This window comes from Actinomadura sp. 21ATH (genome assembly GCF_041951345.1).
GTDB lineage: Bacteria > Actinomycetota > Actinomycetes > Streptosporangiales > Streptosporangiaceae > Spirillospora.
On sequence record NZ_JBGNUR010000003.1, the window covers coordinates 281,768 to 339,438 of the forward strand.

Annotated in this window: 40 protein-coding genes (2 of these 40 running past the window's edge); 20 read left to right on the top strand and 20 right to left on the bottom strand. The window is 68.4% G+C overall.

The genetic code is table 11. The features are described 5' to 3' along the window. The 5 genes in view from ACA361_RS13630 to ACA361_RS13650 are tightly spaced (at most 29 nt apart) and all read left to right on the top strand, a layout consistent with a single transcriptional unit that may run on beyond the window. On the top strand, window positions 1-2,297 hold the 3' portion of the coding sequence (locus ACA361_RS13630) for a lantibiotic dehydratase (RefSeq protein WP_375012284.1). It extends 661 nt beyond the left edge of the window; the window shows 2,297 of its 2,958 coding nt (coding positions 662-2,958); the start codon falls outside the window, past its left edge; it ends in the stop codon at window positions 2,295-2,297. Between the two features lie 7 nt (window positions 2,298-2,304). Then, on the top strand, window positions 2,305-3,576 hold the full coding sequence (locus ACA361_RS13635; RefSeq protein ID WP_375012285.1) for a lanthionine synthetase C family protein: 1,272 nt from the start codon (window positions 2,305-2,307) through the stop codon (window positions 3,574-3,576). Between the two features lie 29 nt (window positions 3,577-3,605). Then, window positions 3,606-5,711, top strand: a complete 2,106-nt coding sequence (fxlM, locus tag ACA361_RS13640; protein ID WP_375012286.1) for a methyltransferase, FxLD system — start codon at window positions 3,606-3,608, stop codon at window positions 5,709-5,711. A 1-nt stretch (window position 5,712) separates the two neighbouring features. Then, window positions 5,713-6,099: a hypothetical protein gene (locus ACA361_RS13645; protein WP_375012287.1), complete on the top strand. Its 387-nt coding sequence runs from the start codon at window positions 5,713-5,715 to the stop codon at window positions 6,097-6,099. Continuing rightward, on the top strand, window positions 6,096-6,881 hold the full coding sequence (locus tag ACA361_RS13650) for a hypothetical protein (protein WP_375012288.1): 786 nt from the start codon (window positions 6,096-6,098) through the stop codon (window positions 6,879-6,881). The genes ACA361_RS13645 and ACA361_RS13650 overlap by 4 nt, the downstream gene beginning before the upstream one ends. A gap of 89 nt (window positions 6,882-6,970) precedes the next feature. Here the strand turns inward: ACA361_RS13650 and ACA361_RS13655 are convergent, their stop codons facing one another. The 4 genes from ACA361_RS13655 to ACA361_RS13670 form a co-directional block, all read right to left on the bottom strand. After that, window positions 6,971-10,420, bottom strand: coding sequence for an AAA family ATPase (locus ACA361_RS13655; RefSeq protein WP_375012289.1), 3,450 nt, complete (start codon window positions 10,418-10,420; stop codon window positions 6,971-6,973). Between the two features lie 5 nt (window positions 10,421-10,425). Next, window positions 10,426-11,664: an exonuclease SbcCD subunit D gene (locus tag ACA361_RS13660; RefSeq protein ID WP_375012290.1), complete on the bottom strand. Its 1,239-nt coding sequence runs from the start codon at window positions 11,662-11,664 to the stop codon at window positions 10,426-10,428. A 236-nt stretch (window positions 11,665-11,900) separates the two neighbouring features. Then, entirely contained in the window at window positions 11,901-12,377 is a 477-nt protein-coding gene (locus tag ACA361_RS13665) for a DUF4352 domain-containing protein (protein ID WP_375012291.1), read from the bottom strand. A gap of 140 nt (window positions 12,378-12,517) precedes the next feature. After that, window positions 12,518-13,450, bottom strand: a complete 933-nt coding sequence (locus ACA361_RS13670; protein WP_375012292.1) for an exonuclease domain-containing protein — start codon at window positions 13,448-13,450, stop codon at window positions 12,518-12,520. A 131-nt stretch (window positions 13,451-13,581) separates the two neighbouring features. Here ACA361_RS13670 and ACA361_RS13675 point away from each other — a divergent pair, with 131 nt between their 5' ends. From ACA361_RS13675 to ACA361_RS13700, 6 genes are all read left to right on the top strand, one after another. Then, window positions 13,582-15,681, top strand: coding sequence for an N-6 DNA methylase (locus tag ACA361_RS13675; RefSeq protein ID WP_375012293.1), 2,100 nt, complete (start codon window positions 13,582-13,584; stop codon window positions 15,679-15,681). Window positions 15,682-15,760: 79 nt separating this feature from the next. Next, window positions 15,761-17,764: an N-6 DNA methylase gene (locus tag ACA361_RS13680; RefSeq protein WP_375012294.1), complete on the top strand. Its 2,004-nt coding sequence runs from the start codon at window positions 15,761-15,763 to the stop codon at window positions 17,762-17,764. Beyond that, a complete protein-coding gene (locus tag ACA361_RS13685; RefSeq protein WP_375012295.1) occupies window positions 17,761-19,080 on the top strand; it encodes a restriction endonuclease subunit S in 1,320 nt (439 codons plus the stop codon). The genes ACA361_RS13680 and ACA361_RS13685 overlap by 4 nt, the downstream gene beginning before the upstream one ends. A 3-nt stretch (window positions 19,081-19,083) precedes the next feature. Continuing rightward, on the top strand, window positions 19,084-22,239 hold the full coding sequence (locus tag ACA361_RS13690; RefSeq protein ID WP_375012296.1) for a type I restriction endonuclease subunit R: 3,156 nt from the start codon (window positions 19,084-19,086) through the stop codon (window positions 22,237-22,239). Window positions 22,240-22,312: 73 nt separating this feature from the next. Next, window positions 22,313-23,938, top strand: a complete 1,626-nt coding sequence (locus tag ACA361_RS13695) for a protein kinase (RefSeq protein WP_375012297.1) — start codon at window positions 22,313-22,315, stop codon at window positions 23,936-23,938. Window positions 23,939-24,506: 568 nt separating this feature from the next. Then, a complete protein-coding gene (locus ACA361_RS13700) occupies window positions 24,507-27,008 on the top strand; it encodes an NB-ARC domain-containing protein (RefSeq protein ID WP_375012298.1) in 2,502 nt (833 codons plus the stop codon). Between the two features lie 164 nt (window positions 27,009-27,172). Here the strand turns inward: ACA361_RS13700 and ACA361_RS13705 are convergent, their stop codons facing one another. The 3 genes from ACA361_RS13705 to ACA361_RS13715 form a co-directional block, all read right to left on the bottom strand. Next, window positions 27,173-27,874, bottom strand: a complete 702-nt coding sequence (locus tag ACA361_RS13705; protein ID WP_375012299.1) for an integrase core domain-containing protein — start codon at window positions 27,872-27,874, stop codon at window positions 27,173-27,175. After that, window positions 27,844-28,269, bottom strand: coding sequence for a hypothetical protein (locus ACA361_RS13710; protein ID WP_375012300.1), 426 nt, complete (start codon window positions 28,267-28,269; stop codon window positions 27,844-27,846). The genes ACA361_RS13705 and ACA361_RS13710 overlap by 31 nt, the downstream gene beginning before the upstream one ends. Before the next feature lie 277 nt (window positions 28,270-28,546). Beyond that, the gene (locus ACA361_RS13715; RefSeq protein ID WP_375012301.1) at window positions 28,547-31,912 is read right to left on the bottom strand and encodes a type ISP restriction/modification enzyme; all 3,366 of its coding nucleotides are present in this window, start codon (window positions 31,910-31,912) and stop codon (window positions 28,547-28,549) included. Between the two features lie 187 nt (window positions 31,913-32,099). Here ACA361_RS13715 and ACA361_RS13720 point away from each other — a divergent pair, with 187 nt between their 5' ends. Then, on the top strand, window positions 32,100-32,531 hold the full coding sequence (locus tag ACA361_RS13720; RefSeq protein ID WP_375012302.1) for an AIPR family protein: 432 nt from the start codon (window positions 32,100-32,102) through the stop codon (window positions 32,529-32,531). Window positions 32,532-32,581: 50 nt separating this feature from the next. After that, the gene (locus ACA361_RS13725) at window positions 32,582-33,985 is read left to right on the top strand and encodes a tetratricopeptide repeat protein (protein ID WP_375012303.1); all 1,404 of its coding nucleotides are present in this window, start codon (window positions 32,582-32,584) and stop codon (window positions 33,983-33,985) included. 777 nt (window positions 33,986-34,762) lie between these two features. Here the strand turns inward: ACA361_RS13725 and ACA361_RS13730 are convergent. The 4 genes from ACA361_RS13730 to ACA361_RS13745 form a co-directional block, all read right to left on the bottom strand. Then, on the bottom strand, window positions 34,763-35,854 hold the full coding sequence (locus tag ACA361_RS13730; protein WP_375012304.1) for an MFS transporter: 1,092 nt from the start codon (window positions 35,852-35,854) through the stop codon (window positions 34,763-34,765). A 199-nt stretch (window positions 35,855-36,053) separates the two neighbouring features. Continuing rightward, the gene (locus tag ACA361_RS13735; RefSeq protein ID WP_375012305.1) at window positions 36,054-38,909 is read right to left on the bottom strand and encodes a hypothetical protein; all 2,856 of its coding nucleotides are present in this window, start codon (window positions 38,907-38,909) and stop codon (window positions 36,054-36,056) included. Then, on the bottom strand, window positions 38,909-39,346 hold the full coding sequence (locus ACA361_RS13740; RefSeq protein ID WP_375012306.1) for a hypothetical protein: 438 nt from the start codon (window positions 39,344-39,346) through the stop codon (window positions 38,909-38,911). The genes ACA361_RS13735 and ACA361_RS13740 overlap by 1 nt, the downstream gene beginning before the upstream one ends. A 213-nt stretch (window positions 39,347-39,559) precedes the next feature. After that, complete coding sequence (locus ACA361_RS13745) at window positions 39,560-40,159, bottom strand: Arm DNA-binding domain-containing protein (protein WP_375012307.1); 600 nt, start codon at window positions 40,157-40,159, stop codon at window positions 39,560-39,562. Window positions 40,160-40,369: 210 nt separating this feature from the next. On the opposite strand from ACA361_RS13745, the gene ACA361_RS13750 reads away from it, so the two are divergent. Beyond that, entirely contained in the window at window positions 40,370-40,954 is a 585-nt protein-coding gene (locus ACA361_RS13750; RefSeq protein ID WP_375012308.1) for a hypothetical protein, read from the top strand. 367 nt (window positions 40,955-41,321) lie between these two features. Here ACA361_RS13750 and ACA361_RS13755 read toward each other — a convergent pair whose 3' ends face one another. Beyond that, window positions 41,322-41,726, bottom strand: a complete 405-nt coding sequence (locus ACA361_RS13755; RefSeq protein WP_375012309.1) for a hypothetical protein — start codon at window positions 41,724-41,726, stop codon at window positions 41,322-41,324. A gap of 34 nt (window positions 41,727-41,760) precedes the next feature. On the opposite strand from ACA361_RS13755, the gene ACA361_RS13760 reads away from it, so the two are divergent. Beyond that, a complete protein-coding gene (locus ACA361_RS13760) occupies window positions 41,761-42,276 on the top strand; it encodes a MarR family winged helix-turn-helix transcriptional regulator (protein WP_375012310.1) in 516 nt (171 codons plus the stop codon). 422 nt (window positions 42,277-42,698) lie between these two features. Here the strand turns inward: ACA361_RS13760 and ACA361_RS13765 are convergent, their stop codons facing one another. From ACA361_RS13765 to ACA361_RS13775, 3 genes are all read right to left on the bottom strand, one after another. Continuing rightward, entirely contained in the window at window positions 42,699-43,208 is a 510-nt protein-coding gene (locus ACA361_RS13765; RefSeq protein WP_375012311.1) for a peptidoglycan-binding protein, read from the bottom strand. 383 nt (window positions 43,209-43,591) lie between these two features. Next, a complete protein-coding gene (locus tag ACA361_RS13770; RefSeq protein WP_375012312.1) occupies window positions 43,592-44,704 on the bottom strand; it encodes a hypothetical protein in 1,113 nt (370 codons plus the stop codon). A 318-nt stretch (window positions 44,705-45,022) separates the two neighbouring features. Further along, window positions 45,023-46,039, bottom strand: coding sequence for a twin-arginine translocation signal domain-containing protein (locus ACA361_RS13775; protein WP_375012313.1), 1,017 nt, complete (start codon window positions 46,037-46,039; stop codon window positions 45,023-45,025). A 442-nt stretch (window positions 46,040-46,481) separates the two neighbouring features. Here ACA361_RS13775 and ACA361_RS13780 point away from each other — a divergent pair, with 442 nt between their 5' ends. Beyond that, window positions 46,482-46,850 (top strand): winged helix-turn-helix transcriptional regulator, encoded by a 369-nt coding sequence (locus ACA361_RS13780; protein WP_375012314.1) that lies wholly within the window; start codon window positions 46,482-46,484, stop codon window positions 46,848-46,850. Window positions 46,851-46,853: 3 nt separating this feature from the next. Here the strand turns inward: ACA361_RS13780 and ACA361_RS13785 are convergent, their stop codons facing one another. Together ACA361_RS13785 and ACA361_RS13790 are read right to left on the bottom strand one after the other, a co-directional pair. Beyond that, window positions 46,854-47,135, bottom strand: coding sequence for a transposase (locus ACA361_RS13785; protein ID WP_375012315.1), 282 nt, complete (start codon window positions 47,133-47,135; stop codon window positions 46,854-46,856). Beyond that, window positions 47,135-47,413 (bottom strand): hypothetical protein, encoded by a 279-nt coding sequence (locus tag ACA361_RS13790; protein WP_375012316.1) that lies wholly within the window; start codon window positions 47,411-47,413, stop codon window positions 47,135-47,137. Before ACA361_RS13790 ends, ACA361_RS13785 begins: the two co-directional genes overlap by 1 nt. 107 nt (window positions 47,414-47,520) lie before the next feature. On the opposite strand from ACA361_RS13790, the gene ACA361_RS13795 reads away from it, so the two are divergent. Next, window positions 47,521-48,747, top strand: a complete 1,227-nt coding sequence (locus ACA361_RS13795) for an MFS transporter (RefSeq protein WP_375012317.1) — start codon at window positions 47,521-47,523, stop codon at window positions 48,745-48,747. Window positions 48,748-48,920: 173 nt separating this feature from the next. Here the strand turns inward: ACA361_RS13795 and ACA361_RS13800 are convergent, their stop codons facing one another. Then, complete coding sequence (locus ACA361_RS13800) at window positions 48,921-52,619, bottom strand: protein kinase (RefSeq protein WP_375012492.1); 3,699 nt, start codon at window positions 52,617-52,619, stop codon at window positions 48,921-48,923. A 294-nt stretch (window positions 52,620-52,913) separates the two neighbouring features. On the opposite strand from ACA361_RS13800, the gene ACA361_RS13805 reads away from it, so the two are divergent. Further along, complete coding sequence (locus ACA361_RS13805; protein WP_375012318.1) at window positions 52,914-53,459, top strand: pyridoxamine 5'-phosphate oxidase family protein; 546 nt, start codon at window positions 52,914-52,916, stop codon at window positions 53,457-53,459. After that, window positions 53,456-55,972, top strand: coding sequence for an excinuclease ABC subunit UvrA (locus tag ACA361_RS13810; RefSeq protein WP_375012319.1), 2,517 nt, complete (start codon window positions 53,456-53,458; stop codon window positions 55,970-55,972). The genes ACA361_RS13805 and ACA361_RS13810 overlap by 4 nt, the downstream gene beginning before the upstream one ends. Window positions 55,973-56,000: 28 nt before the next feature. Here the strand turns inward: ACA361_RS13810 and ACA361_RS13815 are convergent, their stop codons facing one another. Both ACA361_RS13815 and ACA361_RS13820 read right to left on the bottom strand, forming a co-directional pair. Further along, window positions 56,001-57,176: a cytochrome P450 gene (locus ACA361_RS13815; protein ID WP_375012320.1), complete on the bottom strand. Its 1,176-nt coding sequence runs from the start codon at window positions 57,174-57,176 to the stop codon at window positions 56,001-56,003. Between the two features lie 20 nt (window positions 57,177-57,196). Beyond that, window positions 57,197-57,559, bottom strand: coding sequence for a PhnE/PtxC family ABC transporter permease (locus tag ACA361_RS13820; RefSeq protein ID WP_375012321.1), 363 nt, complete (start codon window positions 57,557-57,559; stop codon window positions 57,197-57,199). Here ACA361_RS13820 and ACA361_RS13825 point away from each other — a divergent pair. After that, window positions 57,516-57,671: the 5' portion of a PaaX family transcriptional regulator C-terminal domain-containing protein gene (locus ACA361_RS13825; RefSeq protein WP_375012322.1), read on the top strand. The gene runs 363 nt beyond the window's last position; only the first 156 of its 519 coding nucleotides appear in the window; its start codon is at window positions 57,516-57,518; its stop codon lies off the right edge, out of view. The genes ACA361_RS13820 and ACA361_RS13825 overlap by 44 nt on opposite strands.

Genomic DNA, 57,671 nt, shown 5'->3' on the forward strand with positions numbered 1-57,671 from the left:
GGGCCAGCGACACGGAGCAGGTCGCAGACCTCGTTGATCAGCTGCGCGAGGTCCAGGCGGGTCTTGTCGAGTACGGCCAGCTGACGGTTCCAGCAGAGCGCAGGAAGGCTCGGCTCGTCCTCGCGGAGCGCATGGCGCGTCTGGGAACGGACGCGGGCTCGGGCCCCGCAGTGGACATGCGAGTCGATTGTTCGCTGAGTTTGCCGTTCCAGGTTGCCCGAGAGGCTGAAGCTGCCGCGTCGGTGTTGGCACGCTTGACCGAGTTCCCGGCCGGCTCGTCCAGCTGGCGGAGCTACCACAACCGCTTCTTCGAGCGGTACGGCATCGGATCGCTCGTGCCGCTCCGGGATCTGATCGATCCCGATGTCGGCCTGGGCTTCCCCGCCGGCTACCTGGATGGCGCCCCTGAACCGCGCGAGCCGGTGACCGCCAGGCAGATGCGGCTGCTCGCCTTGGCTCAGGCGGCGGCTCTGGACGGCCGTCAGGAGATCGTGCTGGGCGAGAGCCTGATCAGCGAGCTGGAGATCGGGGACAGCGATGAGGTCCTGGTGCCGCCGCATCTTGAGCTACGTTTCCACCTCCAGGCGGCCTCGCCGGAGGCGCTGGCTCCCGGGCAATTCCAGCTCATGGTCGTGGGGCCGTCTCGTGGCATCGGCACGGCAACCGGCCGGTTCATCGGTCTGCTGAGCTCCGACGAACGGGCCGATGCCGCTGCCGTACTCGATCGGCTGCCGGTGAGCGAATCGCGGACGATGGCGGTTCAGTTGTCCTTCCCCCCGCTCGACTCGGGCGACGCTCATGTGGCTAGGGCGCCGGAGCTCCTGGCCACCACGATCAGTCTCGCGGAGCACCGTTCCGCAGGTTCCGCGGTGATCGGGGTGGACGACCTCTTGGTCGGCTGCGACCGGCGCCGCCTCTTCCTGTTCTCGCTGTCACGCAGGCAGCGCCTGGAGCCGGTGGCACTGCACGCGCTCGACCTGCGGGCGCGCACTCCCCCGCTGGTGCGGTTCCTCGCGGAGATCGCCAGGTCCCAGTCTGCGGTCGTATCCAATTTCTCCTGGGGGCCAGCCGGACGGATGCCGTTCGTGCCGCGGCTTCGGATCGGCCGCACGGTCCTCTCACCGGCTCGCTGGCGCCTGCAGCGTTCGGACCTACCCGACCGCCATGCGCCGTGGAACCAGTGGTGGGACAGCGTGCGTCACTGGCAAGACCGCCGCCGCGTACCGGATGCCGTCACCCTCACCGATGGGGACCGATCTCTACCTCTGGACCTATCGCAAACCGCGCACTTGGCGGTGCTGCGCGCGCACCTCGACTCGATCGGCGTCGCCGTTCTGAGCGAAGCGGCCACCGGGAACGGCTGGTTCGGCGGCCACGCCCACGAGATCGTCGCGCCCCTGACCGCGGTCGGAACAAGGCCATCTGCGAAGACACCGCGAGTCCCGGCCGCCCAGCCGCAGCACCGTGACCACGGCCAACTACCGGGAGCGTCGCGGATGCTGCTGGCCAAGCTCTACAGCAGCATCGAACGGCACCCGGAAGTTCTCAGCGGCTACCTGCCTGACCTGCTTGCTCGCTGGCCGTCCCCGCCCAGATGGTGGTTCCTGCGCTATCAGGACCCGCTCCCACATCTACGGCTGCGCATCGCGCTCGATGACCCCGCGCAGTTCGGGCTTGCTGCCGGTCGCGTCTCAGAATGGGCCGCGCTGCTGCGCCGCGAAGGGCTTGTCAACGAGGTGCAGTTCGCCACCTCCTACCCCGAGACCGGCCGCTGGGGCCGTGGAACGGTGATGGAGGCGGCCGAGGAGGTCTTCGCCGCAGACTCCCGTGCACTCGCCGTGCAGTTCGCACAGCTGGCCGGGCCATCTCCGCAGGCGCTGACCGCGGCGAACCTTGTCTCCATCGCGGTCGGCTTCACCGGCAGCGCGCAGGGTGGCATGGACTGGCTGATCCGGCACGGGAAGATCGATGCCAGCCGGCCCCTAGAACGGTCGGTACTCCGCGAGGCGGTCCGCTTGGCGGACCCGAGAGGCGATTGGGCAGCACTGCGCGCGGTCCCCGGCGGCGACACCGTCCTGGCCGCCTGGTCCGAACGCGACCGAGCACTTGCCCGCTACCGGGACCAACTGCGCAACACCGAGGAATTGCATCCCGACCTTGTCCTGGATTCGCTGCTCCACGCCCATCACATCCGGGCCGCCGGGCCGGCCAAGGACGACGAACGCGTCTGCGTGCGGCTGGCTCGCGCCGCCGCGCTGGCGTGGACAGCGCAGCTCTCATCAGCTCCGGGACGGTGAGGCAAAAATGGCCCATCAACCGGTGACCACGCCGCCCGGTGCGCAGGCTGGGGCAGCCTTCGCCGCCCGGATCGCCGACCGCCTGTCCTCGCCGCAGGCCGTACGCGCTGTTACACCGCCCCGGAGCTGGTGGCCGCAGTCCCTGGCCTATGGCGCAGCCGGGATCGCGCTGCTCCACATCGAGCGGGCCCGGTTGGGCGAGGGCTCGTGGCAACGCGCTCACGACTGGCTGGCCTGCACAGCTGCTGAGCCGGCCGTAACGGGGGCGGGCAGCCATTTGTACTACGGGGCACCGGCTCTCGCCTTCGCCCTCCACGCTGCGGTCGACCGGCCCGGCCGTTACGCCCGCGCCCTGGAAATCCTTGATCGGCACACCGCCGTGGCCACTCGCTCCCGGTTGAACGAGGCCCACGCCAGAATCGATCGCGGCGAGTTGCCCGCGCTGGCCGAGTTCGATGCCATCCGCGGGCTGACCGGTATGGGCGCCCTGCTGCTGCGGCGCAGCGTTCACCATGACGATGCTTACGCCGACCTGGTCCGGGAAGTCCTGGCCTACCTGGTCCGGCTCAGCAGACCCGTACGGCACCACGGGCACTTCCTTCCCGGCTGGTGGAGCGAGCTGGCCCCGTCGGGCAAAAAGTCCGCGCAGTACCCGAGCGGGCACGCCAACCATGGCGTCGCGCACGGCATCGCCGGCCCCCTGGCTCTCCTGGCTCTGGCCTCCCTGCGCGGCATCACCGTCAGCGGTCACCGGGAGGCGATCGGACGGATTTGTGACTGGCTCGACCGGTGGCGGATCGCGGGACCGGACGGCCCGTACTGGCCGTATTGGATCACCCTCAGCGAGCTGGAGTCCGAACGTCCCAGCCCTGGCCCCGCACGTCCCTCCTGGTGCTACGGCGTCGCAGGCTCAGCACGTGCGCAGCAACTCGCCGCTCTGGCCACCGGCGACACCGGACGGCAGCGCATGGCCGAAGAAGCACTGCTACGCGCCATGACAGCCCGAACACCGCTCGCCGCGACCACCGACCTGTCGCTGTGCCACGGTTTCGCTGGCCTGGCGCACATCGTCCCGCTGGCCGCAACGGACGCGATCACCCCCGGCCTGAGCGAGTGCTTGGCCCGCCTCCTGGCACCGATCGAATCCACCGGGCCGGACACCCTGATTGCCTGCGGCGCTGGGCTTCTAGAAGGCGCCGCCGGTGTGGCGCTGGCTCTACTCGCCCAGGTCAACGAAGGCGCCCTCTCGGGTTGGGACTCCTGCTTCCTGATCGCCTGACGCCGTACACCCGAAGGGAGATCGGCCGGATGACAGCCCAGCAGTGGCCACAGCACGTCATCACGTTCACCGACTGGTGCAACGCCGAGCGCATCGCGCTGCGGCATCTGCTGCCCGTGCTCGCAACCTCGCAGAGCGCGAAGCCGCACGAGTGGTCGTTCGTGCGCAAGTACCCGACCTGGCGGCTACGGCATCACCCCACCACCGACCACGGCCTACGCAGACTGAACCGGACGCTGGACACGATGCTCTCCGACGGCTTGATCAACAGCTGGACGCCCGGCATCTACGAGCCGGAAACCACCGCTTTCGGAGGCCCCGCGGGCATGGCCGCCGCCCACACGCTCTTCCACCGCGACAGCCGCCTCGTCCTCCAGCATCTGGCCCCGCCCCGTCTCCCCCACAGCAACCCACCAGAACTGGGGCGACGTGAACTCGCCGTACTGCTCCCCAGCGTGGCCATGCGGGCCGCGCGCCTGGACTGGTACGAGCAGGGCGACGTCTGGGCCAAGGTCGTCGAGCAACGCCCCGCATCGCACGACCACCCCGCCTCTGAGCGGCTCTCGCACGCCGTGCACCGGCTGATGACCGTCAAGGCGGGCTCGTCCAGCACTCTGACGACCACGGGCAGGCTCGCCTCGCTGGCGGACTGGGTCGCCGCCTTCGAACACCTCGGTCGGCGGTTGGCCGAGCTCAACCAGCTGGGCCGGCTGGAACGCGGACTGCGAGCCGTCCTCGCCCACCACGTGATCTTCCACTGGAACCGCATGGGCCTGTCCCGCAAGGAGCAGGCCACCTTGGCCGCACTAGCGAAAGAAGAAGTCATGGGAACAACCGGACAGCGTCCCGTGTCCGCCTCTGGCACGGACCCGCTGAACACTACGGTGTCGCGCGTGAGCAACGACACGATCGAGACCGCCTCCGCCGAACCTCTGCGCCACGTCCTGGTCGACCAGCTGATCGAGCACGGATGCGTCCGCAGCGACCGTGTCGAAGAGGCGATGCGCACGGTCCCCCGCCACCTGTTCGTGCCGCAGGCTCCCCTGGAGAAGGCGTACGCGAACGCCACCGTGGACATCAAGCTCGACGCCGGAGGCACGTCGATCAGTTGCGCCTCCCAGCCCGACATCGTCGCCACGATGCTGGAACAGCTCCACGTCGAACCAGGCCACAAGATCTTGGAACTGGGCGCCGGGACCGGCTACAACGCCGGTCTGCTCGCCCACCTGACCGGCCCGACCGGCCGCGTCACCACGATCGATGTGGACGACGACATCGTCGACGGCGCCCGCACCGCACTGGCCGCCGCCGGAATCGACAACGTCACCGTCATCCTCTCCGACGGTGCCCTCGGCTACGCCGACAACGCCCCCTACGACCGCATCATCGCCACGGTCGGCGCACACGCGGTCCCCCACGCCTGGCTCGACCAGCTCGCCCCGGACGGACGGCTCCTCACACCGCTGCGGCTGCGCGGCACCGTCGCCCGTTCCATCGCCTTCGAACCCCATGACGGCGCCTGGCGCAGCGTCAGCAGCGAGATGAACACCTTCATGCCGCTCCGCCAAGGCATCGCCGACGATCCACGGCGCCTGGTCCCAGTTACTGGCGACGGCACGGTTACCCTCGTCACCAGCGGCAGCCAAGAGATCAATGCCGACGCGCTGAGCGATGTCCTGCACCAGCCCGCCTCCCAGGTCTGGACCGGCATCACGTTCCGCGGCCAGGAGTCGGCCGAGTGGCTGGAGCTGTGGCTGACCTGCACAATGCCAAACGGCCTCAACCGCATGCCCGCCCAGCCCCAAGCCATCGAAACCGGCCTGCTCACCGCCCCCTACCCCAGCTCCACCGCCTGCTTCGACCGGTCGGCACTCACCTACCTGACCCGCCGCAAAGCTGCCCACACCGCCCCGGACGGCGCCAACCTGTACGAGTTCGGCGTCATCGGCCACGGCCCCGGCAGCGACACCCTGGCCGAGCAGGTAGCCGAGGCCATCCGCACCTGGGACCGCGAATACCGCGGCTCCGAAGCCGCCTTCGAGATCCAGCCCCTCAACGCCCCGCCACCTGCCCCAAGCCCCGGCCGCTTCGCCTTCCCCAACGCCCTCAACCGCATCCTCATCGAGTGGCGATGAGATGGAGGTCGGCCCGATAGCGCAGCGCTTTCCGCTAGTCGCCCGCCCACGCCCCGCCTGCCCGCCCCTCACCGAGCGGATCGCTCAACTCCGCGAGACGGCCCATACCGCCCGCACCGACGGCAACCGCGCGCTGGCCGCCGCCGTACAGAACAAAGCAGCCCTGATCGCCAGCGACTGCGGCCAGCACGATCTGGCACGAACCCTGTGCTGGCAACACTTCGACACCTACCTCCCCCAGTGTCCCCTCAACGCACCCACAGCCCGCGATGCCCTCGAACCCCTGGTCAACATCGCCCGCCTGTTGATTCGCGCCCGAGACCCAACGGGGCTCACCACCTACTCGAGTCCCTCTTCCACGCGGTCAGCACTCACGGCAACGCCGTGATCGACGGCCACCCCGTCTCCTTCCGCCACCTCACCGAGACGCAGGAAGACCACCGCACGCTCCGCCAATGGTTGTGGACGGTCATGCTCGCCGACGGCACTCGCGCGTTGACCAGCGCCGGCCGGTGGCAAGAGGCCCTCGCGCACGTACAGCAGCACAAGGGCATCGGCCGCCGCCTACTGGACGGGCGGCAAGTCGCCGTCCTCGCCCACCTCCACTCCGACGACCCCGACACCGCGCTGAGGACCCTCAGCCAGAGCGTCGCCACCGAGCCATGGGAAGACGCGGTGGGCGCCTGTCTGACCGCCCTATGCACCACCCACACCGACCAGGGGCCCGACGCGGCGGTGAACACCATGGTCAACCGCTACCTCCGCCTCCCCTCCAGCCCCGAACTCATCCTGTTCCAAGTCCGTTTGGGCCTGACCGCCGCGGACATCGCAGGCACCACCGGCCACCGCCGCGAAGCCGAGAGAGCCACAAGTCGGCTCGTCAAGCAGGCCCTGTCCTCCGACGATGGATACGCCGCTCGGGAGGTCCTCAACGCCCGAAGCGGCCGCACGAATCTAGCCGCCGCCCACGGCCGTGCTCTGTCCGCAGCCGTACGAGCCGCTGGGCTTGGCCGCGATGCCCTCCCCCAATACCTCACCACCGGCCTCCTCAACGCTGCCGAAGCCGCTCAGAAGGTCACCGCGCGGCAGCAGAACGATACGAACCATGTCGTGCATCGAACCGGCCTTCCGGGCCTCCCCTCCCCCCGAACACAGCGGGCTCGCAAGTAGAAAGGCGCGGACACCGGCCGCGGTGCCGTCCCGCGATAGAAGACGACACCGCGACCGATCAGCCCGGAGGCGACGGCGAACCGCACTGGTCAGCCCGGCAACTTGTGAACGTGGCACCGTCCGTCAGGTAGTTCCTTGACGGCGCCTTCGGCTACGTGTTCGTGATGCGTGAACACGATGACCTGGAATCGGTCGGCCATGCTGTCCAGGACTCGCAGGGCGGCCTCCGTACGCCCTTCGTCGAACGTCATGAAGAGATCGTCGACGACGACCGGGAGAGCGTTGCCGGCCACCGCGTGGCGTTCGAGAGTGGCCAGGCGCAGCGCCAAGTAGAGCTGGTCGCGGGTGCCCTCGCTGAGGGCTGCGGGCGCCAGTAGCCTTCCCGCGGACGACCTGGCGCGGATGCTCGGGCGCTCCTCGTCGGACATTTCGAGCCCGGAGTAGCTCCCTCCGGTCAGCCGGGCGAACACCTCGGCGGCCCGGGCCAGGACGGGTTCCTGGTCGCTGCTCCGGTACTCCTCCATGCAGGCAAGGATGGCGATCCTCGCGGCCTCCAGGCGCAGGTACTCCTCGGCGTCCTCGGCCACTCCGGCGCAGATCAGGGCGATCTCGGCTTCGGCGCGGGCGGCGGCATCACCACCGTCGAGGTCGTCGAGTACCCGCCGGCGCTCCACGTGCTGTTCGAACCAGGTGGCTTTGTCCGTCTCCAGCTTCTCGATCCGACCGGCCAGCTCGGCCAGCTCGTCGGCGAGTTCCTCGGTGGACGTCTTCTCCGCCTCCTCGCGGAGCCGATCCAGTTCCGGTCCTGCCGGAAGGGTCTGCCGGATGGTCGCGAGAGCGGTGGACTTCTCCCTGAAGGCGGTCGCCCGCTCCACGGCAGCTTCCAGTTCGGCGATCGAGGACAGATCCAGGCGGGCGCAGAAGTCGAGCAAGCGGCTTTCCACCCCGTCCAGTTCGGCGTCCGCCTTCGCTATCTGCGCGACGAGTTTTTCTCGGCTATCGAGCAGGGTCTTGCGCTGCTGGGCTCCGTCGCGCTGCTCTTGGAGGTCCTGCGCGAGCGTGTCGATGGCATCGTGCCAGCCGTTGACGGACGCCGGAACGTCCCGTCCGCAGGCACCGAACGTCTCCTCCAGCAGGGTCCCGAACTCGGAGATCCGCTGCTCGCCCTGCTGGAGCTCGTGCTCCATCGCTTCGGCCGCATCGACGTCCGCCGCAACCAGGGAAAGGTTCTCCAGGTCGGTGAGAGCGGCATCGAAGTCGCGGTCGGCGGCGAGGTTCGCGCTGCTCAGGAACCGCTGCCATCGCCCGTCGTGGACGGCCAGGGCCTTCTCGGCATCGGCCTGCGCGGATTCCGCTTCTTCGAGGTCGGCTTCCGCGCTTGCCAGGTCGCGCTGTACGGCTGCTCTGTCCTGGGCGATCCGCTCATGTTCATCAAGGCGTTCACGTGCCGTCTCCACCATTTCAGCGAACGCGGCGGAATCGTGGGCCGCACCGATGGCGGTCGGCGCGTCCTCACCGAGGCGCAGCAGCTGCCCGAGCCTGGCCGTGTGGGCGTTGAGGCGTTCGCGTCGGCTCTCCAGCTCGATGCGCGTGTCCTGGAGGTCCTGCGCGCTGGCCCGGAGCCGGTCGAAGTCGTCCAGGACCTTCGAGGCCTGCCCGATGCCGGGGACCGGGGCCGGATACCCCTCCCACAGCGCCTCCCAGCTTCGCCGGCCCGCCTCCTGCTCGGCGAGCGCCTCGTCCACGGCTGCCTGATGGGCGGGGACGGCGGCTTCCAGGTCGGTGATCTCGCGCGAGAGCTCGGCCCGCCTGTTGACGCGCTCCGCATGGCGCAGCATCAGGTCGGCGGTGTCGTCGACTCGCCGGACGGCCACGCTGAACGAGTCACGGACGCTCGGGTCGTCGAGGAATCGCGCGAAGAGGTCGTCACGCTCGGCACGCCGCGCCTTGAGCTCCTCATGTGTCGGCGGCGCGTCGTCGGTCGCCAGCCGATCGAGGTCGCGCCGGCACGTCGCCAATCGGCGTTGCGCGTCATCGAGCTCTCCGGCGCGATCACGGTGCTGCTGTTCGAGGTCCCGGAAGTCCCGCTCGGCTCCGGTGGCCCGCTCCTGGTCGGGGAGCCGGAGCTCCAGGATGCTTTCAGGAGGCAGTTCGGGGAGATCGAGCCGGTTCCGGGCCTGGCGGAACCGGCGGTCCAGCTTCTTCCAGGCGTCCTCGGTGTCATTGAGCTTCTCCGCCAAGCCGGCGGGGATCGAGGCGTACGCGTTCTGCAATCGCGAGACGTCCTCGCCCGCCGGGAGAGCACTGAGCTCCTTGCCGATCCGCTCGTGCTTGTCCCGGCAGCGCTTCACCGAGTCCCGCGCGTGAGCGAGGTCGTCCTGGAACTTCCGGCCCCGGTCCCGGAGGTCCTGCCCCTTCCCGCGCAGGGCCTCGGGGATCCGGTAGAGCCCTTCGTCGGCCAGCGTCGCGTCCGCGTGGACGGTACGCAGCCGCGACACGGCCCGAGCGCGCTTGCCGGAGGCCCCGCCAGACGCGGAGTCCCGCCGGTCCAGCTCGTCGAGGATCGCCGCGATGCCCTCGGCCAGTCGTTTGATCGCGGCGGCATGCGGGAGGAGGGCGTCGTCCCGCCCTGTTCCGGAGAGTTGCCGCTCGGTCTCCTCGAGAAGTCCGGCATGGGTCGAGCGCGCCCCCGTGCGCTCGCTTCGCTCGTTGATCAGTTCGGGGAGTCGCGTGCGGATGTCGTCGGGGGCCACCGGCCCCAAGGCGCTGATCTGCTCGATCTGCTCTTCGAGTTCGCGGAGCCGGGTCAGAGCCGGCAGGTTGTCCCACAGGTGCTGCCTGGCGTCGCGTAGCCGCCGCGCGGTCCGCAGGTCGGCCTCGGTCTCGCTGAGGCGCCGCTTCGCCTCGACCGCCGACTGCTCGGCGTCCCAGTACCGATCGGGGCGGAGCATCGCCTCGCGGGACTTCTGCCGGTAGTCCTTCAGCCGCTCCAGCGCGGCATTGATCGCAGGCTTCCTGCCCCGGTTCAGGTACAGCTCGCGCTGGCGGTTGTCGATCTTGTTCAGGACGGCGTTGAGGAGCAGGCCCGACCGTGCTGCGGCGAGGAGCTGGGCCATGTCGCCCTCGCCGGAGGCCAGCAGCCGCCCGCCCCTGCGGAGTTCGTCGCTGTCGAGGGCGAACTCGGTGGTGAACGTCTCGCGGTCGACGCCGCCGAGGAAGGGAGCGAGCGCTTCTTCTCCGAGTGGGTCTCCGTTCCCGTCCACAAGGTCGTCCTTGCGCTTCTTCCGGCGGACGATCTCCAGGGCCGCTCCACCGGCCGTCGAGAGCCGGGCGCCCAACCGCGTCCTGTTCCCATGCCGGAAGGCATACCGGGAATTGTGGTCGATGCCGTACAGCAGCTGATCGAAGGCGCTCAGCGCCGTGGACTTGCCCGCTTCGTTGCGGCCGTGGACCACATGGACGCCGGCCTCGCCGAGACCGTCCAGGCTGTGGCCGTCGAAGGCACCGTAGGCGATGAGGTCGAGACGTTCGATGCGCATCCCGGTCACCGCCCTTCCTGGAGCAGGGACTCGACAAGCTGGTAGGCCTCGTCGGCCAGACCTCGGACCCATGCCGGGTCCTTCGGGGCGATGCCCTCCGGCCCCTTGCTCTCGGCCGGGATCCTCCCGATGAGCGGGTGGCTCGAAAGCCTGGCCAGCAGGCCGTCCGGATCGGTGCCGAGCGCGGAGAGGGTGCGGCGCAGGTCGGTCAGGATCCCGGCGGCGCCCTCGCGCGAGTCGCCGCCGTCCTCGCCGGAGGTGCGGATCTTGATTTTCTCCAGCCACAGGTTCGGGAACTGACCGGCCGCCGCGCGGAGTTCGTTGAGAATCCGTTCACGGTCCCGCCACAGCGCGGCATGCGCGGACGTCGCACCGCGAAGGGTCACGCGGACGGCGGTCAGCCGTTCCTGCGGGATCTCCTGGAAGCGCTCTTCGACGTGGCTGAGCACCTGGTCGATGTCGTCGCGGTCCGTGACGTCGACTTCCGCGTGTTCCCAGCGGGCGGTGTCCAGGTCATGGTGCTCGACCGATGCGACCCGGAGCCGGTCGTCCACGGTGACGACGACGCAGCCCTTGGGACCCGTCTCGCGGGCATGCCGTCCCTGGATGTTGCCGGGATAGACGATGTACGGCTCCCGGCTGACGATCTCCTGCTTGTGGACGTGGCCGAGCGCCCAGTAGTCGTAGTTCCGCGCCTCAAGGTCCGCGACGGTGCAGGGCGCGTACCGCTTGTGCTCGGAGTAGCCGCCCTCCAGGCCCGTGTGCAGCAACCCGATGTTGAACAGGCCGCCGTCTCGTACCGGGTAGCCGACGGCCAGGTTGTCGGCGAGGTCCCAGCGCGCGAAGCCCTGGCCGTGAACGGCGAGCCCCGCCTTCTCGTTCCGGACGGTCTCGGGCTCCCCCGTCGCGAAGACGTGGACATTGTCGGGAAGCTTGAGCGTGCGCATCGCGCGGTTCTTCGCGTCGTGATTCCCGGAGACCATGTAGACGGGGATGCCGGCCTGCTTGAGGATCGACATCTGCTTACTGAAGTAGAGGCCGGTCTGGTAGTCGTTCCAGTCCCCGTCGTACACGTCTCCGGCGAGGAGTACGGCGTCCACGGTCAGGTCGATCGCGAGCCTGACGAGATTGTCGAGCGCCCGTCGCGTCGCCAGCCGCAGATCGTCCTCCGGAGCCCCTTCGTAACGGGACAGCCCCCGTAGCGGGCTGTCGATGTGAAGATCGGCGGCATGCAGGATCTTCATGTTCTCCCTTTTCGCGTGCACGCCGGAGTGCGGCGTCCGTGGTCCTGTTGGCGAGGGGCTGGAGGAACGCTAGCCCTCTGTGGTGATTCGTCTGCTGAAAGCGACGAAAGAGGTGCCGTGTGACGGCCGGGACCGGCCATGAAGTGGTCTCTCGCCGCACCTGCTGCCCTTTCGTTCGGCAGCCGGTGCCCGCGTCGCAAGGTGCCCGGCGTCTCAAGGCACCGTGAACGGTGGGTTCAGGAGGCGACCCGGGCCCGTGCCACCTCGGAGAACAGCGGGTTGGTCATGGTGACGATCTTGGGGCGGAAGGCGCCCTCCGCGCACACCAGGCCCGTCGCCTTCTCGCGCGGAGCGAGGGTCGTGGTGGCGATCTGCCCCTCGTACTCGGCGAGGGCGGAGGTGCTGTCGTGCTTGGTGTTCCCGGTGTCGGTGATCGAGAAGTAGAGCGGGTTCACCTCGAGCCGCTTCTTGGTCTGATTGGTGACGGTGACCTTGACGCAGGACAGGGCGCCGCCGTCGCTCAGGACGCTCTTGCTCGCGCGCGCCCGCTTGGCGATCAGTTTGATCGGGAAGGTCTTGCCCTTGGCCGCGCCGCTGCTCTTGCCCGACGGCTTGCCAGGGTCGGCCGACTGAACGGCGACCGGTTCCTGCTCGTATTCGCAGCCGGCGGTGAGAACGGCGACCGCGCCGAGCGCGACGATGGTCTTGCGCATGAGCTTCTCCTCTGTGCCCGAGTGCGGTCCGTACGGCACGCCATCGGATAGGGGGTTGGCGTTGAAGGGCGCCTGCTGCCGGGCCGGTCGCGCGAGCGGCGGCGCGTATCGGGGCCCGGAGACGACCGGCCTCCAGGTGATCAGTCGCCGGCCACCGCGAGGAGCTCGTAGAACTCCTCGTGGTCGATGACCGTGATGCCGTGACCGGATTCGCGGAGTCTTTCCGCTTTGGCGAGCTTGCCGGTCTTCTTGGCCCCGAAGGCGAGCTGGTAGGGCTTGATGCCACCGACCACGAGCAGGTCGACGGCCGCGGTGACGTCGGGGACGGGCCGGGCCCCGAAGGCGGCGATCCGTTCGGCGGCCGCCCTCCGCTTCATGTCCGGCAGCGTCCCGGTGAAGCAGACGTTCAGCCCGTAGAACGGATTCTCCGGATCGGCGCCGGGATCGGCGTCCGGAAACGGCTCACGCCGTGCGGCTCCCCGGTACGTGCACCCCTGGCGGACGCCGCTGCGGTAGGAGCCCATCCGGATGTTATGCGCGGCGAGGAGGTCGCCGAGGCCGACCGCCCCCTGCCGTCTCAGCGCGGCGAGCATCACCTCGGCGGCCGCCCGCGCGTCGGCACCGGCGTCGTGGTGGTGCGCCAGTTCGATGCCCAGGGCGTCGGCGAGAACCGGGAGCTTGTAGGAGAGCAGGCCGGTCCAGGCTCGCCGCGCGACCACGAGCGTGCAGGCGAACCGGAGATCCGGAACGGGAAGGCCGTCGGCCCGGCAGGTGTCGGCGATCACTCCGATGTCGAAGGCGGCGTTGTGCGCCACAAGCGGGGTGTCGCCGGCGAACCGGACGATGCGTTCCAGCGTCTCCGGCCAGCCCGGGGCGTCCCTGACGTGCTCCGCCGTGATGCCGTGGAGGCCGACGTTGAAGGCCTCGAAGTGGTCGTGGCCGTGCGGGGGTCTGATGAACGACGACCACTCCTCGACGATCCGTCCCTCCTTCACCTTGACCAGTCCGACCGAACACGGGCTCGCTCGCAGGGAGTTCGCCGTCTCGAAGTCGATCGCCACCCAACTCGTCATCCCTCGCCCCTAGCACTGAGTCATTGAAAGCACCACCATAAGAGCATGCCATGAAAGCACTGTCAAATAGCTTAGCTCGCCCAGATGGTGTACAGTGACGTTGCTCCTGAAAGCTGAGAAGGATGTGGCCGATGGCATCGCAGAGCGAGCAGCTGACCGCCGCCGAGATCTCTCGGATCGCCGGCGTGACGCGGGCGACCGTGAGCAACTGGCGCCGGCGTCATCCCGACTTCCCGCAGCCCAGCGGGGGCACCGAAGCCAGTCCCAGCTACGACCGGCGGCAGATCGAAGCGTGGCTCGACGCGCGCGGCCGCCTCCCCGCGCGATCGGCTGCGGACGACCTGAGGACCCACCTTCGCGGACGCACGCCGCATGACATCGAGACCACAGCACTGTTCACCGCACACGTGGCCGGGCTGAACGAGGAAGAACGAGGCCGAGCCGCGACTCTCGGCGACAACGAGTTGAGCAAGCTGCTCGCGACCGCGGTGTCGTCGTGTTCCGGCCACGTGAAACCCGGCCACGGCGATGTACCGGCGGCGCTCCTGCGGTCGGCAGCCAACGTGATACTGCAAGAAGGCGCTCTCGCCGTCTTCGACGTCCTCCAAGAGCATTCCGAGACACCGATCGGCATCCGCGGGACGCACCCGACTCCACCGGCGATCGCCGATCTGATCGCCGGTCTGGTGACGGCAGGCGGCCGCCGGGTCGAGAGCGTTCTGGACCCGGCGTGCGGAAGTGGACGTCTCCTCGCCGGGGCGGCGACCAGGCTCAAGCCCGACGCACGCGTCCACGGCCAGGAGTACCGTGTCGACATCGCGGCTCAGGCCAAGACGCGCGTGACCGTGGAGGCTCCCAACAGGTCCGTGGACGTCCGTACCGGAGACAGCCTGCGCGACGACGCCTTCCCCGACCTGCGCGTGGACGCCGTGGTGTGCAACCCGCCCTACGGAGACCGCGAGTGGGGTCACGACGAGTTGGCGTTCGATCCGCGCTGGGCCTACGGCGTGCCACCGCGTTCGGAGCCTGAACTGGCTTGGGTACAGCACTCGCTGGCGCATCTCGGCGAAGGCGGGCAGGCCGTCCTGCTGCTCCCGCCGGCCACCGCGTCACGGCCGTCCGGCCGCCGGATCCGGGCCGAGATGCTCCGGCAGGGAGCGCTGTGCGCGATCATCGCGCTTCCTGCAGGACTGGCCGTACCTCACCACATCGGGCTTCACCTGTGGATACTCCGACGTCCCGAAGTCGACCGCCCCGGCCAGGACCGCGTCCTCCTGATGGACCTGGCCGACCAGTCCGCCACCGCTGCGGTCCCGGTTCCCGACCAAGGCAAGCATGCGGACGAGGGCACGCTCCAGGAGACGATCCGCAGCACCTGGGAGGCATTCAGCGCCTCAGCCGTTTTCGCCGACATCCCGGGAACCGCTCGGGCCGTACCCGTGATCGACCTCCTGGACGATCTCGTCGACCTCTCACCGGCACGGCACGTCCGCTCCGCACCGTTGATCAGCCCTGACGAAGCCCTCCGGCAGGTCACCGAACTCACCGAGCGGCTGAAGACGCACGTGACGGCCCTGACTGAGGCGAGCAGCACCGGGCCGTGGACATCGGCCGGCAAGACCGCTCGCACCTGGCGCAGCGCCACCGTCGCCGACCTGGCCCGCGGCGGGGCGCTCGCCGTCCATCGCGGTGTCCGGGCCTCATCCGCCGGTGCCCCGCCCGGCGATCTCACGGACCGTCCCGTCCTTCGTGCACGTGACCTGATCGGCGGAGTGTCTGCCAGCGGCAATACCAGCGAACTCCCCTTGGCCGACCCGGTCACCGTCGAGGCGGGGGACGTGCTCCTCGCACAGGTGGTCGGCCCGCAAGGGGTCGCGACTCGCGTGGTCGATGAGGAGGACGCGGGATGCCTGCTCGGCAACGGCGTGTTCCTGCTCCGGCCCGATCCTCGCCGGCTCGATCCGTGGTTCCTCGCCGGTTTCGTCAGCGCGCCCGACAACGTCAGCCAAGCGACGACCGGCACCTCGACGCACCAGCTCGTGGCGTCCCGGCTGCGCGTCCCGTTGCTCCCGCTGGACGAGCAGACCGCTTATGGCCAGGCGTTCCGGCACGTCCATGACCTCAGGACCAGCGCACGGAGCGCCGCGACGTGCGCCAACGAGACGGCCGATCTCATAGCCACCACCCTCAGCGGCGGAGCACTACTCCCGCATGGAGCCGAATCGCCATGACGACCAGCGCGTCGCAGCTCTGGTGGACCAGACTTACTAGCCCTTGCCCCACGAGCCACAACACCGAGAAGGAAACCCCTTGAACCCGAGCAAGCACACCGAACTGGTGAACCACGCCTGGTCGGTCGCAGACCTGCTCCGCGGCGATTTCAAGCAGTCGGAGTACGGCAAGGTCATCCTGCCGTTCATCGTGCTCCGCAGGCTGGAGACCGTCCTGGAGCCGACCCGGACGGCCGTACAGGAGACCGTCGAGCGGTTCAAGGGCAAGGACATCGACACCGACCGGTTCCTCCGCCGCGCGTCGGGCCAGTCGTTCTACAACGTCACCGGCTACACCCTCGCGAAGATCGCCGACGACCCTGAACAGGCGGCGAGGTACCTCGCCCAGTACATCGCGGGCTTCTCCCCGAACGCGCGCGAGGTGCTGGAGAAGTACGAGTTCGCCCAGCAGATCAAGCGCCTCGACGGCGCGAACCTGCTCTACAAGGTCGTCGGACGCTTCGCCGACCTGGACGTCCGCCCCGAGATCGTGTCCAACCACCAGATGGGCTACTTCTTCGAGGACCTCATCCGGCGCTTCTCCGAACTCTCCAACGAGACGGCCGGTGAGCACTTCACGCCCCGCGAGGTCATCAAGCTGATGGTCAACCTGCTGGTGGCCCCGGACGCCGACGCGCTCAGCGTCCCCGGCGTCGTCCGCAAGGTGCTGGACCCGGCCTGCGGCACCGGCGGGATGCTCAGCACGACGCAGGAGTACATCACCGCCCTGAACCCGGACGCGACCGTCGAGGTCTACGGGCAGGAACTCAACCCCGAGTCGTGGGCCATCTGCCGATCCGACTTGATGATCAAAGGTCAGGACCCGGACCACATCGCGTTCGGCAACTCGTTCAGCGACGACGGCCACCGCAACGCCAGGTTCGACTACCTCTTGGCCAACCCGCCGTTCGGCGTCGAATGGAAGAAGGTCAAGGACGAGGTCGAGCACGAGTACCTGACGCTCGGCGAGTCCGGCCGCTTCGGCGCGGGGCTGCCGCGCATCAACGACGGCTCGTTCCTGTTCCTCCAGCATATGATCTCGAAGATGAAGCCGCGCGAGGCCGGCGGCAGCCGCATCGCGATCGTCTTCAACGGCTCCCCGCTGTTCACCGGCGCCGCCGAGTCCGGCGAGTCCCGCATCCGCCAGTGGATCATCGAGAACGACTGGCTGGAGGCGATCGTCGCCCTCCCCGACCAGCTCTTCTACAACACCGGCATCTCGACGTACTTCTGGATCGTCACCAACCGCAAGGCCGCCGACCACGAGGGCAAGGTCGTCCTGCTGGACGCCCGGGACTACTGGCAGAAGATGCGCAAGTCCCTCGGTGACAAGCGCAAGGAGATCGGCGACGGCCAAGACGGCCGCCCGGACCACATCGGCGAGATCACCCGCCTCTACAGCGAGGCCCTGGACGTCGCCGACGACCCCGACCACCCGCTGCACGGCAAGGTGAAGGTCTTCCGCAACCAGGACTTCGGCTACCGCCGCATCACCGTAGAGCGTCCGCTCAAGCTCCGCTTCGAGCTGACCGACGAGACCCTGGCCGCCCTTGAGGCGACCAAGCAGGTCCAGAAACTCAGCTATGCGGAGACCTTTGCCGACGCGCTGCGCCCGCTCCTCGGCACCACCTGGCCGACCAAGGTCGAGGCGTTGAACGCCCTCATGGGCACGGTCGTGGAGGCCGGCCTCCAGTGGCCGTCCGGCGCCCCGTTCGCCAAGGCCGTCCGCGACACCATCGGCGTCCGCGACCCCGAAGGCGAGGTTCAGATGGTGCGCAAGGGCGTCATCGAACCCGACACAGATCTGCGCGACTACGAGAACGTCCCGCTCGACGAGGACGTCGAGGACTACCTCAAGCGCGAGGTCCTCCCGCACGTCCCCGACGCCTGGATCGACCATAGCAAAACCAAGATCGGCTACGAGGTTCCCTTCACCCGCTACTTCTACGTCTACAAACCTCCACGCCCCCTGGCGAAGATCGACGCGGAACTCAAGGCCCTCGAAGCCGAAATCCAGACCCTCCTCCGCGAGGTGACTGAATGAGTCTCCAACTCCCCCAGTTGCCTGAAACCTGGTCAACCACCCGAGTAGACCGAGTTGCTTCTGTAAATGCCCGAATCGGCTGGAAGGCACTGACGGCTGATGAATACCAGCCGAATGGATACGCTTTCCTTTCGACACCCAATATCAAGACTAGAGACATCGATTTCCAGAACGTCAACTACATCACGGAAGCCAGGTACGAAGAATCACCAGAGTTGAAGCTTCAAGAGGGTGACGTCCTACTCGCCAAGGATGGCAACACCCTCGGGATCGTCAACATCGTCAGGGGCCTGCCCCGCGCGACAACAGTGAATGGATCGATCGCGGTCCTTAGACCCTTCGACATCAACTCCACTTTCCTCAAATACCTTATTGAGTGCCAATTCATCCAAGCCACTATCAACCTACTCAAGGGCGGGATGGGGGTTCCTCATCTTTTCCAGTGGGACATCAAGCGACTTCCCGTTCCCCTACCCCCACCGGATGAGCAGCGGCGCATCGCCGACTTCCTCGACGCCGAGACCGCCCGCATCGATCGTCTTTCAGAGCTAAGAAACCAGCAAGTGGACAGGGTCAACGAGCGATACCATGTCGCTATTTCTGAACTCACAACCCCCGGGATATCTTCCGAGCATGAGCGGCATGTCGAGTGGCCATGGCTGCCAGCCAAGATACCGACCGTGCGCCTCGGCTACTGTGCGCAAGTGCAAACTGGCGTTACGGTTCACGGGTCTCGCGAGCAGACTCCCGGAGATAAGGAATATCCTTATCTCCGCGTTGCGAACGTGCAGGGAGAAAAATTGGACCTGTCAGAGATCAAGAGCATAATTCTCCCAGGACAAATGGCACTGCGAAGCACCCTTCAGCCCGGCGATGTTGTGATGACTGAAGCGAACGGAAATCCGGATAATCTTGGTCGTGGAGCCGTGTGGCGTGGGGAAATTTCCGGCATGGTTCACCAAAACCACATCTTCGCTATCCGTGCAGACCAGAGAATTCTTCTTCCTGAATACCTTTCCGCCTTGCTAGCGTCCAGTCACGGGCGCCGATACTTTCGCCACACCTCATCTCAGGTCGGAATCGCCACGACAAGCAGTTCTAAGGTGCTCAATTTTCCCATCCCTAAGATCTCAGTCGATAAGCAGGCGGAGGTCATTAAACGGTACCAAGCAGAACGAGCAAGAACGCACCGTGCGTTGGAGGTACTCCATCAGCAACTCACCCTGCTGAATGAACGACGGCAGGCGTTGATTACGGCGGCGGTTACGGGGCAGTTCGATGTGTCCACGGCATCCGGTCGTGGGGTTACGGAGTAGGACATGAGTCCGGTGCATGACGAGAGGGCGTTCGGGGACGCGATCGTCGCGGCGATGCTCGACGGCGGCTGGCTGGAAGGCGATCCGGGCGACTACCGGCCCGAACTCGGGCTGGACACGCGGCAGCTCTTCACTTTCATCGGGGAGACCCAGGGGGACGAGTGGGAACGGCTCGTCACGCTCTACGGGAACAGCACTGAGGACGCGCAGATCGGTTTCGCCAGGCGGCTCGACAAGGCGATCGCCGAGGACGGGATGCTCACCGTCCTGCGCAAGGGCGTGAAGGATCGGGGTGTCCTGATCCGGGTGGCGTACTTCAAGCCGAACCTTGTGCTGGACGACTCCGTCCTGGACGAGTATCGGGCCAACCAGCTGACGGTCGTCCGCGAGCTGGAGTATGCGACCAAGCAGGCCGACAAGGGCAACCGGCTCGACCTGGCGCTGTTCGTCAACGGAATTCCGGTCGCGACGGCCGAGCTGAAAAATCCGCTGACCGGGCAGGGCGTGGAGCAGGCGAAGGAGCAGTACCGCAGCGACCGCGATCCGAGCGAGCTGATCTTCCGGCAGCGCGTGGTGGCGAACTTCTGCGTCGATCCGGATCTCGTGTTCGTCGCGACGCGGCTGCGGGGCCAGAAGACGCGGTTCCTACCGTTCAACACCGGGTCCAAAGGGCCGGGCAAGCCGGGTGGTGCGGGCAACCGGGCGCCGGTCGAGCCCGGGACGTACGCCACGTCCTACCTCTGGACGCGGATCTGGGAGCCGGACACCTGGCTGGAGATGCTCCAGCGGTTCGTCCACGAGCAGAAGGCCAAGAGCGCGGGCGGGCGCACGAGCAAGACGCTGATCTTTCCGCGCTACCACCAGTGGGACGTGGTGAAGAAGCTCACCGCGCACGCCGCCCGTCACGGGGCCGGTCACAACTACCTGGTGATGGCGTCCGCCGGCTCGGGCAAGTCGAACACCATCGCGTGGCTGGCGCACCGGTTGTCGTCGCTGCACACGTCGGTGAACGCGGCGGACCTGGCCCCGGAGGCGGTGGCGAACGGGGTCGCACCGGGGGCGCCGGTGTTCGACAAGGTCATCGTCATCACCGATCGGCGGAATCTGGACGCCCAGTTGCGGGAGACGATCGGCGCGTTCGAGCAGACGGCCGGCCTCGTGGTGAAGATCGACGAGAAGGTCGGCGCGAAGTCCGAGCAGCTCGCCAAGGCGCTGTCGCAGCGGGCCGGGAAGATTATCACGGTGACGCTGCAGACGTTCTCGGCGCTGATCGACTTCCTGCGGCGCAACCCGACCGAGATCGCCGGTCACCGGTTCGCGATCGTCGTGGACGAGGCGCACTCGTCCCAGTCCGGGGACGCGGCGACGGCGGTCAAGGCCGCGCTGCGCGATCTGGGCCTGGACGCCGACTCCGACGACGAGGGCGCCACGACGGTCGAGGCCAAGCTGGAGCACAAGGCCGCGCAGCGCTCGCAGGCGTCCAACCTGTCCTACTTCGCGTTCACGGCCACGCCCAAGGGCAAGACGCTGGAGCTGTTCGGGACGCTGGACACCGTGGACGGCAAGGCGACCTACCGGCCGTTCCACACCTACTCGATGCGGCAGGCGATCGAGGAGGGCTTCATCCTCGACCCGCTGCGCAACTACGTCACCTACGACACGTACTGGAAGCTCGTCAACAACAACCCCGACGAGCGCGAGGTCGACCCGTCCAAGGCGAACACGCTGCTGGCGCGGTACGCGATCACGCATCCCTCGACCGTCGCGCAGCACGCGAAGATCATCGTGGAGCACTTCCGGGCGCACACCCAGGGACGGCTCGGCGGACGCGCCAAGGCGATGGTGGTGACCGCGTCGCGCAAGAGCGCCGTGCAGATGTCGCGCGCGATCAAGCAGCACATCGAGGACATGGGATACGGCATCGGTGTGCTGGTGGCCTTCTCCGGTTCGCTCACCTACGAGAAGGAGGAGGTCACCGAGTCCAAGGAGAACGGCGGCCTGCCCGAAAGCGGCCTGCCCAAGGCTTTCGCGTACACGCGGGCCGACGACCTGGCCACGCAGACGGGCGGACGCGGGAAGCCCGAGTTCCGGATCCTCGTCGTCGCCGAGAAGTACCAGACCGGCTTCGACCAGCCGTTGCTGACGACGATGTACGTCAACAAGAAGCTGTCGGGGATCTCGGCCGTTCAGACGCTGTCGCGGCTGAACCGCACCGCCGACCGCAAGAGCCAGACGGACCTGGCGGTCGTGGACTTCGTCAACGACGCCGAGGACATCCAGGAAGCGTTCCGTCCGTACTACGAGGAGGCGATGACTCTCCCCTCGGACCCGAACCTCCTCTACACCGCGCAGAGCCGGGTCATGTCGGCGCAGATCCTCGCCAACGCGGAGATGGACGAGTTCGCCCGCGCCTACCTCGAAGCCGAGGAGAAGGCCGACGGTTCGGCCGCGCGCTGGGAGAAGCTGCACGCCGAGCTGTACCGGCTGCTCCACCCGGCCGTCGAGCGCTTCACCACGCTGATCGACAGCGAGGACGAGGACGACCACGAGACCGCCGAGGACTTCCGTGCGGACCTGAACGACTACGTGCGCAAGTACGGGTTCCTTTCACAGATCGTGCCGTACCGCGACGCCGAACTCGAACGCCTCTACCTGTATGGACGGCACCTGCTCAACCGGCTTCCCCGGCGCGCCGACGGCGGTGTCGACATCGGTGAGGTCGACCTCAGCCACATGCGGGTGGAGAAGACCGGCGAGCACGATCTGAGCCTCGGACCCGAGGGCGCCGCCGTGGTCAAGGGCTTCGGCGACGGCGCCGGCGGCGCCAAGGAGCCGGAGAAGTCACCGCTGGCGGAACTGATCGAAAAGTTCAACGCCAAGTTCGGCACGGACTTCACCGAAGAGGACGTCATCCGGCCGTTCGAGGAGGCGATGGCCGAGCCGAAGGTGAAGCAGGCCGCGGTCGCCAACAACGACCAGGAGAACTTCGGGGTCGTGTTCGACAAGGTCTTCGAGGAGAAGATGATGGACCACGTCGACACCATCGCCACCCTCGGGGAGAAGTACTTCGGCTCGGATCCCGAATTCAAATCGTCCCTCAACAGCCGTGCCCGCCGGGCGGCATGGCAACTGCTGCGCGAACAGGCCGGCGTCGCCTGATCCATCGCCCATCCGGCCGTTCACCGAGCGAATCGGAGGACGGCTGGACAGGCGATCACCACGCTCGGAACACTTGGCCACGGCGAATCAGACGAGTGCACGCGGAGCAAGGATGCCGGTCAGAACGATTGCCGACCGCTATGAACTGATCGAAGAGATCGGCTCAGGGGGCATGGGCAAGATATGGCGCGGCTACGACTCCGTCCTGGACCGCGAGGTCGCCGTTAAGGTCATCCACCCCGAGATGCTGCTGTCTCTGGAGCACATCACCGACCTGGCCGAACGGTTCCGCCGCGAGGCACGCGTCACCGCCCGCATCCAGCACCACGGCGTCCCCCAGGTGTACGACGCGGTACTGGACGCCGACTCCGCGGATCGCCTCTACCTGGTGATGCAGTACATCGACGGCAGGAACCTGCGCTCCTACATCGCCCCGACCGACCCGCTGCCGATCGCCTGGGCCGCCGCGACCGCCGCGCAGATCGCCACCGTCCTGTCGCACGCGCACGCGATCCCGGTCGTTCACCGGGACCTGAAACCCGACAACGTCCTGGTGACCGGGGACGGCACCGTCAAGGTCCTCGACTTCGGCATCGCCGCGATCCTCCGCCGCGACATCACCAAAATCACGGTCACGGGCAGCCCGGTAGGTACGAGCCGCTACATGTCCCCCGAGCAAGTCAATGCCGCTCAGGTGACCCCGCAGAGCGACCTCTACGCGCTCGGCTGCGTCCTGCACGAACTGCTGTCAGGAACGCCCGTCTTCAACGGCAACGGCCAGTATGAACTCTGGAAACAGCACATCACCGGCACCCCGAAGCCGCTACGCGAACTGCGCGCGGACGTGCCGCCGGACCTGGAGAAGCTGGTCCTGGACCTGCTCGCCAAGAAGCCCGAACAGCGACCGGCCGACGCCTACACCGTCTACGAGCGCCTGCTCCCGTTCCTGCCATCTCCTGGCTCACCGGCCCTCGCCACCAGCAGCCGCCTCGGCGAGATGCCCGACCCGACGCTCCTCTACCGGCAGCCGAACGCCCCTCGTCGCCGCACGCCTCGGCCATCCCCCGTCCCGGCGCCGCCGACCGTCCCGCAAGCGCCGACCACGCCGCCGACCCAACTCCGGAGCGCCATCGACGATGCTCTCAAGCGTTCCACCGAACTCCTCGACTCCGACCGGTTCGCTCAAGCCGCCGATGTCGTCGACGCGGTCATCGGCCCGGCTGCCAGAATGCTGGGTTCCGAGAGCCCGGACCTGCTCAGACTCCGCTTCCACCGCGCGCTGATCCTCTTCCTCGGTGGAGACTCGCGCACGGCCCTCCCGGAGTTCGACGCCCTGGTCGACGCCTACACCCGCACCGCCGGGCCGTCGAGCGACCGCGCGCTGCAATCCCGCCGCTACGCCGCCCACTGCCGCGCGAACCTCGGCCAGAACACCGTCGCCCTCGACCAGTTCCGGCAACTCCTCGACGACGTCGCCAGCGCGGACAGCCACGCCAGCGAACTCGCCCTCGACATCCGATACAGCATCGGCATGCTCCTGCTGTCCGCCAACGACAAGACCGCAGCCGAGAACGTTTTCGAGTCCCTCTACCAGGACCACCTCGTCATCAACGGCCCTGACGACGAACGCACCCGCGAAATCGCCGACCTCCTTACCCGCATCCGCCTCCCATCTCCTCATAGTTCTGGCATCGAATAGCTAATCCGAGACTTCTACGAACCCGAGTGTTTGATAAGTCCACAAATATATGTACAGTGCTGGACTGGCCGTGCCCGTTCTGCCGCCTGCACCCCAGGGGAAGTCCCAGGCATCGCGTCCTAGGGCGCTAACGTGGCCCGCCGCGTGCGCCACCATGCTGTTCGTGGTCGAGGTCAACCGACCTGGCAGCCCCCACCGTCGCAACGCAGACAAATCCAATCCGCCAGACGCCTACGCTGCCGTGAGCGAGGGCACGATGCTCACCGGCCGCGCCCTCGCGCTGCCCAAGAGCCTGGAGGGTGTCATTGAAGCGATCCGTGCCATACACGCGGCTGCTCGGTTGCGTCGCTCCGCATCCCAGCCGGCCCCATGAAAGATCTAGACCGACGCAGCGCGCGTCCTTTGTCGGCCAAGATATGGCATGACAAGAAGGGACATTGTAGGCTTTGAAGATATTCAAGCAAGACTTACCTAGGCGGCCTATCAACCAAGCCCGGATGGGGCAGCAAAAGGGGCAGCTATGAGCTTTAGCGCGACTCGTCTGACTTGTTTCGCACTCATTTCATCGATGGAAACCGACCTGCGAGCAGTCATCGAGAATAATCTCGCCGCAAGTGACGCCAATAGTCTCTTCACATCGGACTGGCTCGACAAGGTTACAAGGCGTCGTGCTAAAGACTATGGAAACCAGCCGGCCCGTTCCGTAGCATCACTTATTCCGTACATGGACTTTGCAGACAGTTATGAAGTTCTTCTCCGTCACCGCAAAGAGTTTTCAGACGACTTGCAGACCGTTCTACAAAACGTGGCCCCAAAGCTACAGAAGGTCACTGAAATAAGGAACCGAGTGGCGCATTCGCGCCCAATGGAGATCGACGACCTCCCGTTTATGATCGATCTCGCGAAAGAACTGTGTGAGGCGTCGGCGTTCCCTTGGAACGCTCTCAGGGTCACGATGAGCAAGCTGGAAGAACACCCCGCGCACGTACTTGGCCTCACCATAGAACTGCAGTCCGACCCCGACCGGGCCCCGCAGCACAACCTGCCCGTTCCTGATTTTGACGAGACTGGTTTCTTCGGCCGCCAAAAGGAACTCGCGCGCATCAAAAGAGTACTAAAAGGCCCCTATCCAGTTGTGTCGATCCTTGGAGACGGCGGGATCGGCAAGACCTCGATTGCGCTCAAGGCAGCGTACGAGCTGCTTGATGACCCAGAGCAGCCGTTCGATGCATTCGTTTGGGTAACGGCCAAGGCGACGGCACTAACCGCGCACGAGATTGAGCGGATCAGCGGTGCAATCGAGGATTCGCTCGGCCTGTTCGCGAGGGCGGCGACCGAACTGGGCGGACCTGGATCAGCCGAAAATCCAGTGGCCGAGGTACTTGCCTACCTGGAAAGCTTCCGTATCCTGCTAATCCTGGACAACTTGGAAACCGTGCTAGACCAGCGGTTGAGAAACTTCCTGCTCGACCTTCCCATCGGCAGCAAGGTGATTATAACAAGCCGAATCGGACTCGGTATCGAAAATCCAATAAATCTGGAACCTATCTCGAACGATGATTCGGTCCGGCTTATCCGGGCGCTAGCACGTACCAGGAGCGTGACCTCTCTGATGCGCCTCAACCAGGAAAAGATTCGCGACCTGGCCACAGGAATGGGCGGGCATCCAGCCTATATCCGGTGGTTCGTGGCTGGTGTGCAGGCAGGTCGGCGACCCGAGGAGATGCTCTCCAACAACGAGCTACTGCTTGACTTCTGCATGTCCAACGTTTATGACTATCTGAACGAGAACGCACGGTTTGTGCTGCGGTGCATGCAGGCTCTTCCGGGTCCACGAAACCAGGCTGAGCTAGCATTCCTGAACAATTTTCTGGCGCACGACATTCAGGCGACACTACTCGAACTTATCACTACGAACTTTGTGCAAATGCAGAACCGCGAACTGGCCCAGTCGTTCGAAACAACCTATCAACTCAGCGATTTTGGACGGCAGTACCTCGACAAGCGTCACCCAATCACGATGGCCGATCGGGGACGGTTCGTCAGTCGAAACCGGAAACTACTCGATCTAGGAACAAGTCTGCGCGCGGCTAGCCGCGCCACGCCCTATGACCCGGAAACACTCGACATCCGAGGGCCAGGTGATTTCAATGTCGCACGCCTTCTACGTGAGGCCTTCCGAGCTCTCACCAAGGGGTCTGTAGACGAGGCCTTGCGAAGCTGCAAGGAAGCGCAGGTTCTCGCACCCCTTTATCACGAAGCATGGCGAGTCGAAGCTCACGTCCAAACCGCCAGGGGCGACTTCTCCTCCGCATTGTCCGCCTACGAGCGGGCCCACGAACTCGCTTCCAGTTCACCGACCCTCAACTACTTCTTTGGTCGATTCATGCTGGACGAGGGCGCGAATCCTAGCGCCGGCCTAGAACTCCTTCAGAAGGCCGCGAATACCGAAGCTGCGCATCCCGTGGTATTCACGAACATAGCGTGGGCTCATCTACAAATAGAAAGCTTCGAGGACGCTGTCAGCGCAGCAAGTCATGCGCTCTCACTACGCCCACATCACCAGGAAGGGGCCGAAGCGGTCTCGATCGGCATGCGAGCGGCTTTCTACGGGGCGCGACGTCACCTTGAGAACCTGGAGTACGAGGCCTCGGCCGAGATGGTCGAAACCATGGTCGCCGTCACCGAAGAGACTTCGGTCGAGCTGTTCTTCGGCGAGCCCGCTGACCGCATTCTCCAGATGATTGAGCTGGCTACTAGTTTGATGCGCCGCCTTGACGACGATTTTCTCATTCGAAAGCTGAAAGACCTGGTGCCCCGGTTGCGCGAGCAACTACGACGCGTCGACGTCGATCTTCTTGAACGACGCCTGGGCACAATCGTACGGCTCGTTACGGACAAGTTTTACGGCTTTATATCCGAGCGCAACAAAACCTACTTCTTCCACCTATCCGACATGACTAATGAGTACGAATGGGACTATCTTGACGAGGGAACCTCAGTGGGTTTCTTCCCCGATGATATGGAACCCAAGGGGCCGCATGCACGACAACTCCGGTGGCTAGGCTAACTACGTCTTAGGCAAGTGACCGTTTCGCCTGTTGGAGGTATTCGAGCGGGCGTGGTTCTGACGGTGGGCGGGGTGGCCGCAGGAGATACGGCGAATCATGCTAAGCCTGTGCGTGCCGAAATCCCTGTCATCCTTGTCCCTGCCGAAATCCTCATCCATGCAGGTCACGCGGCATTCTCGTACTCGTTGAGGATTCCGCCGAGGCGTTGGCGTCTTCGCACGTCCAGCCGGGCGATCTGATCGGGGTCAGTGATCGGCGGGGGCAGCAGAGTGCACGGTCGGGCATTCGCCATGCCCTGATGAGGCCGATGCTCGTTATAGAAGGCCTCGAACTCACGCAGCGCATGAAGCAGGTGGTGCTGGTTCCAGATCAGAGTCCGGTCCAGGAGCTCGCGGCGGCAGGTCAGCACCCACCGCTCCATGATCGCGTTCATCCGTGGCATCCGCACACCGGTGAGCACGACCTTGATGCTCGCATCGGCCAGGACAGTGTCGAACAGTTCGGGGTACTTGCCATCGCGGTCCCGGATCAGCCACCGCGCCCGGCACCTGGCATCCTCCAGGTCGATGACCAGGTTCCTGGCCGCCTGGGTCACCCATGCGGCGGTTGGGTGCGCGGTCGTGCCCAGGATGTGGATCCGGCGGGTGCGATGCTCGATCACGGCCAAGACGTACAAGCGAGCCCCGGTCAGCGTGACGGTCTCCAGGAAGTCGCATGCCAGCAGGGCGTCGGCCTGGGAGCGCAGGAAGCCGGCCCACGTGCCAGCGGCGCGGTCGGGTGCCGGGTCGATCCCGGCGTCCTGGAGGATCTCCCACACCCTTGACGCGGCGACCTTCACCCCGAGCACCGGCAGTTCGCCGTGCACGCGCCGGTACCCCGCTGGGGATTCTCTCGGACCAGCCGCAGCACCAGGACGCGGATGGAACGCACCGTCGGCGGCCGGCCCGGCCGTTTCGGCCGGGACCGGCCAGCGTACCGACGCCGGATGAGGTCGCAGTGCCAGCGGAGCACCGTCTCCGGACGCACCAGCAGCCGCATATGGCGCAGCGCCTCAGTTGACAGACGTTGCAGCAGCGCCGCCAGGAACGCCCGATTGGGCGCGGTGAACCGCACCCTCCTCCCGCCCAGTTGGCGTTCCAAGATCGCGATCTGGTGCCGCAACGCCAGGATCTCAACGTCCTTGTGACGATCGCTCATCGGAAGAAGACAAAGCGCCGCAAACGTGTTCGTCACCGTCAAATACCCCAGCCGCAACAACACGGCCGACCATCATGCCGCGGCTACAACGTCCCTGCACTCACATCCGGCGCGATCAGCCGAACCGTCACCCTGGTGTGCTGACACTGGCGATCGCAGCCCTCACCTGTACAGATGTAGTTTTCGACAAGCACAGGCTGGCCGACGACGGCATCTCTGTGCTCGATGTGCCGCCGAGCTCGCCCGCTAGGTCCGGCTGCTGTCGGCTGGAGTTGGCCGCAAGACCGGCGAGGCGGACGCGTCGTCGATCGGCATCGCCACCAGACAAGTCGATAACGGTTCACAAAGCGAGTTGTTCATCCGGCGTAGTAGGGCGCACGGGGCCTTGTGCCGATTTCGGCGCCGGCAGGATTCCGACTTCCCGAAGCTCCGCAACGGTGACCAGCGGTGCCGTGCTGATCTCCTCAAGGAGAGCGGCCTGCCGGGGCTCCAGCCGTACGAGAAGACCGAGTACGTGAAGCAGATCAAGGAGGTCATCGTTGAACTCGTGCGTCCAGGTCGTCGCGTTGATCAGGTCCAGCGGCGACCCGGGTGGACGCCCACGTGGATTCTTCAATCGATAGCCGATCCACTTGTTCACGACCCGCATGCCCGCGACGTTGTACGTCCAGACAGAAGCGGGGACGGGGGCGACACGTCCGCTGCTTCCGATCAATAGCGTCTGTGTATGTCTATCATAATCCGCCGTTTCCGGCATACCGTCCTCGGTATAGGGAATCGGGCTGATAATGCGTGGGCTCTCGGAGTCTGGGAGGCGAGGGGCTTCGCGTAGCTCTCCCCTATCGGCGCCGTAAAAACGGTGGCCGTAGGTGTGCAGCCATACGATCCGGCGACCCAGGTCTACCGCGCGGTCCCAGAGCTGGCCGTCTTTGGTGATCGGTACGCGCACGCCAGGTGTGACGAGATCCTCCCGGTAACGCCGGGTGTATCCGGAATGCGCGACCACTGCGGCGATGTACGCCAAGATGTCTTCACCGGTGACAAATCTTTTCAGCACCCGCGCGAGATGTTCGAGTAGCCCGGGGGTCAGGTTGGCGTGCCGCCCCGCCGCATCCCGGTACAGCGGGAGCACTCGACCACCGTGGTGTCCCTGGTAATGGTCCACATCAGGAACGAACGGCGCCAACGTCAGTGCCGGGCCATCGTCGATGACATTGGTGTGCGGCTCAGTGACATAGATCTGGCTCTCTCCGGCGACCCGCCACAGGTTGGAGCTGGGAAAGTCGATGACACGAGGATCGAGGATCAGATACTGCCGGTCGAAGCCACGGTAGGAATACGGCACGATGTTCGGATGCCGCCCTTGCTCATCGCGAAGCGGCCGGGAAGGGTACGACTGTCCCGGAATAGCGGGCGGACGGCTGTCGATATCACGATCTCTTGTCGTCTTCAGCAGAAAACCCTTATCCCTTTCACAGCTGTTCACCAAAGCGCTCCAGCGGCGCCGAAGGAGCTCCGCCGATGGAGCGATCACCCAGGTACGGTTAGCGCGCATCCCCGTTGTCTGCCACGGCATCAGGTCGCTCATGGGTGGATATGTCTGCCATTCAGGGTTTTTCGTCGGGTGGAACGGCGTGTTCCACCCATCCTGACAGAGGCTCCAGCCGGAAGAATCAAGGCCCAGCGATTCGAGCGCCTTGAACTTCTCCTCCTGAGACCCCGCAACCGCACGGTAGTGAACCCTTGCGGGTACATCAGGCCGGAAGGGGCCGTATCTGACGAACACCGCTATGGCCAGCGGCTGCTGGACCTTGGGGAAGAGGCGGGTCCGGGCCGGCGGCTGGTGGCGCTCCGGTGAGACGTCGATGATCCAGCCCTCGTCTACCAGGCGACGGAGGTAGGACCGCATCCCGGCGAAGGCTTCCCCGGTGAGGTAGGAGGATGGGGTGATGAAAGCAACCAGGCCAGCCGGTTCCTCCGGGTGGGCCTCGAAAGCCTTCCATATTGCCCAGCGCCAGAAGAACACCCAGGTGGCGGCGAGCTTGTAATCTAGTCGCCCACCCTGCCGGAACTCATCGAGGGATGGGCGTGCCGCGATGTCCTTCGGCTTCTTCGGATCGCGGCGTTCCTCGACCCAGGGCGCGGGATCGCGGGTGTGAGCCCGGTCCAGGTATGGCGGGTTCCCGATCACCGCCATGACCGGGACCTGTCGCTTGACCTTGTTGGCCCCGTCACGCGAACGCTGCAACTCCGCGTACATGCTGCCAAAGGCGAATTCCTGCTTGTCGGGATCCTCGAAGGTGTCGGCCAGGAACCGCATCTCTTCGGTGGGAACGTCCACTTCATACCCAGACTTAAGCAGCTCGTGCAGGCGCAGCCCGGCCACCGCGTAGGGAGTGACCTGCCGCTCGAAGCCGATCAGCCGCCTCCGGAACAGGTCCCGCAGCCGCTGGTCCAGGGCTCCCTCCCCTTGGCGCGCCTTGATCGTCCGGGCTACCAAATTGACGATCTCAACGAGGAACGTTCCCGCACCCATCGCGGGGTCCACCACGATGACGTCGTTGGCTGCATAGCCTTCCGGACGATTCAGCTTCACGCGCAGGATCTCATCGGTAAAGCCGACCATGGAATGCGCCAACCGGTCAGGAGTGTAGTAGGACCCGCTGTGGCGCCGTAGGTGCGGGTCGTACTCCTCCAGAAAGGTCTCGTACAGGAGCGCGTGCGCGTCATCGTTCATGACCTCCGGCTGATACCAGTCGACGGCTCCGATGACCCGGCGCAGCGTTTCGATGACGAGCAGGTTGTCGGCCGCCGTAGGGTCGGAGAGAAGCCCCAGGGCACGGCCGATCAGCGCGTGTTGTTTGCCGAGCTGGCGTCCGATGGCGGGCAGGTCTCGCCCCTCGAAGGAGACACCTGCGGCACGCGCCAGCAAGAGGGCGAAGGTGACGGTCTGCGCGTAGGCGTCGGCGAAGTCGGCCGCCTCACGCAGCCTGGGAAACAGGATGCGCCGCCATTCCTCCGCCAGCGTCGAGAACGGCCGGTCTCCCTCGACCAGCCGTTCGTGCTCCATGACCTCGACGACCTCCTCGCGGAGGTAACGGCACAGGCGGGCGGCCGTCCGTACCAGCGTCGGCAGGCTTCTCGGCGGCTCCGGCGCCCAGGTGAGGAATCCCCAGAGTGCGCGGGAAAACTCACCGTCTGCCGGACGCAGGGAACGGCCAGCCCGGTCAAGGGCCCCGTCCAGCCTGGCGACCGGACCTTGGCGTGCACCATCCCGGTACCAGGCCCAGGACTGGCCGTTGGTCAGCAGGAGATTGGGGAGCAGGCTGAGCTTCCGCCACTGCTGGGCATCATGTGATCGTGCGGGCCAGTCTTTCGGATTGACGCTCTTGGACGGAGCCTTGACCTCGATGTGACCGACGGTCGTGTCCTCGATGTCCACGGCGAAGTCCGGACGGACGGATAACTCGCGGAGGGGCACCTCGGCGTGGGTGGTGACCCGCAGCCCGAAGGCCCGCCCCGCCTCGCGGACGAGCGCGGCCACCGGCGCCTGTATCTGGTGTTCCTCACCGCCGATTCCGGCCGCGAGCGGATCCCGTACCGCGGCGCCGAATTCGGTGACAGCAGCCACGATCTTGATCTCGTAATCGCGGGACCGCCCTGGAACACCGACTGACGAAAAACGGCTCGCGGCGGCCTCAACCATACCTCCATGAATCCACGCAGATGGACATATGTCACGCACATGACCATAAGTTGCCGACAATGATCTTCAGGAGCCATTCCCGTTGTCTACCTACCGTCACAACCGTCACAAGAGGCCGTTTAGATAACAGCGGCACGGTGCCAGCGTCGCCAACGGCGCGCAGACCGTCACGGCGATCCACGAGGCGATGGCGCAGAACCCGGACCGCGTCGAGAACGCCGACGTCACCGTCCGTGCCTTCTCGCTCGGTGAGGACCGGTCGGCCTACGCCAAGCGGATCACCGAGACGACCAATACCCAGAACGACGTGTCACAGCTGGACTTCATCGCCCTGGAACCGGCGCAGGCCGAGATCCGGAAGGACTTCCTGCTGTCGCTGGGCAAGATCTACGTCTACAAGCGGGGTGAGCCGGACCGGCACCGGAGGCGGGCTGCTCTGTGGCACACGCCGCGGTCGCCCTGGCCTGCGCTCATCGAAGCCCGGAGCTCGCCGTGCGCGCCGGTCAGGACACCGATCTACTCTGGGAACGCGGAACTCGCGGCGCGTACCCCCGCCTGTTCGGAGAGGTCCCCACCGCGCACCGGATCTGGCGCCTGGTCCAGGCCCGCCGGGTGGTAGGAGCGGCCCTGGAGACCCAGCGCAAACAGCTGCACGGACGCGCCACCGACATGGCACGGCGCGGCGACATGCTCGTCATTCACCTCGTCTTCCAGCTTCTTGACCTGGACGGGATCGATGAGCCGACCTTGAACTGGCGGCCGACGCTGGACCGCGTCCCGGAAACGGCGGCCTCGGTCCAGTCCTGGCTGATCCACCACGTGGAGGAGCTCAATGCCCTATCCGATGCTCTGCCAGGTGGAGCTCGAGACCTCCGCGCACACATCCTGCACAACTTGGCTGCACACCTTAACGAGGCGGGCCAGCCCCACGACGCCCTCCAGGCCCACGCCGAGGCGATCGAGGAGTACCGGGCAATGGCCCAGCACGATGCGAGCGCTCATCTTCCCGACCTTGCCATGGCGCTCAATTCGTACGCGATCAGTCTTGCCCAACTCGACTGCGGCGATGAAGCGCTAGCTGCGTGTCAAGAAGCGGTGGCTATCCATCGCACCATCGAGGCCTCTCATCCCGGTACTCACCTTGATGGCCTCGCCCGCGCACTCAACACGTTGGGCGCCCGCTTGAGCGAGAACGGACTTCACGACCATGCCGTTGCCGTCGGTGAAGAGGCCGTGATGGTCGCTCGGCGGCTCTCGGAGCATGACCGAGATGCCCATATGTACTTGCTCGCAACGACGCTGAACAGTTACTCGGCCCATCTCCGGCGCGCTGGTCGTGACTCTCTCGGGGCGGCAGCTGAGGCGGTCCGTCTCTACCGCACGCTGGCCGAGACCAATCCTCGCGGCAACCTTCCCCGTGTGGCAGGTGCCCTGGCCAATCTCGCCGGGCATCTCGGCAGCGTCGGCAGGCATCAGGAGGCTCTGCGGTCTCTTCAGGAGGCCATGGAGATCTACGAGCAGCTTCCCGATGACGTTCGTAAAGGATTCCTCCCCCGGGAGGCTCAGACGCTCAGCAATCTCGGAAACCGGTTGGCAGTCCTCCGCCGTCCCGAGAAGGCGGCAGAGGCTTGTCGGCGGGCAGTAGAGCTGATGATTGCTCTCGCCGCCGACTCGGCGGTGCACCTCGCTGGCCTCGCCAGGTGTCGCGCGAACTATGCCGCCCGCCTTGCCACTCTCGGGCAATTCCACGACGCGGTCAGGGAAGCTACCGACGCGGTCCAAATCTATCGAGAGCTTGCCGATCTGCAGCCGGGACGCTACGAGCGCGAGTTCAGCGGAATGCTCGCGACCCTAGGATCAGTTCAGGTCATGACCGAGGACTACCATGCTGCGGCCAGAACGCTTGCTGAGGCCATTCTCCGCGCTCCCGAGGACGGCCCTGACCAGCACATCGACCTGGCGATCAACGCGCTGCGTCGGGCACATGCCCACGCACCTGCCGAAACACGGGCCGGCTGGCAGGCGGTGACCGGCATGTCCTTCCCGGAGTGGCTCCGCGACGAAGGCCCCTGAGAACTCCACGTGACCCCAGCCGTCGTTCAACGAGACAGCGTGCCTCCGACGACCTCGACCTCAGCATCCCCCGCAAGCCAGGCCGGCGCGGCGACCAACCGAGGCAACCGACCAGGCATCTCGGCAGGAGGATCGACAACCGGCCATCCGCACAGGACACGCCCCCGGTTACCAGCACTGATCCCTGCGCGATGAAGACGCTGCACCAGCCCCACCGGTTGACACAGGCGCTGCCTCAGAACAGGACGATCAGCAGCCTTCCCGTGCACGGGCGGTTCTTTGGCGGACTATCCAGGGCCCGCACACCGTGCGCGCCCCATGCTCGCTTCGGCCACCGACACGGGACATATGCGCCACGGGTCAGCACCGCCAGCGCTGTACGAACCACGTTGCGGAACCCAACGTGCTGGCCGTGTTCGCTCGTTGTTCGCTCGGGGGTTCCGAAACCATGCGTCAGGCATCGACACGGGGTATCATGCAAACACCGCTGGATGCGGACAGAGCGACACAGCTTGACAGCCGGAATAACGAAAGAATCCGCCTCTTAATCCGCGGGTTCGGGGTTCAAGTCCCTGACGGCGCACCCGCTCCGACCTGGGCATTCGCGATTATGTCGCGAATGCCCACAGGTGTTTATGGGCCGTTTTGCGGGTCGTGCTGCTCGATTTTCGCTCGCCAGACACCACCCCAGACACCACCGGCGCCAATGGCCGTACTGACGGGCTTTTTCACCAGCACTTGTCATGCCCCGCGCGCCCGCCGAAGTCGCCGGCACCGTCAAAGACGCACACCGCTGCTCTCGGCCGGAACGGCTTCCCGGACGCCAACTTCCCCTCTGCCCGGAGCGCGTTGAGCCTCCGGTCCGGCCGTCCCACGCAGACAGATGACCGCAAGCGTGGCGATGGTTGCCGCAGCGATCAGTACGGCTGCACCGGCAGCGGCCTGCTGGGCGCCAAAGGCACCGGCTAGTGGGCCGGCGGCCAGGACGGCGGCCGGGGTGAGAGCGAAGCCGCCCAGGACGGTCCAGCTGCTGACCCGTGCCAGGACGTGAGGTGGGAAGGTGTGCTGAATGGTGGTCCACCACAACACCGCGTAGATCGTCTGACAGACACCCGGTAGCAGCATCACCGCCGCCAGCACCGGCCACGGCGTCCCCAGCCCCATCAACACCATCGGGACGGCCGCGGTCGCGGGCAACAACGTGCAGGCCAGCACAGGGCGTGCGGGGCGCCAGCGGGCCGCGATGACCGCCCCCAGGAACGCTCCGGCGGCTTCGACCGCGGTGATGATGCCCCACGCCCGGGACCCGCCGTGGCCGTGTTCACTGTAGAGCGGGCCGATGACGGCATTGAAGGCAACAACCGCCATCAGCACGACGGTGAACTGGGCAGTGAGGAGCCACACCCACCGGTAGGCGGTGAACTCCCGCCATCCAGCGCGCAACTCCTTCAGCGTCCCCGACGTCTCAGCACGCCAGATCGGGGTGCGCAGGCACGACAGCAGCAGCGCCGCGATCAGGCTCGCACCCGCTTCGAGCGCGGCGGCCCAGCCCGGGCCCACGGCGGCGATGACGATCCCGGAGGTGGCCAGGCCGATCAGGAGGCCGGCGGCGTTGGACTGGTTGAGTAGGGCGTTGGCGGCCTGGCGGCGCTGCGGGCTGACCAGGTCGGCGACGATGCCGCGTTCGGCTGGCATGAACGCAGCCCGTGCCGTCCCGGCCAGCAGCGCCAGAACGCGCACCATCCACAGCGATGCCTGCCCGGTCAAAAAGCACACTGCCAGCGCCGCCCACGACAACGCGGCTGAGCTGTCCCGAGTTCGGTGAAGCCCGTGATGTGCCCCGACTTCACGGAACCCGGGGCAGCTCACAGCCCGTCCTGGCCCTCCATGTTCGCCTCACCGACGACGTCTAAGCCCTCCTGCAGGTGAAGGCGCTGCGGCGGCAGGAGGCGCGCGAGGAGTTCGCCGCCGGGCTCATCAGCCCGGACGAGTACCGGGAGAACGGCAGCCCTCGGCCCGCCGCTCCTCCGGAACGAGCCGCGCCGCCGGGCCGGGCCCTCCGCCGAGGTCAGCGAGGGCGTCCGCGGCCTCGCGCGAGGGCCGCCCTGCGCTCCAGCGCGATGAGAAGCGGACGCCTCTCCAGCCACGAGCGCGCGGTGTCCCCCTCGCCGAGGCCGAGGGCCTCCGGCGTGACGGAGAACGCGGCCTGGACCTCCCTCAGGAGATCGTCGGCCTGCCTGAGGATGAACGCGCGGACGTTGGCGCAGTACCTCGGGTCCATCTCCGCGATGCGCAGCCGCCGGTCCGAGGCGTCCTGCCACTCCTCGTCCTGGTTGATCAGCGTCGACCAGTGGTCCTCGGGGGTCCAGCCCTGCCTCCGCTCGGGCGGGAATCCCAAGGCCGCCTCCCGGACTTCGAAGACCAGGTCATGGACGTACCGGACGTTGTCGTAGTGCGCACCCTGATGCGCCAGGTTGAGTCGCTGGTAGATCGCCAGAGCCTGCTCGGCCGCCTTCCGCGGGCCCGCGAGCTCGCATCCGCCATCCACGCCCGCCTGGGCGTAGACGACGCAGGCCTGCGCCAGTTCCTCCTCGTACCCGCCAGGGTCGGCGGCCACGAGTTTCGTGTAGGTCGCGACCGCCTCCTGCGCGACGGCGGCGGCGTCCCGGGGACGATCGAGGCACCAGAGGTGGAGAGCGAGCCGCTTGGCGATCCGCGCCAGATAGGCCTCGTAGGCCTCGGGGACCGCCTCGGCCAGCCTCCGGCAGATCTCCAGCGCCTCCTCGAGCGCCTCGATCGCCTCCTCCCGGCGGCGGGCGCCCCAGCGGCTCCTGGCCAGGGTGACCAGGCTCCAGACGAGATGCGATCCATCGGCCGTGAGCGATCGGGCGAGGCCGGATCCCGGCGCGGCCGGGCCTGCGGCGAGCCGCTCGCGGAGGATCCCGACAGCCTTCTCGGCTCCGCGGAGGCTCTTGGCCGGCTGGAGGACGCGCTGGTAGAAGTCCGCGAGGTTGGTGATCGCCATGGCGAAGCCGGAGGAGTACGCGGCGGGATCCTTCCGCGCCAGGCGCGCGAACATCCGGACCGCCCGCTCGGCGTCGGCGAGCGCACCCGCGGTCAGGACGCCCCGGGCCTCGCTCATCGCCTGGTTGGTGAGGGACAGGGCCAGGCCGGGCTCGTGGACGTCGGGGGCCACCGCGGCCAGGTCCCGGAAGAGCTCCGTGGCCTCCTTGGCCGCGGCGAGGCTGCGCGGGAGGTCATCGGCGAGGTCGGCGCACTCGGTGAGATGGACCAGCGCGACGGCGAGCGTGGAGTCGTCCACCGAGCGGGCGCACTCCACGGCGCGCTCGGCCGCGTCGGCGGCCTCCTGCGGGCGCCCGGCGCGCGACAGCCGGAACGCGAGCTCCCGGTAGTGCCCGGATCGGACCGCCGGATCGCGGTCGGCTTCGACCCGCGAAGGCGTCAGGCGCTCGATGAGCGCGGCGGCACCGACGTCCACGTTGATGTCCCCGTGTCCGGGGAGTTCGGCCGCGACCCGTTCGAGCACCTCGGTGTGGACATCGAGCCCGGCGAGAAGATCGAGCACGGGGCTTCCGGCGGCGACGGCCGAAGCCGGATCGTCCCGTAGAAGGCGCTCCACGAACGGGGCGACGTGCGGCCACCTGTGCCCGGCCGCGGCGGAGGCGAGGAAGACCAGGGGCCGGACGGGCACACCGCCGTCCGGGGAGCGGGAGCCGAGTTCCCGTACGGCCGCGGGCGCCCAGGCCGCGGCCGGGCTGCCGCCGACGGCGTGGCCCGGCAGGCTCAGCGCGAGGAAGTCCTCGGCCAGCCGGTCGGGGTAGAGCGGTTCGAGGACGTCGCCGGGGTTCTGCGGCGGGTAGCAGACGCCGTGGTCGGCCAGCACGCTCGCCGGTTCTTCGAGTCCGATCCGGCCGAGGGTCGCGACCCCGTTCTCATGGTCGACGGCACCGGAGAGGGCGGCCGCGAAGACCGCCTGCCCCATGGCCCCCGGCGGCGTCCGGTGATCCACCCCTTCCAGCCTGTTCTCCCAGAGGCGCGTCCAGTGGACACGCTCGCGGCCCAGCAGGTAGCTGGTGATGCCGTCCATCTCGCCGGGCGGCCGGACGCCTCGCGCGCGGGTGTCGACCGCGACGAGCGCCGCCATGTGCAGGGCGAGGACGAGCCCGAACTCGGGGAGCTCCAGGTCCTCCGGCGGAGCGATGCCCGAGCCCTCGATCCCGTAGACGGCCGCGAAGCAGTCCCGCGCCGTGCCGAACATGGCCAGACGCTCACCGGCGGACGCCGGCGCGGACAGCTCGACGTCCCGGGTCCCCGCCGAGTGGCCTTCCAGCACCGCCCGGACCGCGGGCCAGGGAACGGCCGAGCGCGCGAGCAGTACGACCCGCACAGGGCGCGGCCCGTGCAGAAGGGCGTTACTGAACAGCCAGGTCAGATGGGACAACGGCCAACGGTCGGCGTAGTCGACGATGAGCAACACGCCTGCGGCGTCATCGGCGCGCAGGTCCTCGGAACCCTGCGGACGCATGATCCCGCCGTGGGAGGCGGTGATGACCTTCCATCCGGCCGTGGCGCTCTCGGCCGCGAACTCGGCGGCCAGCCGCGTCTTGCCCTGGCCTCCCGGGCCGTGCAGCCAAAGGGCCGACAGCCGCGGACCCGAGCCGTCGCGCCAGGCCGCCAGTTCGGCCCGCTCCGCCGCCCGCCCCCGGTAGTCGACGACCTGGAACCGGGCGTTCAGCATGCGGCTCGGCTGCTCCAGCAACCAGGACCGGGCGGGCGCGGGCGGCGGGCGATGCTCGGCGAGGAGGTAGGCCGGGCCCCTGTCCGGGAAGACGTGGAGGTCGGCCCCGATGACGCCGTACCCGAACCCGCTCTCGACGATGACGCTCTGGTGGACGCCCCCCATCACGCCTCCGTCTTGCTCGCACCGCCCTCTTCGCGCGCGGCGGGAGCCGGCGCCTCGTGGACGACCACATTGCCGTCGAGGGCGGCGAAGACGCGTCCGTTGTCCCGCGCGATGTTGGTCTGGTTCCGTGCCCCGCCCTGCACGCCGGCCTGCCGGACCAGCACGTCGAGCTCGGCGGCGACTTCGGGGCGCTCTTCGAGCAGCCGCTCGAACTCCAGGGCCCAGAGGCCGGCGAGGCTCTGCCGTGCGTGCTCCACGTCCGCCGACCGGGCCACCAGGGCGGCGTTGCCGTCCAGCTGCGCCTCGACGGCGGCCAGTTCCTCTTCACCGCGGTGCCGGAAGAGGCGCATGACCCTCCCCCGGACGACCGTCCACGAGTCGGTGGCCATGGCTCCCACCACCGCGCCCCCACCGGCGACCACGAGCTCCTGCAACATGCCGCTCCCTCCGCTGCTACAGGAACAGACGACCCGTGCCCCACCGCGGTTCCGCTCGGCTCATGGTGTCACTGCCGCTCGGCGTACTCGCCCGGACCGCGGGCCCAGGGGACGCGCGGTCCGGTGATCGTGCGCCCGCCGCCTCGTGGGCGGCGGGCGCACGGTGTGGCCGGGAGGTGGGGTCAGGTGGGCCTGCCGCCCTTGCGGGGGGGTTCAGGTCGCCGGAGATGATCTGCCCGGGTGGTGTCGGCCTGGCCCTGGAGGGTGGTCAGGACGTACGCGCGGAGGTGCCGGCGCGGAAGTGGTCGACCATGCGGTCGAGGGTGGCGCCGGCGGCGCTGTGGTCGCCGGCCTTGGCGTGGACGGTGGCCAGGCGGCCATGGCGGCGTTGAGGGTGATGTCGTTGAGGCCGCCGGGGCCGGTGAAGCGTCGACGGCGGCGGTCAGCTGGAGATGGATAGAGACGGACGTGCCTGGTGTAGCCACGCACAGTGGAGGAGGCCCGGTTCCGGGTCGCGAGCCAGTGCGACAGCCAGTCCCCCACCGTCAGCAAGCTCGAACTCGCCTCGCCCGCGCTCGGCGTCCGGAGCCGGGTCAGCGCCGCCTCGGCTGCCTTGCGGGACGCGAAGCCACCACGGCGGATACGCCTACGGCGACCGTCCAGGTCGGAGGAAAGCTCCAGCCGCAGATACCAACTGCCATGCCGCCGTCCAGGCACCAGCTTCGGGCACGAGCGGCCCCAGGGCTTGCCGGTGTCGGGGTGCAGGCAGCCGCAACGCCGGTACACCCCACCTGCACTCGTCGAAATCGTCATCGCCGACACCTACAACGGACACAGAGCGAAAAGGTGCTCAACGCGACGACACGCCGACTCCCTGCCGTGGGCGGATCCCGGTGGGCTTCAGCTCCGTGCCCATCGGCGGCAGTGCCACGATCTTGTTCGGGCGACGTGCTCGGAACGGGCGGCGCCGGGCCGCCGTCCGAGCTCGAGGATCGGTTCGACGTTCGGGACGGAAGGTGCCGGGTGCTTGACAGGGTTCATCTCCGCGCGGCGGCGGTGGTCGCCGGGACCTTCGGGCTGGCGGTGCTCGGGGCATGGGTGGACGAGGGGTTGGGGCGGGACGCTCTCGGCATGCTCGTGATCGTCATCGCGGCGCTGTTCTGCGGTTGCGCCACGTTCTGGTGGGTTCGCGACTCCCCTGCCGGTTGTGCCGCCTTGTTCTTGGGAACCTTCGGTGCGCTCGTGTTCGGGGTCGGGCTCGGGCTGGAGACCAACACGTACTTGCTGCGCCACCATGGAATCGACGCCGAATGCGAGCTCGAGCGGCAACTGCCGCCACCGAGCGAGAACGACAGGCGGTGGCGGCTGCGATGCCCGGGCGGGCAGAAGGCCGATCTGACGACCAAGCGTTTGACCAGAGGGCCCGACGGGATCGTTCCCGTGCGCTACGACCCGAGAGGCCGTACGGACGCGGTCGAGGCAGGGACATGGGAGAGCAGGAGCGGCAATCCCTGGCCCCGGCTGATGTTGGTCGGAGGCGGCGTCGCCGTCCTCTGCCTGCCGTTCGCCGCGGCCATGGGACGCCCCTTGGACGATGCCAGTGCTTGAGGCCGGCCACGGTCGGGACCGGCGATGCTCGCGCAGGCGGGCCACCATGGGGGCCGTGGCGCTCGGAGCCGAAGTCGCCGTATTACAACGGCACCGGCCTGCTGACCGAGCGCGGTTTCTGGGCCGTCCATCTGAGCCGGACGCATCAGGGGACGAAACCGAGTCGGCTGCCGTTCAGGCGTGTCGGCAAGCTACGGCTGTTCGCGGCCACCGCCGCTGGCCGGAGCGGCGGGCAGATGCGAGGGGTGTCGGGAGTGTGCCGAGCGGCGCGCGAGTCCAGGTGTCGGCGACTCGGTCTGCTCTGCCGGCTCGGTGTTCATCAAGGGAGAGGACGTTCGCCGTACGGCCAGGGTTGAGGCACAGGCGGTCATGCGGTGGTGGGAGCCCGGTGCAGGGCGAGGGTGGACGCGATCGCGGCCAGGAGCCAGATCGCCGGGCCGGACAGGCCGCCGATGATGTCCACATGGCCCGGCAGGACCATCACGACCAGGAACGCCGCGTCCACGACTCCCAGTGTGAGGAGGTTGAGCCAGTGGCCGCGGCGGCTGTTCAGCCGGTTCATGGTGAGCGCGACAGCGATGGCCTGCGCGCCGAGAAGGGCGGCGCACCAGAAGAACATCAGGCTCTCGGCCTGCGCCTCGTCCGGTGGAGGCGCCGCCGCCAGGCCGTCTAGCACCATCGTGGCGCCCAAGCCGAGATGCAGGAGGCCCCACAGCACGTACAGCGCTGTGGCGGCGACCGTCCATCGGCTTCCCTTGCTATGTTGATTCACGGCGTAAAATATACACGGCGAGAATCTTTGGAGCATGGTGAGCACCTTCGACCGGGACCGACCGGACGCGATCGATGCGCTGCGCGCCATCCGGGGACTGCACGCCCAGACCGAGGCCCTGCTCGACGCGATCGCAGGTCGGTACGGGCTCTACCGCACCGACCTGCGCTGTCTGGAGATCCTCCAGCGGGAGGGCGAGATGCGCGCCCGCCGGCTCGCCGAGCTGAGCCATCTCAGCCCCGCCGCCGTGACCAAGGTCGTCGATCGGCTGGTGACGGCCGGATACGCGACCCGGCGTCAGAGCACCCAGGATCGCCGCGCCCAGATCATCGGGGTGTCCGCCCGGCACTCGGCGTTCCGCGCCGCGATCTGGGACCCGGTCCAGGCCGACGCGGTCGCCGTCCTGGAAGCGGCGTCCGCCCAGGAGCTGCGCACTGTGATCACGCTCGTGCACCGGCTCACCGAGGTGAACCGCGCCCATGCGAGGTCGATGGGCGCCGGCTCATCTGCGGCAGAGCCTGCCGCGGGCGATGCGTCGGCCGCGCGATGAGATGCGCCTGTCGCAGGTGTGAGCAGGGCGTGCGGTGGCCGGGCCGTACGGGGCCGGTGGTGCGCGTCTCTTGGCGTCCGTACGGCCCGGCCTTGGGCGGGCTGCTCCGGGGTCAGGGCAGTCGGGCGGTGTCGGTGGGAAGTGCGGTCTGGCCGGTGACGAATTCGCTCCAGAGGCCGAAGCGCAGGCGAGTGCCGGGGCGTGCGGTGGTCTCGGCGTAGCCGGCCGGGCGGCCGCCGATCATGCGGGTGGCGCCGAAGGAGGGTTCGAAGCGGGCCGTTCCCGCTGGGAGGGCTCACCCGAACGCCTTGCCCCGGGATGATGCCCGCCACCGACCTGTTGGCGATGGTGTCAGTCCTTGGAAGGGTGGCCCGGCGGCCGCCGCAGGGCTCCGGCGAACGGCGACCGTGTCAGAGCCGGCGTCAGCCGATGCGTCGGCAGATGAACTCCTCGGCGAGCTCGATGCGGGTCTGGTCACGGTAGATCGGCCAGCGGAGGCCGTCCCGGGTGATCGGGCCGTAGATCCCGTCGGTGCGGACCTGGGGCTGGTTCTCGGCCACGCGCGCCCACGTCTGGGCGTTCCTGAGCGCCGCGGTGGTGGCGGGGCCGAACACCCAGTCCAGATCGATGCTCTGGTTGTAGCAGCGGCGGAGCATGTTCTGGATCGCGCCGATGCTCAGCGACGACTGGATCGGTTTCGCCGCCCGCACGCAATCGAGATTGCCCGGCGAGTCGACCGGAACATAGCGGTAACTGTAGATCCGGCCGCCCACGTTGTGGTTGCCGACGTGGTTCCACCTTGCCGAGTTGCACTCGGGCAACGCCGCGGGGCTGGTGGCCGGAGCGGCCGCCGCGCTCGCAGTGCTCATTGGCCAGAATGCCGACAAGGCCAGCGCGAACCCCGCTACTGTCACGCCGTTTCTGCGTTGCATTACGAATCTCCTTCATGAAGGGCTCAAGGCCACCACCGCAAGATGGCGCGCAAGAGGACTGATGGGACTCGGTCCCCTCCAAGCCGAACCCGGCGATACCGGCGCGTTCAGGGTGGGCGATGCTTGCACGGTCCAGGCCGCGAGAGCGGTCCCGAAGTCGAGAAGCAGCGGGCTACGGCGTTGGATGAGACCTTCGATGGCGCTGATCAGCGTGAGGCGAGTACGGCGAACCCACTGCGGAGTTTCATCCTCTTTGTCCTTTCGTTGGGGTCGACGACGCGCGAGCATGCACCCGTCACTGCATGCGGCGGCCGTCGGTAGGTGATGTGAAGCGGTGCCGGACAGTCGCGTCGGCCGATGCGATGGCACGGTGCAGGGAGTGGTCAGGAACGACGCCAGACCGTGCCGGTCTGGGTGCCGGCCCAGACGGTGGTGGTGTGCGGAACGCGGGTCATCGAGTACGCGGTCACCGCGGCCGGCGGAACGGCGCGGGTCCAGGACGCGCCGTCGAAATGCAGCAGGTGGGAGGTGTCGAACGGGGTGGACAGCCAGACGCCCTGCCGTCCGTCGGAGGCGATCGAGCCGAGAAAGCCGACCGCGGAGGCCGGGCGTATCGCGCCGTCGCCGTCCCGTGCGGCGGGGCGGGGGATCGGGTGCACGGTGAACTGGGAGCCGTTCCAGTGGTGCAACGTCGGCGGCGGGAACAGCGGGTGCTGTTCCAGGGCGTAGAACCAGACGTCGTCGGGGGCGACGTACTCGATCTGCAGGATCCAGTGGGCCCAGGTCGACCCCCAGGGGACGCGCGTCCAGTCCGTGCCGTCGAAGCGCCACAGCGGGGTCGGGCCGGTCTGCGACTCGGGCACCCCGCCCACCCAGACGTCCGAAGCGCCTCCGGCGGCGATGGCGTTGAGCCCGGAGGGTTGCGGCAGGGTGAGCGAGTCCGCCCACCGGCCGTTGCGCCGCACCGACACCGTCGTGGAGTCGGCACCTAGCCCGGTGGCCCACAGTCCGCCGGCCCGGTCCAGGTCGATGGCGTGGAGTTGCCGGTCCGCGGGGCCGGACACCGCCGTCCAGCGGCGCCCGTTCCAGCGCAGCAGGTCGGTGCGTTGCCGGGCGTCCGGGCCGGAGGCGAGGGCCCAGGCGTTGGCGGCGTGCCGGGCTCGGACGTCGTGGACGACGGCCAGTCCGTCCGGCAACGGCGCCCGCGTCCAGCCCCGCGGGGTCCGGTGCAGAATGACGGCGCGCGCGTCCGGCTGGAACGCGTTCTCGGTGCCGCCGGCGAAGACGTGCCACGGCGACGGCGCAGCGATGCCGAGCAGGTGGCTCTGGCCCGACAACGGCGGAACGGGCGTCTCGGCCCACTCGCCGGGCGGCGGGGCGGCGCCGCGCGCGGTGCCGGTCGCCGGCCCGGCGACGGCGCCGGTGCCGAGGAGCGACACGCCGCCGATCATGACGGCGCGGCGGGACGGAAAGGGGTACGGAGCGGGTCGGTCCACGGTGGCTCCTTGGCGGACGAAATGTCGATGCCAGTATTTGGCGGCAAGATTTGTCGGTTCTATCCCCTGGCCCGATACGGCCAGCCGAGCCCGAACGATCTGGAACGCGCGCAGGAGAGCGGTCGCTTCCGCCTGGGAAGGGGCGCCGCGCTGACGGCTCAAGAGCGCCGCGGGTGGCGGCCACGACCGAGGTCGCCGACGCCTCCAGCGGCCGCCCGCTCGAAGTACGGCCCCAGGGCATCAAGGGAGCAGGCCGGCCCGGCGAACCTCAGGCCCGCACGGACATCGCGCGCGGCACCCCGGCGCACCTGAACCGGGTCACCCGCCTGTGTGCGGTGTCCCACCCCAGACCTTGACCCAGTCGATGCGCATCCGCCAGCCGGGGTCGGTGCCGATGTGGAGGGCCAGCCGCTGCCGGTCGATGACCGAGTACGTCCGGTCCGCCTGGGCCGGTGTGCTGGGAGTGAAGGACGCCCGGGCGGGCGGGTCCGGTGAGCGGGCAGGCTGGCCCGGCAGTGGCGGGGAGCCGGGAGGGCCCTTCCAGTAGACGTTGGTGGTCGGGCCGGCCAGCCCGTCGAAGAACCACTGAGCGTGGCCGGGAGTGGTTTCGTTCTGCGGCACCCAATAGCAGGAGTAGGTATGAAATTCGCTCCAGTTGACGGGCCCGACGTCGACGATGTTGTTGCCGTTGGAGATGTCGTACCACCAGAAGGGGTCGTACTTGCCTGACCAGTCGTGGATGGTGCAGACGTAGCTGTTGCGCCGCTCCCGGAAGTGCTCCATGAAGTCCAGCTCGATGTAGTGCGCGTAGCCGGGCTCCTGGCCGGGCCACTGCTCGCCGGCCGGATGGAAACCGTCGCTGATGTGCTCGATCGCCATCGACCAGAAGGCGGGGGCGACCTGGGGTGCGGGCCCCTGCTGCGCGTGGTCGAACGCGATGCGAGCCGAGAAGAAACCGCCGTTGCCGAACACCTTTCCTCGAAAGTAGGGGGCGGTCGGGATGGCGAAGGCGGTGACAAGGGAGGCAAAGCCCGTCTCCCCGCCAGCGCCTCCCAACGTGAGCACCGAGTTGGACACGCGGATATTCTGCGGCCGGGTCACGCGGCTGCTGAACCACTTGTGGGGATACCACTGGTAACCCGGTGCGCCGGTCGCGTTGACGTCGATGGTGCTGACGGAGTCGAAGTCGTCGGAGAACACGGGGTCGTCCGCGGTCACTCGGGCGATGGCCGGGGACGGCGACGCGCCGAGAACGAGCCCTGCGCCCGCGCCCGCCGCCGTGGACTGCAGGAAACGCCGGCGGGTGGTCGGATTGACCCGTCGGATGGGGTCCATTGGAGACCTCTCTCCTTGAGGCAGCTCTGGACGCTGCCGAACGGACGCGCTCCCCGCTGCGCCGTACTCGAACACCATTCAGTGGCCCGGGCCTGCTCCTGGAGAGCGCCCGGGGCCGCCTTCGCTCGTTCCCTGGGTGGCCAGGAAACCGCAAGCCACATCGTGTCTCTTATGGCGACTGAATTGTTGCGGCCTTCTCGCCGACCCTCCGGTGTCGAGCCCGCCGCAAACGGACACCCAACTGCAAGCGGCACGGTCGAAAGTCGACCATAGATCAGCGGAACGCTCGGCAAGTCGGCTCTATAGGTTATATCCCGCCGCGAATCCCTTCACGAAAGAACATGCCATCGGACTGGTTCCTCTGAGGGTAGGCACGTTACCCTCCCGAAGGAAGAAGGCACCTTCAGGTGCGTAGCGCACTCGCCGGGAAGGCGTGCCCGCGATGGAACAGACACGGCATGATGCTTTTGATGCTGCTTGTCCAGCACGCGAGGTGTACAACCGGATCAGCGACAAGTGGGTGGGCCTGATATTGGTGGGCCTCGCCGACGGTCCGCGGCACTACAGCGATCTTCAGCGCACGATCGTCGGAGTGAGCCAGAAGATGCTGACCCAAACCCTGCGAAACCTCGAGCGCGACGGCTTGGTCGTCCGCGCCGTGAGCACACGACGCCCCGTCCGCGTGAGCTATTCACTGACCCCCCTCGGCGCCGACCTGCTGCCGATCATGCGCACGCTCAAACGCTGGGCCGAAGACCACATCGGCAGGGTCCACGCGGCGCGAGCCGAGTACGACAAGAGCGCACCCTGACGATCAGCCCAGGCCCGCGACGCCGAGGAGTCCGTCTCCGGCGAGCCAGAAACGAGCGGGATCGAGCAGGTCGAACCGTGCCCGGGCCATCGCCAAGGCGGCGGACTCGGCCTCGGCGGGACTGGGCGACTTCAGGCCACGGTCGAGCAGGTCGAGTCGCTTCCAGCGGTGCAGGCACGACTCCGCGATCCCTAGCAACGCGGCCACGTCCCGCACCGATCGTCCTGGCTCTAAAAGATCCAGGGCACGCCGACGAAGCTCCGGCGGGCAAGGCTTGGGCAACATCAATCGTCCGTGCTGTGGGGGCAAAGCTCAATTTCCGGCGCGGCGCCTTCTGTGCTTCGCGGCGGCGAGAACACCTTCAGGCAGAACGGGCCGAGGGCGCCGTGCTGCCGCTGGGTGTTCTGCTTGTCGGTGCTGACTCGGACGAGACCGATAAGCGCCGCGGCGGCCGCCTTTCGTTCATCGTTCGGGTCGACGCGCGCCTGCCCCGCCCCGCCGCCTGCGCGGACCGGGCCGTCCGGGCGGCCGAGTTCGCTCATCCGTGTGGCGGCCGTGTTCACCGATTCGCGTCCCTTCCCCGAAGGCCGACACCACGTGTTTGCGGACAGCGGCGGTGACGTCTCATTTCCGCCAGCGTCCGGATTCGTTGCTTCCTACGGTCGGTCGGGTGCGAAATGATCTCGGCGCCGCGGCGCCTGCGCCTGCCCGGCTCCGCGGGCCCGTCGTGCTGTTCATGTCGGTCGCTGCGGCCCTCGGCACGTCGACCATCTACCCGATGCAGCCGGCGATCGCCGATGTGGCGGACTCACTGGGCGCGCAGATGACCGCCGTGGGGATCGCACTCGCTTGCGGGCCCATCGGCTACATGGCCGGCCTCGGTCTTCTCGTGCCCTTGGTCGACCGCTTGGCCCCTGGGCGCGTCCTCGCGGCTCAGTTCGGGATCCTTGCCTGTGCGCTCGCGGCGAGTTCCGCCGTGGGCTCGGTGATCCTGCTGGGCTCGGTGATCGGTGTGGTCGGAGCCTGTTCGGCAGTCGGCGCCGGGCTGAGTTCGGTCGCCGGCCGTTTGGCCGAGCCGCAGCGGCGGGCGACGACGTTGGGGATCGTGACCGCCGGCATCTCGGCCGGCATCCTCGCAGGCCGGATCATAGGCGGGTGGCTTGCCGACGAGATCGGCTGGCGGGGGATGCTGCTCGTGTTCGCTGCCGCCTGCGGCCTCGTCGCCGCGGGTTGCCTGGTGGCGCTACCTGCAACAGGCGGTGACACCGAACGCGGCTACCTGTCCACATTGCGTTCCCTACCTGGCTTGTTCGTCCACCACGCAACCCTGCGAGTCGCCGCTCTCCGTGGCTCCATATGGTTCTTCGCGTTCTGCGCTGTGTGGGCCGGCCTCGCCGTGGCGCTCTCAGAGCCCCCGTACTCCTACTCGGCCGAACGGATCGGCCTGTACGCACTGGCAGGACTCTCGGGCATCCTGGCGACTCAGATCGCGGGCATGTGGACCGACCGCGTCGGCGCCCGCCGCGTCATCCTGGTGGGCCTTGTTCTGGCGGCGGCGGCCGCGGCCGTCGTCGGCTTCAGCCTCGCGAACACCGTCGTGACCCTGGTTTGTTTGGCGCTTTTCGACGCGGGGCTGTTCGCTGCCCAGGTGGCCAACCAAAGCGCGGTCCTGGCCATCGATCCCTCGGCACCGGCACGTTTCAACAGCGCCTACATGCTGGTCTACTTCGTCGGCGGGAGCCTCGGGACCGCCTTCGGCGCTGCGGCGGTCGAATGGTTCCGCTGGCCGGCCACGGCACTGATCACAGCAGCGGCCATCGGAGTCGCCGCGACGATCACCGTCTTCGTGCGCCCCGCCTCGACGAGCGCGACGGCAGCCGATCAGCTCGCGCGATGAGGACACCGTTGGAGGTGCCGCCCCCGGCGTTCCATGCCGGCGACGCCGGCACGGCTGGCCGGCTCGTACACCACCTGCGGCAGCCTTCCATCGCGGCCACATGTAGTGGTGTCTCGCCGAGGGGGTCGGCACCGGCGTCCAAGCGTCGCCGGGCTCCAGGCGCGCGGTGTCGGTCAGGGGCAGACCTGCCGGTATTCGAGTCCGGACGGCATGTACTGGGTCCATTCCTGATGTGTCAGCGTGCGCCCGGCCACCGCGCAGACGGAGCCGATCGGGTCGGCGGGCATCGCCACGTCCCACAGCCACACGGTTTCGTCTTCGCCGCCGGTGGCCACGGTACGGCCGTCAGGGCTGAAGGCCAGCGTGTAGACGGGACGGCTGTGGCCGGTGAGGGGCGCGCCGATCGGGCGGCGGGCGACCGCGTCCCACAGCCGTACCGTTCCGTCACCGCCGCCGGTGGCCACCGTACGGCCGCGGGGATCGAACACCACCCGGTTGACGCGATCGGTATGGCCGGTGAGGGGCGCGCCGATGGGACGGCGGGTGCGCACGTCCCAGAGCCGTAGCGTCTTGTCTTCACCACCGGTGGCGAGGATACGGCCGTCCGGGCTGAAGGCCACCGACTCCACGATGCCGTTGTGGCCGGTGAGGGGCGCGCCGATGGGACGGCGGGTGCGCACGTCCCACAGCCGTACCGTCCCGCCGGCGCCGTCGCCGGTGGCGAGGGTGCGGCCGTCGGGGCTGAAGGCGACCGAGCCGACGGAATCGGTATCGCTGGTGAAGAGCCTGCCGATCGGGCGGCGGGCCCGTGCGTCCCAGAGCCGCACCGTCCCGTCGACGGCGTCGGCGGTGACCAGGGTGCCGCCGTCGGGGCTGAAGGCCACCGTGTCGACGCCGATGGTGTGGCCGGTGAGGGGTGTTCCGATCGGGCGGCGGGTGCCCGCGTCCCAGAGCCGTAGCGTCTTGTCGTCGCCGCCGGTGGCGAGAGTGCGGCCGTCCGGGCTGAAGGCCAGCGTGTGGACGGGACCGGTGTGGCCGGTGAGGGGTCCGCCGATCGGGCGGCGGGCGACCGCATCCCAGAGGCGCACCGTCGTGTCTTCGCTTCCGATGGCCACGGTACGGCCGTCCGGGCTGAACGCCACCGAGTGCACGATGCCGGAGGGGGGTGTGTCGAGCCGGCCGTGGCGTCGCACGTCCCACAGCCGTACCGTTCCGTCCTCGCCGCCGCTGGTGGCCAGCGTACGGCCGTCCGGGCTGAACGACACCGACGCGACCACGCCGGTGTGGCCGGTGAGAGGCGCGCCGATCGGACGGCGGGCTCGTACGTCCCACAACCGGGCCACGTCGCCGCCGCCAGTGGCCAACGTACGGCCATCGGGGCTGAAGGCCACCGAGTGGACGGCGTCACGGTGACCGGTGAGGGGCGTGCCGATCGGGCGGCGGGTGCCCGCGTCCCAGAGCCGCACCTTGTCGTCGCCGCCGGTGGCGAGGGTACGGCCGTCCGGGCTGAAGGCCACCGAATGCACGACGCCGCCGTTGCCGGTGAGGGGAGCGCCGATGGAGCGGCGGGCACCCGCGTCCCACAGTTGCACTGTGTCATCGCCGCCAATGGCCAGCGTGCGGCCGTCCGGGCTGAAAGCCATCGAGTAGACGGCGCCGGCAAGGGGAGCGCCGATGGGGCGGCGGGCACCCGCGTCCCACAGTTGCGCTGTGTCGCCGCCGCCGGTGGCGAGCGTACGGCCGTCCGGGCTGAAGGCCAGCGAGCGGACGCCGTCGTGGCCGGTAGGCAGGTCGCCGATCGGGCGGCGGGTGCGTGCGTCCCACAGCCGCACCGTGTAGTCCTCGCCGCCGGTGGCCAGCGTACGGCCGTCCGGGCTGAAGGCCATCGCGTTGATGCTCTTGGCGTGGCCGGTACGTATTTCGCCGAGCCGGCGGCGGGTGCGTGCGTCCCACAGCTGCACCCTCGGGTCCAGCATGCCGCCGCTGGTGGCCAGCGTACGGCCGTCGGGGCTGAAGGCCACCGAGTTGACGGGCCAGCTGGGGATGGCCAGAGCGGCGCGGTCGGGTTCGGCGAGGACGGCGGTGAGGGCGGCGCGGCTCTCAGGGCTCTTCTGGAATCGCCATGCCGCGGCCGCGAGCAGGGCCGATACCGCCGGGTCGGTGGACTGCTGGCTTTGTGTGATGAGCTGGCGGGAGACGACGGCGTCGCGCTGGCGGTTGGCGTTGTCGCGCTGGCGGTCGGCGTTCTGCTGTGCTTGGAACGCCCATCCGGTGGCGGTGAGGGACAGCAGTGTGGTGACCGCGAGGACCAGGGCGACGGTGCGGGTGCGGCGGGTGCGGATGGTCTGGGCGTGGGTGCTGGCGTCCAGCAGGCCGCGTTCGACCCGGTTGGGGAACGGCCTGCGCCCGGCGGTGGCCCAGCCCATGGCCTGGTCCAGGTGGGAGCCGGTCAGTACGTCGCCGCGGCGCCGCCCGTGGTCGTCCCAGACCCGGGCGGCCTGGCGGACGCGGTGGTGGGCGGCCAGGTCCTGGCGGTGGGCCTCGGCCCAGTCCCGCAGCCGGGGCCAGGCCCGCAGCACCGCCGGCCGCGTCAGAACGATCCGCCGACCGTCCTCGTGCTCCGGGCCCTCGGCCCGGGGCTGGTCCAGAGCCTGGGCCTGGGCATCGGTTCGCTCCTGGTCCGAAGCGTCGACCCGGGTCTGGTCGGGAGCCCGGTCCTGAACCTCGGCTCCGGTACGGGCGGCCGGTTCGCCGGTGAGGGTCAGCAGGGGCGCGAAGGCCCCCACGACCCGCTCCAGCGCTTGCCCTTCGGCGGGGTCGGGGCGGTCGAACAGTTCCGCGGCCGGCACCGGACGCACCGACCAGCCTCCGTCGTCGCCGGGGACCAGGCAGCGCAGGAACACCTCGGGGACGAGGTACCGCTCCTCGGGTGGCAGGGCGGTGTAGGCGTCCTCGGCGAGCCTGCCCAGCGCCGGGTCACCCGGCGCCCACCCCGAAGGCGGCCCGGCCAGCTCCGCGCCCCGATCGACCAGGTCCTGCAGATCACCGGCCGCCTGGCGTGGGTCGCCGGTCAGCGCCGCCAGGACCTGTGACGCCGTGGGACGCCGCAGCGGGTCCTTGGCCAGCGCCGCCGCCACCAGCGCGCGCAGCGAGCCGGGCAGCGCGGACAGATCGGGCTCGCTGGTGCGCACCTGGTGCGCGATCTGCGGCAGGTCCCCGCCGGTGAAGGCGGGCCGCCCGGTTGCCGCGAACACCATGATCGCGCCCCAGGCGAACACGTCGGCCTCGGCCCCGGCCCGCCGCCCCGCGTACACCTCCGGGGGCATGTACCGCAGCGTCCCGACCAACCCGCCGTCCTGGGTGGCCGAGCCGGTGTCCAGCACCCGCGCGATCCCGAAATCGATCAAACGCGGTCCATCGGGACCCAGCATCACGTTGCCGGGCTTGAGATCGCGATGCACCACCTTGGCCTGATGGATCGCCGTCAGCGCGGTCGCGATCCCGATCCCGAGCCGGTGCAGATCGTCCCCGCCGAACCGGCGCCCCGGCCGCCCCCCGCCTCCCGAGACGCTCGCCTGCAGACTCAGCCCGTCGATGTACTCGCTGACGATGTAGGGCCGCGGCGGCTCCAGATGCACCTGCAGGATCCGCGCGGTACAGAACGAGGCGACCCGCTGCGCCGCACGCGCCTCCGCCGCCATCCGCTCCAGCTCCCGCGGCGACTCCGACGCCCCATGCAGCACCTTGACCGCCACACGGCCCCCATCAGGACCGTACGCCTCGTACACCACCCCCTGACCACCCGCACCCAACCGGCCCGCCAGCCAGAACTCCCCGATCCGTTCGGGGTCTCCCGGCTCCAACCGTTCCACCAAGCACCATCACCTCGGGCTCCCACGGGACCGGTCGGCCACCGGCCGCCTCGCGGCATCACGATCAATAATCGATCTCTCACGCTGAGATGCGGCCGAGACCGACCGAGTTCACCGGCGATCCCGACCTGATCGTACGAACCGCGCCTCGGGACCGCGGCCGGAATCGGCTCGTACCGGGCCCTGGGTGGCGGCGACCGGAGCCCGATAAAACCTGACGGGGGATGGCAGGTTTCGGAATGATCATGGGTTCGTCGGGGGCGACCGGCCCCCGTTGAACGGACAAGGAGCGCGATGCGCGAAACACCAGAAGAACTCGAAGAACTGCAGGCACTCCTGGACGCCTCCCTCACCGGCTCCACCTCCCACCTCCGCTCGATCATCAACGCCGGAAGCACGCTGACCGCGGAGCGGCTCACCGGGCTCCTCACCGGCATGTGCACGCTGGCCCTGTCCACCGTGACGGCGAAGGGCGAACCGCGGATCAGTGGCGTGGACGGGCACTTCCTGCACGGCAGGTGGCACTTCGGGACGGCGCCCGACGCCGCCAAGGCCCGCCATCTGGCCGCCCGTCCCGCCGTCAGCGCCGCGCACATGCGCGGTGAGGACCTGGGCGTGTTCACGCACGGCACGGTGGAGATCCTCAACCCGCCGGGCGGCGACCCGGCGGCGGACTGGCCGGAAGTGCTCGCCTACCTCAAGGACTTCTACGGCGACGACCTCTTCGACTGGGACAACGAGGTGGTCTACTACCGGCTGCGCCCGCACTGGATGACCGTCTTCGCCCCCGACGTCACCAAGCTCACCACCCCGTCCCGCGAGAAAGGGCACGAAGGTTGACGGCGTTCGTACGGGACGTCCCGGGCATGGGGTGCGAGACCATCGAGGTGGTGGGGGCTCGCACCAACAATCTGCGGGACGTGTCGGTGAGCATCCCCAAGGGACGGCTCGTGGCGTTCACGGGGGTGAGCGGCAGCGGCAAGACCTCGCTGGCCGTCGACACCCTGCACAGCGAGGCGCAGCTGCGGTACCTGGAGGGGCTGTCACCGTTCGTCCGGCAGTACATCACCCAGCGCAACCGGCCCAAGGTCGACCGCGTCCTCGGGCTCGGCGCGACGCTGGCGGTCGACCAGCGCCGCCTGAACCGCAATCCCCGCTCCACGGTCGCGACGATCACCGGCATCGACGGGCACCTCGGACTGCTGTACTCGCGCCTTCCGGCGATCGACGCGGATCCCGGCCGGGAGGGCGGGTACGGGCACCTCGCGACCACCCACTTCGACCGCGACACCCCCGAAGGCGGCTGCGCGGACTGCCACGGGGTCGGCGGGCGCTGGGAAGCGCGGGAAGAGCTGATCATCACCCGTCCGGAGCTGCCGCTGTTCGAGGGGGCCTCGCCGTGGTTCGCCAAGTGGCGGTCGGGCGAGCACGCGTTCGTCCCGGCGCTCGCCGCGAAGCGGGGCGTGGACCTGAGCCTGCCGTGGCGGTCGCTGCCCGAGGAGTTCCGCCGCTGCGTGCTTTACGGCACGGGTGAGGAGTCGATCGAGGCGACCGTCGAGATCCCGAACAGGAACGAGACGGCGCGCATGACCTACACCTCCAGCCAGCCGATGCGGGGCGCGCTCGCCGAGGTGGAGCGGGTGTTCGTCAACGCCCAGACGGCCGGTGCCAAGCAGCGCTACCTGCGGTACATGCGCAAGCGCCCCTGCGGCACCTGCGGCGGAAGCGGGTACGGTCAGGCGGCCCGGTCCGTGCGGCTCGGCGGGCTGGCCTACCCCGACCTCCTGGAGGTGGACGTCCGGCAGGTGCGCGGCTGGGCCGGCCGTGTGGCGGACGGCCTGGACGCGCGGCACCGGGAGGTGGGCGGGCCGCTGCTGGAGGACCTGGGCCGCAGGCTCGGCATCCTGGAACGGCTCGGCCTGGCCCACTTGCTGTTGTCCCGGAGCGCGGCGACGCTGTCGGGCGGTGAGCTGCAGCGCACCCGGCTCGCCGCGCAGCTCAGCACCGAGTTGAGCGGCATCGTCTTCGTCCTGGACGAGCCCGGAACCGGGCTGCACCCGGCGGACAAGGCGCAGCTGCTCGACATCGCCCTGGAGCTGCGCGCGGCGGGCAACACGGTGCTGCTGGTCGAGCACGATCCCGAGCTGATCGCCCGGGCCGACTGGGTGATCGACCTGGGCCCCGGTGCGGGCCGCCTCGGGGGCGAGGTCCTGGTGTCGGGGCCTCCTGCCGACGCGATCGCGCACCCCAGGTCGCTGACCGGTCGCTACCTGGCGGGCGCGGGACCCCGCCTGCGCCGCGTCCGCCGCCCGGTCGGCGACGCCGGCTGGGTGGAGCTGCACGGCCTCCGCGCGCACAACGTGACCGCGGACGTGGTGCGGTTCCCGGCCGGGCGGCTCACCTGCCTGACCGGGGTGAGCGGCAGCGGCAAGAGCAGCCTGCTCGGCGCGCTCGGGACGGCCGCGCAGGCGGCCCTGTCCCGGACGGCGACCGGCACGGTCCGCGAGATGACCGGGCTCGGGACGTTCGGCTGGGTCGCCATCGTCGATCAGGAGCCGCTCGGCCGGACGCCGCGCTCCAACCCGGCCACCTACAGCAAGGCGTTCGACATCGTCCGCAGGCTGTTCGCCGAGACCGGCGCGGCGCGCGGGCGCGGGCTGACCGCCTCCTGGTTCAGCTTCAACACCCCGGACGGCGGCCGCTGCGCTACGTGCACCGGCTACGGCCGCAAGCTGGTCGACATGCACTTCCTGCCGGACGTGTGGGTGGTCTGCGACGCGTGCGAAGGCCGCCGCTACAAGCCCGAGGCCCTGGACATCACCTACCGGGGGCTGGCCATCGACCAGGTGCTGGAGCTGACCGTCGCCGACGCAGCGGAGCGCTTCCCCGAGCCCCCGCAGCTGGCGGAGATCCTGGAGGCCCTGAACCGGGTCGGGCTCGGCTACCTCCAGCTCGGCCAGAGCGCCACGGAGCTGTCCGGCGGCGAGGCGCAGCGGCTGAAGCTGGCGGCCGCGATCCAGCGCGGCGCGACGAGCCGCAAGGCCGGCCTCGTCGTCCTGGACGAGCCCGTCTCGGGCCTGCACCCGTCGGACGTCCAGCGCGTGGTGGACGCGCTCGACACGCTGCTCGACTCCGGCAACACCGTGGTCGTGGCCGAACACGACATCCCCGTCGCCGCGTCCGCCGACTGGGTGATCGACCTGGGTCCGGGCGCCGGCCCGGCCGGCGGGACGATCGTCGCGGAAGGCACCCCGGACGCCGTCGCGGCGGCCGGCACCCCGACCGCCCGTTACCTCCGGAGGTACGCGGAGGGCCGGCCGCTGCTGGAGGTGCGCGAAGGCGCGCCCCGCTGAGGCCGCCTGGGTGAGGCCGGGCGATGTGTCAATGCGGGGCGAGGCGGATGGGGACTGACTTGGGGCCGAATTCGAGCCAGTTGAACATTTCCACTGGTCCGTCCAGAGCGATCCCGGTCCCGCCGTCGAGCAGCGCCCGCAGCGCGGCGGCCATCTCCATGCGGGCCAGGGCGGTGCCGGGGCAGCGGTGGGCGCCGCGGCCGAAGGCCAGGTGGCGGTTCGGGTGCCGGTTCAGGTCGAGCCGGTCGGGTGCGGTGAAGACGTCCTCGTCGCGGTTGGCCGAGGGGAACAGCATCGTGACCGGCTCTCCCGCCCGGATGGTCCGGCCGCCGAGCTCCACGTCGCGGGTCGCGGTACGGGCGAACACCCGGTACGGGGCGTACAGCCGCAGCAGTTCCTCGATGGCGCCCGCCATCAGGTCGGGCCGGTCCCGCAGCTGTCGCTGGAGATCCGGATCGCGTGCCAGGTGGACGGCGGCGCTGCCGAGCACGGCGTGCGGGGCGCCGATGCCCGCCACGATGGTCTGCCGCACGGTTCCGACCACCAGGTCGTCGGGGATGGCGGGGTCGGCGTGCAGGAGGCCGGTGACCATGTCGGTGTCCGGGTCGCGCGGGTCGCGGCGGCGCTCGTCGACGAGGGCGCGGGCGATGCCGTACAGCTCGTCGCTGGCGGCCATGATCCGCGCCTTGTCCATGTCCTGGATGGCGAAGCTGTACTCCACGCCGATCCGGCGGATGTCCAGCGTCCGGGCCAGCGGCAGGCCGAGGAACAGGGCGAAGCACTGCGCGGCGAACGGCAGGGCGAACTCCTTGGAGTAATCGCCGCCGCCGCGCGCCAGCAGCGGCTGGAGCAGTTCCTCGGCCGCCTGGGCGAAGGCCGGCTCCAGGCGGCGCACCGCCGCCCGGCTCATCACCCGGTCCAGCGGGGCGCGGTAGATCCCGTGCTCGGGCGGGTCGTAGTGCAGCGGCGGCCGGCGCTTGGCGCGCGGCACGTGCGGGACGACGTTCTGCACGGCGGTGCTGAACGTCTCGCTGTCGCGGGCGATCCGTACGACGTCGTCGTAGCGGGTCGCGGCCCAGAAGCCGCCGTAGGCGTCGTTCCAGGGCACCGGGCAGCGCCGCCGCAGGTCGGCGTACACGGCGTGGGAGCTGTCGAAGGTCTCCGGCGCGCGCGGATCCCAGTCGGACGGGCGTTCCGTGGTCATGCGTCCCCGTTCATCGGTGGTCAGAGCAGGTGGCGGCGGGCGAGGCGGGCGAGGGCCTCGATGCCGCAGACGACGACGGCGATCGCGATGACGATGGCGCTGGTGACGTCGTAGCGGAGGGTGGCGATGGACTCCTGCATCAGGTAGCCGATGCCGCCCGCGCCGACGATTCCCAGCACGATCGACTCGCGCAGGGCCAGGTCGGCGACGAAGAGGCCGTTGCCGGTGAACGACGGCACGAACTGCGGCCAGATCCCGCCGGCGAACGCCTGCGGCCGGGTGGCGCCGACCGAGGTGAGCGCCTCGTGCGGGACCGGGTCGAGCACCTCCAGGGAGTCGGTGAAGAACGCCCTCGTCCGCAGGCTGGAGGTCTCCGGGGTCACCGCCTTCCACGCCCGCGAGATCACAGAGGACGGCCTGGACGACGTCCTGAACCGCGCGTTCGACATCACCTCCCTCCGCGACCGGTACGACCACTTCATCACCACCTACCGC

What these genes read in the sequence shown, in the direction of transcription:
- ACA361_RS13635 (WP_375012285.1), top strand. Translation starts at nt 2,305, where the DNA reads ATGGCCCATCAACCGGTGACCACGCCGCCCGGTGCGCAGGCTGGGGCA.
- fxlM (WP_375012286.1), top strand. Translation starts at nt 3,606, where the DNA reads ATGACAGCCCAGCAGTGGCCACAGCACGTCATCACGTTCACCGACTGG.
- ACA361_RS13645 (WP_375012287.1), top strand. Translation starts at nt 5,713, where the DNA reads ATGGAGGTCGGCCCGATAGCGCAGCGCTTTCCGCTAGTCGCCCGCCCA.
- ACA361_RS13655 (WP_375012289.1), bottom strand. Translation starts at nt 10,420, where the DNA reads ATGCGCATCGAACGTCTCGACCTCATCGCCTACGGTGCCTTCGACGGC.
- ACA361_RS13660 (WP_375012290.1), bottom strand. Translation starts at nt 11,664, where the DNA reads ATGAAGATCCTGCATGCCGCCGATCTTCACATCGACAGCCCGCTACGG.
- ACA361_RS13665 (WP_375012291.1), bottom strand. Translation starts at nt 12,377, where the DNA reads ATGCGCAAGACCATCGTCGCGCTCGGCGCGGTCGCCGTTCTCACCGCC.
- ACA361_RS13670 (WP_375012292.1), bottom strand. Translation starts at nt 13,450, where the DNA reads ATGACGAGTTGGGTGGCGATCGACTTCGAGACGGCGAACTCCCTGCGA.
- ACA361_RS13675 (WP_375012293.1), top strand. Translation starts at nt 13,582, where the DNA reads ATGGCATCGCAGAGCGAGCAGCTGACCGCCGCCGAGATCTCTCGGATC.
- ACA361_RS13685 (WP_375012295.1), top strand. Translation starts at nt 17,761, where the DNA reads ATGAGTCTCCAACTCCCCCAGTTGCCTGAAACCTGGTCAACCACCCGA.
- ACA361_RS13690 (WP_375012296.1), top strand. Translation starts at nt 19,084, where the DNA reads ATGAGTCCGGTGCATGACGAGAGGGCGTTCGGGGACGCGATCGTCGCG.
- ACA361_RS13700 (WP_375012298.1), top strand. Translation starts at nt 24,507, where the DNA reads ATGGAAACCGACCTGCGAGCAGTCATCGAGAATAATCTCGCCGCAAGT.
- ACA361_RS13715 (WP_375012301.1), bottom strand. Translation starts at nt 31,912, where the DNA reads ATGGTTGAGGCCGCCGCGAGCCGTTTTTCGTCAGTCGGTGTTCCAGGG.
- ACA361_RS13720 (WP_375012302.1), top strand. Translation starts at nt 32,100, where the DNA reads ATGGCGCAGAACCCGGACCGCGTCGAGAACGCCGACGTCACCGTCCGT.
- ACA361_RS13725 (WP_375012303.1), top strand. Translation starts at nt 32,582, where the DNA reads ATGGCACGGCGCGGCGACATGCTCGTCATTCACCTCGTCTTCCAGCTT.
- ACA361_RS13735 (WP_375012305.1), bottom strand. Translation starts at nt 38,909, where the DNA reads ATGGGGGGCGTCCACCAGAGCGTCATCGTCGAGAGCGGGTTCGGGTAC.
- ACA361_RS13740 (WP_375012306.1), bottom strand. Translation starts at nt 39,346, where the DNA reads ATGTTGCAGGAGCTCGTGGTCGCCGGTGGGGGCGCGGTGGTGGGAGCC.
- ACA361_RS13745 (WP_375012307.1), bottom strand. Translation starts at nt 40,159, where the DNA reads ATGACGATTTCGACGAGTGCAGGTGGGGTGTACCGGCGTTGCGGCTGC.
- ACA361_RS13760 (WP_375012310.1), top strand. Translation starts at nt 41,761, where the DNA reads ATGGTGAGCACCTTCGACCGGGACCGACCGGACGCGATCGATGCGCTG.
- ACA361_RS13765 (WP_375012311.1), bottom strand. Translation starts at nt 43,208, where the DNA reads ATGCAACGCAGAAACGGCGTGACAGTAGCGGGGTTCGCGCTGGCCTTG.
- ACA361_RS13775 (WP_375012313.1), bottom strand. Translation starts at nt 46,039, where the DNA reads ATGGACCCCATCCGACGGGTCAATCCGACCACCCGCCGGCGTTTCCTG.
- ACA361_RS13780 (WP_375012314.1), top strand. Translation starts at nt 46,482, where the DNA reads ATGGAACAGACACGGCATGATGCTTTTGATGCTGCTTGTCCAGCACGC.
- ACA361_RS13785 (WP_375012315.1), bottom strand. Translation starts at nt 47,135, where the DNA reads ATGTTGCCCAAGCCTTGCCCGCCGGAGCTTCGTCGGCGTGCCCTGGAT.
- ACA361_RS13805 (WP_375012318.1), top strand. Translation starts at nt 52,914, where the DNA reads ATGCGCGAAACACCAGAAGAACTCGAAGAACTGCAGGCACTCCTGGAC.
- ACA361_RS13815 (WP_375012320.1), bottom strand. Translation starts at nt 57,176, where the DNA reads ATGACCACGGAACGCCCGTCCGACTGGGATCCGCGCGCGCCGGAGACC.